The 54781-nt window shown below is 71.4% G+C and carries 59 protein-coding genes (1 of these 59 cut by a window edge); 28 read left to right on the top strand and 31 right to left on the bottom strand.

Features of this window, described 5'->3' with window-relative positions:
• The 9 genes in view from AB0N68_RS15525 to AB0N68_RS15485 are tightly spaced (at most 50 nt apart) and all read right to left on the bottom strand, a layout consistent with a single transcriptional unit that may run on beyond the window.
• Nucleotides 1-87, bottom strand: the start of a protein-coding gene (locus AB0N68_RS15525) for a flagellar biosynthetic protein FliR (RefSeq protein WP_292794979.1). 675 nt of this gene lie to the left of the window's left edge; only the first 87 of its 762 coding nucleotides appear in the window; it begins with the start codon at nucleotides 85-87; its stop codon lies beyond the left edge, outside the window.
• A 4-nt stretch (nucleotides 88-91) separates the two neighbouring features.
• Nucleotides 92-364, bottom strand: coding sequence for a flagellar biosynthesis protein FliQ (gene fliQ, locus AB0N68_RS15520; RefSeq protein ID WP_025104366.1), 273 nt, complete (start codon nucleotides 362-364; stop codon nucleotides 92-94).
• The gene (fliP, locus tag AB0N68_RS15515; protein WP_187663397.1) at nucleotides 361-1170 is read right to left on the bottom strand and encodes a flagellar type III secretion system pore protein FliP; all 810 of its coding nucleotides are present in this window, start codon (nucleotides 1168-1170) and stop codon (nucleotides 361-363) included. The genes fliQ and fliP overlap by 4 nt, the downstream gene beginning before the upstream one ends.
• Nucleotides 1167-1604: a FliO/MopB family protein gene (locus AB0N68_RS15510; protein WP_232089187.1), complete on the bottom strand. Its 438-nt coding sequence runs from the start codon at nucleotides 1602-1604 to the stop codon at nucleotides 1167-1169. The genes fliP and AB0N68_RS15510 overlap by 4 nt, the downstream gene beginning before the upstream one ends.
• Before the next feature lie 50 nt (nucleotides 1605-1654).
• On the bottom strand, nucleotides 1655-2314 hold the full coding sequence (gene fliN / locus AB0N68_RS15505; RefSeq protein WP_187663398.1) for a flagellar motor switch protein FliN: 660 nt from the start codon (nucleotides 2312-2314) through the stop codon (nucleotides 1655-1657).
• Complete coding sequence (locus AB0N68_RS15500; RefSeq protein ID WP_232089266.1) at nucleotides 2311-3231, bottom strand: flagellar motor switch protein FliM; 921 nt, start codon at nucleotides 3229-3231, stop codon at nucleotides 2311-2313. Before AB0N68_RS15500 ends, fliN begins: the two co-directional genes overlap by 4 nt.
• 49 nt (nucleotides 3232-3280) lie before the next feature.
• Entirely contained in the window at nucleotides 3281-4090 is an 810-nt protein-coding gene (locus AB0N68_RS15495; protein WP_187663400.1) for an OmpA/MotB family protein, read from the bottom strand.
• The gene (locus AB0N68_RS15490; RefSeq protein WP_071327503.1) at nucleotides 4087-4899 is read right to left on the bottom strand and encodes a motility protein A; all 813 of its coding nucleotides are present in this window, start codon (nucleotides 4897-4899) and stop codon (nucleotides 4087-4089) included. Before AB0N68_RS15490 ends, AB0N68_RS15495 begins: the two co-directional genes overlap by 4 nt.
• On the bottom strand, nucleotides 4899-5153 hold the full coding sequence (locus AB0N68_RS15485; RefSeq protein WP_187663401.1) for a flagellar FlbD family protein: 255 nt from the start codon (nucleotides 5151-5153) through the stop codon (nucleotides 4899-4901). The genes AB0N68_RS15490 and AB0N68_RS15485 overlap by 1 nt, the downstream gene beginning before the upstream one ends.
• Before the next feature lie 218 nt (nucleotides 5154-5371).
• On the opposite strand from AB0N68_RS15485, the gene AB0N68_RS15480 reads away from it, so the two are divergent.
• On the top strand, nucleotides 5372-6757 hold the full coding sequence (locus AB0N68_RS15480; RefSeq protein ID WP_232089188.1) for a M23 family metallopeptidase: 1386 nt from the start codon (nucleotides 5372-5374) through the stop codon (nucleotides 6755-6757).
• Nucleotides 6758-6848: 91 nt separating this feature from the next.
• Here the strand turns inward: AB0N68_RS15480 and AB0N68_RS15475 are convergent, their stop codons facing one another.
• The 16 genes from AB0N68_RS15475 to AB0N68_RS15400 form a co-directional block, all read right to left on the bottom strand.
• On the bottom strand, nucleotides 6849-8009 hold the full coding sequence (locus AB0N68_RS15475; protein ID WP_292794345.1) for a flagellar hook protein FlgE: 1161 nt from the start codon (nucleotides 8007-8009) through the stop codon (nucleotides 6849-6851).
• Nucleotides 8010-8034: 25 nt separating this feature from the next.
• The gene (locus AB0N68_RS15470) at nucleotides 8035-8493 is read right to left on the bottom strand and encodes a flagellar hook assembly protein FlgD (RefSeq protein ID WP_136050650.1); all 459 of its coding nucleotides are present in this window, start codon (nucleotides 8491-8493) and stop codon (nucleotides 8035-8037) included.
• 14 nt (nucleotides 8494-8507) lie between these two features.
• Nucleotides 8508-9872: a flagellar hook-length control protein FliK gene (locus AB0N68_RS15465; RefSeq protein WP_313366417.1), complete on the bottom strand. Its 1365-nt coding sequence runs from the start codon at nucleotides 9870-9872 to the stop codon at nucleotides 8508-8510.
• The gene (locus AB0N68_RS15460; protein ID WP_259955187.1) at nucleotides 9869-10291 is read right to left on the bottom strand and encodes a hypothetical protein; all 423 of its coding nucleotides are present in this window, start codon (nucleotides 10289-10291) and stop codon (nucleotides 9869-9871) included. The genes AB0N68_RS15465 and AB0N68_RS15460 overlap by 4 nt, the downstream gene beginning before the upstream one ends.
• On the bottom strand, nucleotides 10288-11580 hold the full coding sequence (locus tag AB0N68_RS15455; RefSeq protein ID WP_313366418.1) for a FliI/YscN family ATPase: 1293 nt from the start codon (nucleotides 11578-11580) through the stop codon (nucleotides 10288-10290). Before AB0N68_RS15455 ends, AB0N68_RS15460 begins: the two co-directional genes overlap by 4 nt.
• A complete protein-coding gene (locus AB0N68_RS15450) occupies nucleotides 11577-12185 on the bottom strand; it encodes a FliH/SctL family protein (RefSeq protein ID WP_313366419.1) in 609 nt (202 codons plus the stop codon). The genes AB0N68_RS15455 and AB0N68_RS15450 overlap by 4 nt, the downstream gene beginning before the upstream one ends.
• Nucleotides 12175-13179, bottom strand: a complete 1005-nt coding sequence (gene fliG, locus AB0N68_RS15445) for a flagellar motor switch protein FliG (RefSeq protein WP_363333045.1) — start codon at nucleotides 13177-13179, stop codon at nucleotides 12175-12177. The genes AB0N68_RS15450 and fliG overlap by 11 nt, the downstream gene beginning before the upstream one ends.
• Nucleotides 13176-14798: a flagellar basal-body MS-ring/collar protein FliF gene (gene fliF, locus AB0N68_RS15440; protein WP_259955193.1), complete on the bottom strand. Its 1623-nt coding sequence runs from the start codon at nucleotides 14796-14798 to the stop codon at nucleotides 13176-13178. Before fliF ends, fliG begins: the two co-directional genes overlap by 4 nt.
• A complete protein-coding gene (fliE, locus tag AB0N68_RS15435; RefSeq protein ID WP_259955212.1) occupies nucleotides 14798-15058 on the bottom strand; it encodes a flagellar hook-basal body complex protein FliE in 261 nt (86 codons plus the stop codon). Before fliE ends, fliF begins: the two co-directional genes overlap by 1 nt.
• Before the next feature lie 41 nt (nucleotides 15059-15099).
• Complete coding sequence (locus AB0N68_RS15430; protein WP_071327494.1) at nucleotides 15100-15495, bottom strand: flagellar basal body rod protein FlgC; 396 nt, start codon at nucleotides 15493-15495, stop codon at nucleotides 15100-15102.
• On the bottom strand, nucleotides 15492-15833 hold the full coding sequence (locus tag AB0N68_RS15425; RefSeq protein WP_280566804.1) for a flagellar basal body rod protein FlgB: 342 nt from the start codon (nucleotides 15831-15833) through the stop codon (nucleotides 15492-15494). Before AB0N68_RS15425 ends, AB0N68_RS15430 begins: the two co-directional genes overlap by 4 nt.
• A 112-nt stretch (nucleotides 15834-15945) precedes the next feature.
• On the bottom strand, nucleotides 15946-16242 hold the full coding sequence (locus tag AB0N68_RS15420; protein WP_268777199.1) for a hypothetical protein: 297 nt from the start codon (nucleotides 16240-16242) through the stop codon (nucleotides 15946-15948).
• Complete coding sequence (gene fliS, locus AB0N68_RS15415; protein ID WP_187664103.1) at nucleotides 16239-16625, bottom strand: flagellar export chaperone FliS; 387 nt, start codon at nucleotides 16623-16625, stop codon at nucleotides 16239-16241. The genes AB0N68_RS15420 and fliS overlap by 4 nt, the downstream gene beginning before the upstream one ends.
• Before the next feature lie 2 nt (nucleotides 16626-16627).
• Nucleotides 16628-18016 (bottom strand): flagellar filament capping protein FliD, encoded by a 1389-nt coding sequence (gene fliD, locus AB0N68_RS15410; RefSeq protein WP_292798176.1) that lies wholly within the window; start codon nucleotides 18014-18016, stop codon nucleotides 16628-16630.
• 88 nt (nucleotides 18017-18104) lie between these two features.
• Nucleotides 18105-18935, bottom strand: a complete 831-nt coding sequence (locus tag AB0N68_RS15405; RefSeq protein WP_197971868.1) for a flagellin N-terminal helical domain-containing protein — start codon at nucleotides 18933-18935, stop codon at nucleotides 18105-18107.
• Nucleotides 18936-19016: 81 nt separating this feature from the next.
• A complete protein-coding gene (locus AB0N68_RS15400; RefSeq protein ID WP_268777198.1) occupies nucleotides 19017-19820 on the bottom strand; it encodes a sigma-70 family RNA polymerase sigma factor in 804 nt (267 codons plus the stop codon).
• A 218-nt stretch (nucleotides 19821-20038) separates the two neighbouring features.
• Here AB0N68_RS15400 and flgN point away from each other — a divergent pair, with 218 nt between their 5' ends.
• From flgN to AB0N68_RS15350, 10 genes are read left to right on the top strand one after another with little or no spacing between them, the layout of a single operon-like run.
• Entirely contained in the window at nucleotides 20039-20521 is a 483-nt protein-coding gene (gene flgN / locus AB0N68_RS15395; protein ID WP_025104341.1) for a flagellar export chaperone FlgN, read from the top strand.
• 13 nt (nucleotides 20522-20534) lie between these two features.
• Nucleotides 20535-21944, top strand: a complete 1410-nt coding sequence (gene flgK / locus AB0N68_RS15390) for a flagellar hook-associated protein FlgK (protein WP_280566793.1) — start codon at nucleotides 20535-20537, stop codon at nucleotides 21942-21944.
• Between the two features lie 13 nt (nucleotides 21945-21957).
• Nucleotides 21958-22839, top strand: coding sequence for a flagellar hook-associated protein FlgL (gene flgL / locus AB0N68_RS15385; protein WP_259955203.1), 882 nt, complete (start codon nucleotides 21958-21960; stop codon nucleotides 22837-22839).
• The gene (locus tag AB0N68_RS15380) at nucleotides 22836-23207 is read left to right on the top strand and encodes a flagellar assembly protein FliW (RefSeq protein WP_187663415.1); all 372 of its coding nucleotides are present in this window, start codon (nucleotides 22836-22838) and stop codon (nucleotides 23205-23207) included. Before flgL ends, AB0N68_RS15380 begins: the two co-directional genes overlap by 4 nt.
• A gap of 58 nt (nucleotides 23208-23265) precedes the next feature.
• The gene (tsaB, locus tag AB0N68_RS15375) at nucleotides 23266-23883 is read left to right on the top strand and encodes a tRNA (adenosine(37)-N6)-threonylcarbamoyltransferase complex dimerization subunit type 1 TsaB (RefSeq protein ID WP_259955205.1); all 618 of its coding nucleotides are present in this window, start codon (nucleotides 23266-23268) and stop codon (nucleotides 23881-23883) included.
• Nucleotides 23880-24368: a ribosomal protein S18-alanine N-acetyltransferase gene (rimI, locus tag AB0N68_RS15370; RefSeq protein ID WP_259955207.1), complete on the top strand. Its 489-nt coding sequence runs from the start codon at nucleotides 23880-23882 to the stop codon at nucleotides 24366-24368. Before tsaB ends, rimI begins: the two co-directional genes overlap by 4 nt.
• Nucleotides 24365-25453, top strand: a complete 1089-nt coding sequence (tsaD, locus tag AB0N68_RS15365; RefSeq protein WP_187663418.1) for a tRNA (adenosine(37)-N6)-threonylcarbamoyltransferase complex transferase subunit TsaD — start codon at nucleotides 24365-24367, stop codon at nucleotides 25451-25453. Before rimI ends, tsaD begins: the two co-directional genes overlap by 4 nt.
• Nucleotides 25450-25932, top strand: a complete 483-nt coding sequence (locus tag AB0N68_RS15360) for a hypothetical protein (protein ID WP_259955208.1) — start codon at nucleotides 25450-25452, stop codon at nucleotides 25930-25932. Before tsaD ends, AB0N68_RS15360 begins: the two co-directional genes overlap by 4 nt.
• A gap of 11 nt (nucleotides 25933-25943) precedes the next feature.
• Entirely contained in the window at nucleotides 25944-27008 is a 1065-nt protein-coding gene (locus tag AB0N68_RS15355) for a hypothetical protein (RefSeq protein WP_259955209.1), read from the top strand.
• A complete protein-coding gene (locus AB0N68_RS15350; RefSeq protein ID WP_292798188.1) occupies nucleotides 26992-28179 on the top strand; it encodes a hypothetical protein in 1188 nt (395 codons plus the stop codon). Before AB0N68_RS15355 ends, AB0N68_RS15350 begins: the two co-directional genes overlap by 17 nt.
• A gap of 6 nt (nucleotides 28180-28185) precedes the next feature.
• Here AB0N68_RS15350 and AB0N68_RS15345 read toward each other — a convergent pair whose 3' ends face one another.
• Nucleotides 28186-29391, bottom strand: coding sequence for a THUMP-like domain-containing protein (locus AB0N68_RS15345; protein ID WP_280566782.1), 1206 nt, complete (start codon nucleotides 29389-29391; stop codon nucleotides 28186-28188).
• Between the two features lie 150 nt (nucleotides 29392-29541).
• On the opposite strand from AB0N68_RS15345, the gene groES reads away from it, so the two are divergent.
• From groES to AB0N68_RS15330, 3 genes are all read left to right on the top strand, one after another.
• Nucleotides 29542-29838: a co-chaperone GroES gene (gene groES, locus AB0N68_RS15340; protein ID WP_017203655.1), complete on the top strand. Its 297-nt coding sequence runs from the start codon at nucleotides 29542-29544 to the stop codon at nucleotides 29836-29838.
• A gap of 131 nt (nucleotides 29839-29969) precedes the next feature.
• Nucleotides 29970-30902, top strand: a complete 933-nt coding sequence (gene rarD / locus AB0N68_RS15335) for an EamA family transporter RarD (RefSeq protein WP_259954236.1) — start codon at nucleotides 29970-29972, stop codon at nucleotides 30900-30902.
• A 144-nt stretch (nucleotides 30903-31046) separates the two neighbouring features.
• Nucleotides 31047-32303 carry an ABC transporter substrate-binding protein gene (locus AB0N68_RS15330; protein ID WP_187663424.1) on the top strand — a complete coding sequence of 419 codons (1257 nt, stop codon included), beginning with the start codon at nucleotides 31047-31049 and terminating at the stop codon, nucleotides 32301-32303.
• Between the two features lie 64 nt (nucleotides 32304-32367).
• Here AB0N68_RS15330 and AB0N68_RS15325 read toward each other — a convergent pair whose 3' ends face one another.
• From AB0N68_RS15325 to AB0N68_RS15310, 4 genes are read right to left on the bottom strand one after another with little or no spacing between them, the layout of a single operon-like run.
• Nucleotides 32368-33135 (bottom strand): ABC transporter ATP-binding protein, encoded by a 768-nt coding sequence (locus AB0N68_RS15325; RefSeq protein ID WP_187663425.1) that lies wholly within the window; start codon nucleotides 33133-33135, stop codon nucleotides 32368-32370.
• Entirely contained in the window at nucleotides 33132-34130 is a 999-nt protein-coding gene (locus AB0N68_RS15320) for an ABC transporter ATP-binding protein (RefSeq protein ID WP_187663426.1), read from the bottom strand. Before AB0N68_RS15320 ends, AB0N68_RS15325 begins: the two co-directional genes overlap by 4 nt.
• Entirely contained in the window at nucleotides 34120-35097 is a 978-nt protein-coding gene (locus AB0N68_RS15315; protein WP_025103732.1) for a branched-chain amino acid ABC transporter permease, read from the bottom strand. Before AB0N68_RS15315 ends, AB0N68_RS15320 begins: the two co-directional genes overlap by 11 nt.
• 3 nt (nucleotides 35098-35100) lie before the next feature.
• Nucleotides 35101-36387 carry a branched-chain amino acid ABC transporter permease gene (locus AB0N68_RS15310; RefSeq protein ID WP_187663427.1) on the bottom strand — a complete coding sequence of 429 codons (1287 nt, stop codon included), beginning with the start codon at nucleotides 36385-36387 and terminating at the stop codon, nucleotides 35101-35103.
• A 316-nt stretch (nucleotides 36388-36703) separates the two neighbouring features.
• Here AB0N68_RS15310 and guaB point away from each other — a divergent pair, with 316 nt between their 5' ends.
• Nucleotides 36704-38206 (top strand): IMP dehydrogenase, encoded by a 1503-nt coding sequence (gene guaB, locus AB0N68_RS15305; RefSeq protein WP_025103734.1) that lies wholly within the window; start codon nucleotides 36704-36706, stop codon nucleotides 38204-38206.
• Nucleotides 38207-38280: 74 nt separating this feature from the next.
• Here the strand turns inward: guaB and AB0N68_RS15300 are convergent, their stop codons facing one another.
• Nucleotides 38281-38691: a hypothetical protein gene (locus tag AB0N68_RS15300; RefSeq protein WP_268777189.1), complete on the bottom strand. Its 411-nt coding sequence runs from the start codon at nucleotides 38689-38691 to the stop codon at nucleotides 38281-38283.
• Nucleotides 38692-38791: 100 nt separating this feature from the next.
• On the opposite strand from AB0N68_RS15300, the gene AB0N68_RS15295 reads away from it, so the two are divergent.
• The 13 genes from AB0N68_RS15295 (at nucleotide 38792) to AB0N68_RS15235 (ending at nucleotide 54697) form a co-directional block, all read left to right on the top strand.
• Nucleotides 38792-39103, top strand: coding sequence for a DUF2277 domain-containing protein (locus AB0N68_RS15295; protein WP_259954242.1), 312 nt, complete (start codon nucleotides 38792-38794; stop codon nucleotides 39101-39103).
• A 138-nt stretch (nucleotides 39104-39241) separates the two neighbouring features.
• Nucleotides 39242-40288, top strand: coding sequence for a response regulator (locus AB0N68_RS15290; RefSeq protein ID WP_259954244.1), 1047 nt, complete (start codon nucleotides 39242-39244; stop codon nucleotides 40286-40288).
• Nucleotides 40288-41277, top strand: coding sequence for an ATP-grasp domain-containing protein (locus tag AB0N68_RS15285; protein WP_187663431.1), 990 nt, complete (start codon nucleotides 40288-40290; stop codon nucleotides 41275-41277). Before AB0N68_RS15290 ends, AB0N68_RS15285 begins: the two co-directional genes overlap by 1 nt.
• A complete protein-coding gene (locus tag AB0N68_RS15280; protein WP_268777188.1) occupies nucleotides 41274-41987 on the top strand; it encodes a PHP domain-containing protein in 714 nt (237 codons plus the stop codon). The genes AB0N68_RS15285 and AB0N68_RS15280 overlap by 4 nt, the downstream gene beginning before the upstream one ends.
• On the top strand, nucleotides 41987-43474 hold the full coding sequence (locus AB0N68_RS15275) for a glycosyltransferase family 2 protein (RefSeq protein WP_268777187.1): 1488 nt from the start codon (nucleotides 41987-41989) through the stop codon (nucleotides 43472-43474). Before AB0N68_RS15280 ends, AB0N68_RS15275 begins: the two co-directional genes overlap by 1 nt.
• Nucleotides 43471-43614 carry a hypothetical protein gene (locus tag AB0N68_RS15270; protein ID WP_259954247.1) on the top strand — a complete coding sequence of 48 codons (144 nt, stop codon included), beginning with the start codon at nucleotides 43471-43473 and terminating at the stop codon, nucleotides 43612-43614. The genes AB0N68_RS15275 and AB0N68_RS15270 overlap by 4 nt, the downstream gene beginning before the upstream one ends.
• Nucleotides 43611-43958, top strand: a complete 348-nt coding sequence (locus AB0N68_RS15265; protein WP_025103741.1) for a response regulator — start codon at nucleotides 43611-43613, stop codon at nucleotides 43956-43958. Before AB0N68_RS15270 ends, AB0N68_RS15265 begins: the two co-directional genes overlap by 4 nt.
• Entirely contained in the window at nucleotides 43955-45775 is a 1821-nt protein-coding gene (locus AB0N68_RS15260) for a sensor histidine kinase (RefSeq protein WP_187663435.1), read from the top strand. Before AB0N68_RS15265 ends, AB0N68_RS15260 begins: the two co-directional genes overlap by 4 nt.
• 32 nt (nucleotides 45776-45807) lie before the next feature.
• A complete protein-coding gene (locus tag AB0N68_RS15255; RefSeq protein WP_259954249.1) occupies nucleotides 45808-46056 on the top strand; it encodes an AbrB/MazE/SpoVT family DNA-binding domain-containing protein in 249 nt (82 codons plus the stop codon).
• 93 nt (nucleotides 46057-46149) lie between these two features.
• Entirely contained in the window at nucleotides 46150-47838 is a 1689-nt protein-coding gene (locus AB0N68_RS15250) for an ABC-F family ATP-binding cassette domain-containing protein (protein WP_268777185.1), read from the top strand.
• 45 nt (nucleotides 47839-47883) lie between these two features.
• Nucleotides 47884-48999 carry a GuaB3 family IMP dehydrogenase-related protein gene (locus AB0N68_RS15245; protein WP_025103746.1) on the top strand — a complete coding sequence of 372 codons (1116 nt, stop codon included), beginning with the start codon at nucleotides 47884-47886 and terminating at the stop codon, nucleotides 48997-48999.
• A 57-nt stretch (nucleotides 49000-49056) separates the two neighbouring features.
• Nucleotides 49057-49815: an SURF1 family protein gene (locus AB0N68_RS15240; protein WP_187664106.1), complete on the top strand. Its 759-nt coding sequence runs from the start codon at nucleotides 49057-49059 to the stop codon at nucleotides 49813-49815.
• Between the two features lie 241 nt (nucleotides 49816-50056).
• Entirely contained in the window at nucleotides 50057-54697 is a 4641-nt protein-coding gene (locus tag AB0N68_RS15235) for an ExeM/NucH family extracellular endonuclease (RefSeq protein WP_313362765.1), read from the top strand.
• Nucleotides 54698-54781: the final 84 nt, after the last annotated feature.

Raw genomic sequence — 54781 nt, 5'->3', positions numbered from 1 at the left:
CGGCGGGGCGATCATGATGAACGCCGTGATCCGCACGGCGGCGAGCAGCGTGGCCTCCAGCCACGCGAAGTCGATCGGGATGAACACGGGCTCATCCGCTCAGCAGAGACGGGATGCGGGCGAACATCTCGTTCGTGAAGGCGATGATCTCGGCGATCATCCAGTTCCCGGCGATGAGCAGGGCGATGCCGACGGCGACGATCTTCGGCACGAACGACAGCGTCACCTCCTGCACCTGGGTGATGGACTGCAGCAGCGAGATCGCGAAGCCCACCACGAGCGCCGTGATCAGCATCGGTGCGGCGAGCTTGGCCGCGATCAGCAGCCCTTGGGCGCCGATGTCGAGGACGGCCTCGGGGCTCATCCCACACCTCCGTAGCTCTCCAGGAGGGCTTTGATGATGAGCCCCCAGCCGTCGACGAGGATGAACAGCAGGATCTTGAACGGGAGTGAGATCATGACCGGCGGGAGCATCATCATGCCCATCGACATCAGCGCCGCGGCCACCACGAGGTCGATCACGAGGAACGGCACGAAGATCACGAAGCCGATGATGAACGCGGCCCGGAGCTCCGAGATCATGAACGCGGGGATGAGCGTGTACATCGGCACGCTCGCGGGGTCCTCCGGGTTGTCCTGCGCGGCCATACGGGTCATCAGCGCGAGGTCCTCCTCGCGGGTGTAGTGCAGCATCCACTCCCGCAGCGGGCCCTGCCCGACGTCGACGGCCTGCGTGAACGTGAGCGCGCCGTCGATGTACGGCTGGACGGCCAGCGTGTTGATCTCGGTCAGGACCGGCCACATGATGAACAGCGACAGGAAGAGCGACAGCCCGGCCAGCACCTGGTTCGGCGGGATGGTGGGGAGGGACAGCGCGTTCCTGGTCATGGCGAGCACCACGAAGATCTTCGTGAACGACGTCATCATCAGCAGCAGCGCGGGGGCCACCGACAGCAGCGTGATCCCCAGGAGGGTGAGGATCGATCCGGACGGCCCGCCGTCGATCCCGTTGATGTCGATCGTCACGCCCTCCCCGTCGTCCGGGGTGATCTCGGCGTGCGCGGCGCCGCCGGTGACGACGACGAGGACCAGGGCCAGGAGGATCGCGCCCGCGACGACGACGAGGAGCCGCGAGGCGCGAGCGCGATCGACGGCACGGCTCGCGCTCATCGGGCGCGCCGGAGGGCCTCGGCGGTCTGCCGCCAGGTATCGGGGGAGAGGATGGAACCGCGGAGCGGGTCGTTGCGGTGCCGTACGCGGCGACGGAGCTCCGGTGCGGCGGTGCCCGCTGCCGGGTTACCGGTGAGGGCGGCCGCGGCGAGGATGCGGTCGAACTCGGCGTCGTCGCTCACCGGATCGCGCTCGGACGCGGATGTCGTCTCCGAGGTGTCCCGGAGCTCGGGTCGGACGGGGAGACGGTCGACCACGCTCACGCCGTGCTCGGTGACCCCGAGCACGTAGCGCGCGTCGTCGGTCTGCACGACCACGAGCTGCGCCTTCGGGCCGATGCCCTGGCGTCCGAGCACCGTGATCGCCTCCGCGTCACGGCGCCGCGCCTGGGTCTTCGACACCCGGCGCTGCAGGAACCAGAGCAGCCCGAGCACTGCGGCGAGCGACAGCCCGACCCGCAGCGCGAGCAGGAGGTCGTCCAGGGTCAGGCCTCGACGTTCTCGAGGATGCGGGTGATCCGCACCGCGTAGTCCTGATCCACGACGACGACCTCGCCGTGTGCGATCGTGCGTCCGTTGAGCTTGACGTCCGCCGGGGCTCCCGCGGAGCGGTCGAGCTCCACGATGCGACCCGGCTCGAGGTCGAGCACGTCGCGGACCGCCATGCGGGTGCGGCCGATCTCCACCGTGAGCTCCATCTCGACGCCCGCGATGCGGTGCAGGCGGCCGTCGGCTCCCGTCGGACGCGCCGGGCGATGCGTGATCCGCACCGCGAGTCGGCCGATGGTCCGCTCGGTGTGGTCCACGAGGTCGAAGAGCTGGGTCTGCGGGTCGGCGAAGACGGCCGAGGCGTCGCCGACCGCCGCCTCGCCCAGCAGCCCAGGGCCGAGGGCGGTCGCGGCGGCCTCGAGCGCATCCAGGAGCCGGTCCGTGAGCGGACGGTCCCCGAGGCCGTCGACCAGCACGTCGGCGTCGAGGAGCTGCACGGCGAGCTGCGCGCTCGCCTCTCCGACGAACTGCGCCACGACGGCCTCCCCGGTATCCCCGGACGCCTGGGAGGCGCGGGCGGTGACCGGTGCGGCGGTGGGCAGTCGCGCCGCGAACGCGGCGGCGACGGCGGACTCGTAGGCGGTGGTGCTGATCACGCGGACTCCTGAGCGGGGGCGGTTTCGGGGACGGTGGCGGTCACGACGCAGGCGAGGCGGGCACCGGCACTGCCGACGGCCGCCGTCGCGACGGTCTGATCGCCGACGGTGAGGAGCATCGGACGGTCGGCGGCATGCGGCAGGGGCAGCAGATCCCCGACGGCGAGGTCGAGCACCTCACGGGGCAGCACGGTCCGCGGTGCCAGCCGGAGCGCGATCTCGACCGGAGTCGATTCCACCTGGCGGCGCACGAGACCGGGGGTCTCGGAGCGGTCGGCGTCGGAGGCGCGCACCGCGAAGCCGGCGAGCACCGAGGCGGGGAGCATGATGCTGGCGGGGACGGTCCGGCCGCCGTGGCGCATCGACAGACGCGCCACGATCACCGGCTCCCCGGCGGCGGCGACCTGCGCGAACTGGGAGCTGTACTGGATGCCGGCGACGGCGACCCCGGTGGGCAGCAGCCCGTCGAGGCTGCCGGTGAGGTGATCGATCGCGTCGCCGATCAACGACCGGATCAGCGCCTGCTCGATCGGGGTGAACGTGCGGTCCTCGGCGGTGGCGGTGACCCGGCCGCCGACCATCTGCACGATCCAGGAGGTCGCGGTCGGGATCGGCACCTGCACGATCAGGCGCTCGTCGGAATCCGGCAGCGCGCACACGATCATGGTCGTGGTCGTGGGCAGCGACTGCGCGTATTCGCCGTACGTGAGCATGCCCACGTGCTCGACGGCGATGGTCGCGCGCACGTGGATCTTGCCCGAGAGCTGGGCCGACCATTGCCGGGCGAACGTCTCGAAGGCGAGCTCCAGGGTGCGGGCGTGCTCGCGCGACAGCGTCGCCGCCCGGCCGAAGTCGTAGACCTCGACGTCGGCGGTCGCCGTTTCCGCGCGCACTCGCGAGCGCACGCCGTCATCCATCACCACGAACCCGACTATCGGGCGGTGATCGGCGTGCGTTAGGGGCAGGTCAGGGGGAGGTCTGCGCAGCACCCGCGGCAGGGATCAGCGCTCGCACCTCCTCGCTGGCGTCGGAGAGGATGACGATGTCCACGCGGCGGTTCTCGGCGAGCTGCTCGGGGGTGCTCCCGGCGGCCACCGGACGGGTGTCGCCGAAGCCCACGGATTTGAGATGTGCGGGGGGCAGGCCGGCTGCCTCCACGAGATAGCGCAACACCTGGGTGGAGCGTCCCGCCGAGAGCTCCCAGTTGGTCGGGAAGGGTGCGACCGAGCCGCGGGCGTCGGCGTGCCCCTCCACCGAGATCTCGTTCGGCGCGGAGACGAGGACCGAACCCAGGGCGTCCAGCACCTGCGTCGCGGCCGGACTGAGATCCGTGCTGTTGGTGGTGAAGAAGGTCTCCGCGCTCACCAGTCCGATGGTCAGCCCGCGCTCATCGATCGTGAAGGTGACGTCGGTCTCCAGTCCCCGCTCCGCGAGGACCTGACGCAGCCGCTCGCGCAGGGCGGACAGCTCGTCGAACTCGCGCTCCGCGGCCTCCAGGCCCGTGTCGGCGAAGTCCTGGCCCTCGTCGTCGATGAGCTCCGGAGGCACGACCACGCCGCTGGTCACGTCGACGTCGTCCGAGGGCTCCTGGCCGAAACCCGTCGCGAGCGAGGCGCTGAGGGCCTCGAACTTCTCCTGGTCGACCGTCGACATCGCGAACAGCACGATGAACATGCACATGAGCACCGTCACCATGTCGAGGTAGGACGCCATCCAGCGCTCGTCCGGTCCGCTGTGCTCGGACTCCTGGACACGGCGTCGGGTGCGCACGCTCATGAGAAGAGGTCCTCGTGCGCCTCCGTCTCCGCGGGCTGCTCGCGGCGGCGGGAGCGGCCGGGGGAGCGGTCGGAGACGAGCGCGCTCAGACGTTCGCGGACGTGGGCGGGGGCGGCGCCGGCCTGCACGGCGAGCATGCCCTCCATCAGCACCGTCATGCGTTCGAGCTCCAGCTCGCCGAGGCGCTGCAGCCGGCCGCCGATCGGCAGCCAGATGAAGTTCGCCGACAGCAGGCCCCACAGCGTGGCGACGAAGGCCGCGGCGATCATCGGGCCGAGCGTGTCCGGCTTGTCGAGCTTCTCCAGCACGTGGGTGAGGCTGACCACCGTGCCGATGATGCCCACCGTGGGAGCGAACCCGCCGAGGGTCATGTAGAAGCGCGAGGCGGTGCGGTTCCGGGCGGCGGTGGACGTGAGCTCGTCCTCGAGGAGCACCCGCAGGTCCTCCGCGTCCGTGCCGTCGGCGATGCTCTGCAGGGCCTGCCGCAGGAACGGGTCCTTCTCCTCGTCCAGACCCTGCTCCAGCGCGAGCAGGCCCTCGGAGCGGGCCTTCTCCGCGTAGCCGACCACGGTGTCGATCGTGCTCTGCGCGGTGCGCCGCTCGCCGCGGAAGGCGCGGGGGAGGGACTTCACGGCGTGCAGGGCGTCGCGCAGCGTGCCGCTGGCGAGCCCGACCGCGATCGTGGCGCCGAAGACGAGCACCATGGGAGCCGGGAGCAGGAGCGACCCGACCGTCGCTCCCTCCAGGTTGATCATGGCGATCAGGGCGCCGAACGCGAGGACGAGCCCGAGGATGAGAGACGGATCCATCAGGCGTCCCCTCCCGTCACGTCAGCGCCGGGCAGGGGGTCCTCGGTGCCGGCCGCGACCAGCGCGGCGGCGGTCGCGAGGACACCGGCGCGGAACCGGGTGATGCGGGCGATCACGTCGTCCATCGTCTCCGTGACGACGAAGGTCGCGCCGTCGACCATCGTGATCGTCGTGTCCGGCGTGGCCTGGACACGTTCGATCAGGTCGGGGTTCACCGCGAACCGGGAACGGTTCAGGCGCGTGAGGACGATCATGGGCTCCATCCTGGAAAAGCTCGCCCCGCCCGGAAGCGGGGAACCGACGGCCCGTCCTGGGCTGTCGGAGGGGACTGTCGGCCGGGCGCTGCGCGTCGTTAGCGCCGGTGCCCGAGCGGACGGGGATCTTCCTCACGACGGGCGCGTCGTCGCCGATAGGGATCAGGGGCGGGGGACGATGAGCAGCGGGCGAAGGGAGCCTTGTGCGGGATCGGAACGTGGAGAAGGCCGCGGCGACGGCGGCCGAGGAATGCGGCTGCGCGCCGACGGCGGCCGAGCGGGGCGCGCTGTGGCGCCAGCCGGTCAGCCGCCGCAGCGCCTTCGGGATCGGGGCGCTGGGCGTGGTCGCGCTCGCCGCCTTCGGCGTCGGGTCCGGCGTCACCGCCGCGCACGCCGCGTCCTACCCGAGCTGGGACGACGTCCAGCGGGCGAAGAACAACGAGGCGGCCAAGGCCGGTGAGGTCACCCGGATCCAGGGGCTGATCCAGTCCCTCGAGCGCAAGGTCGCCGAGACCCAGGCGGCGGCACAGGTCGCGTCGGACGAGTTCTACGAGGCCCAGCAGGCGTACTTCGCGGCCATCACGGAGGCGGAGACCCTGCAGGCTCAGGCCGACGAGCAGTCGGCGCTCGCGGAGGAGACGGCGAAGAAAGCCGGTCAGGTCGCCGCCCAGCTGTACCGCAGCGGCGGGGACGACACCGCTCTGGAGCTGTTCTTCGCAGGGTCAGGCGCCAACGCCGACGAACTCCTGTCGCGCCTCGGCACGATGAACAAGTTCCTCGAGTACAACCAGACCACCTACGACAACGCCGTCTCGGCGCGCGACACCGCCCAGGCGCTGACGGCGCAGGCCGACGTCGCCCGGGACGAGCGCGACCGCCTGCAGCAGGTCGCCGAGCAGAAGATGGTCGCGGCGCAGCAGGCCGCGGACGCCGCGCAGGCCGCACTCGACGAGCAGGCGGCGAACCTCGAGACCCTCAAGGCGCAGCTGGCGGCCCTCAAGGACACCACGACCAAGACGGTCGCGGGGTACCAGGCGGGCGTCGAGGCGCGGCGGCGGGAAGAGGAAGCCCGCCGCAAGCGCGAGGCGGCTGCGGCGGCCGCGGCGGCGGCAGCTGCCGCTCGGGGGACCAGCGGCGGTGGTGGCGGTGGCGGTGGCGGCGGTGGTGGCGGCGGCTCCGCGGGCAACGGTGGCTGGGTCCGCCCGCACGGCGGCGCGCGCAGCTCGAGCTACGGCCCGCGCACCCCCATCTGCGGTCCTCAGGGCTGCTCGTCGAGTTTCCACTACGGTGCGGACCTTGCCAACGGCTGCGGCGCCGCGATCTACGCCGCGAACTCCGGCACGGTCGACTATGCCGGACCGAACGGGAACTACGGCAACTACATCCGCATCCAGCACGGCGGCGGCATCAGCACGGGATACGCCCACATCAAGCCGGGCGGCATCAACGTGCGCAGCGGACAGTGGGTGCGCTCCGGCCAGGTCATCGCCTATGCCGGTGACACCGGGCGATCGTTCGGATGCCACCTCCACTTCGAGGTCTACATCAACGGCGGGTACACGAACCCCGTGCGCTTCATGGAGCAGCGCGGCATCTACGTCTGAGGCGCCCGAAACCCCGTGTTGTCGCCGAGGCCCCGCCGTATCCACGTGGATACGGCGGGGCCTCGGCGCGAAAGCGGGGTCTCGGGAGGGGTCAGCGCTTGAGGTTGGTGAGCTCCTGGAGGACCTCGTCGCTGGTGGTGATGATGCGGGCGTTCGCCTGGAAACCGCGCTGCGCGACGATGAGGTTCGTGAACTCCTGGGAGAGGTCGACGTTCGACATCTCCAGAGCACCGCTGATGATGCCGCCCAGGCCGCCGGTGCCGGGCTGTCCGAGCTCGGCCTGACCCGAGTTGCCGCTCGGACGGAACTGCGACGAGCCGACCTTCTCCAGACCCCCGGGGTTGACGAAGCCGGCGAGCGCGATGCGGGCCAGCACCTGGGTGTCGCCGTTGCTGAACGTGCCGACGAGGCTGCCGTCGTTCGTCAGGGCGTAGGAGCTCAGCGTGCCGGCCGGCTTGCCGTTCTGCTCCTTGATGGCGATGTCGCTGACGTCGGCGAAACCGGTCACCCCGGACAGGTCGACGGTGACGCCGCCGGACACGATGCTGCCGGCGCCGTTCTGCACGCCGTTGGTGAAGGTCAGCGCGGTGCTCGCGCCCGCGCCGTCCGTGACATCCCACCCGGTCGCGCTGCGCGTGAAGGTCAGTCGCAGGGTCAAGGCGGAGCCGTCGGCGCCGTACGTCTTGATGTCGCGCACGAGCGTCTCGCCGACCGGGGCGCCGGAGGGCAGGTTGCCCGTGGCGCGCGCGGTGGTGGTGGCCGCGGCCGGGCTGAGGGCGCCGACCGGGAGGGTGATGTCGCCGATGCCCTGGCCGGGGACGATCGCGCCGTTGCGCGCCGTCCACCCCTGGACGAGCGCGCCGCCGGCGCCGACCAGACGGCCGCTCGCGTCGAAGGTGAAGCCGCCGTTGCGGGTGTACAGCGTCTCGCCACCGGAGCGGACGACGAAGAACCCGTCGCCCGAGATCATCAGGTCGGTGGGAACGCCGGTCGGCTGCGGGGCGCCGCCGGCGAAGTTGGTGCTGATGCCGGCGACCTGCACACCGAGCCCGACCTGGGCCGGGTTCTGTCCGCCCGTCGCCTGCTGCGGCAGCATCGAGTTGCGCAGCAGCTGCGAGAGGGAGTCCTGGAACTGCACGGACGAGGCCTTGAAGCCGGTCGTGTTGACGTTGGCGATGTTGTTGCCCGTGACGTCGAGCATGGTCTGGTGCGAGCGGAGTCCGGAGATTCCGGAGAAGAGGGAACGGAGCATGGTGATGCCTTTCTGGGGAGCGGGGTCAGGCAGCGGTGCCGGGGACGAGGGAGACGCCGGAGACGGCGTCGAGGGGGATCGACTTCTCGCCGATGGTCACGGTGGGGATGGCTCCCGCATAGGAGACCGCGGTGACGATGCCCTTCTGGGTGACACCGTCGGCGTCGACGTACTGCGCCTCCTGGCCGAGGAGGGCGGCGGCGGTCTGCCGCATGCTGAGCGCGAAGCTCTCGGTGCTCGTCGAGGCGAGCGCCGTCAGCTGCTCCATGGAGGCGAGCTGCGTGGTCTGCGAGATCATCTCGTTCGTGTTCATGGGGGAGCTCGGGTCCTGGTTGGTGAGCTGGGTCACGAGCAGCTTGAGGAACACCTCGGAGTCGAGCGTCTTCTTGCGCTCGGTCGCCGGGGTCGTGCTGCCGGTCTGCACACCGGACGTCGGCGTGGCACCCGGCGGGAGGGTGCCGGTGATGGAGTCGACCGTGGTCATGGGGTCCTCTCTGGTCAGGCGTAGACGTCGATGCCGCCGAGCGGAGCGACGGGCGGTGCGGGAGGGGGCGGGGGTGGAACTTCTGCCGGCGTCGGCGGGACGGCGGAGGCGCGCGCGGCCGCCTGGTGCCGCTGGGCATCGGCGCCGCCGTTCCCGGTCTGACCGCCCGTCCCTCCGTGCTGCGGCGAGGAGGGCGAGCCGTCCGACGTGGTGAGGCTGAGGGTCGCCTGCGGAGCGGCGATCGCGAGATCACGACGGAGGTCGCCGAGGATGGCGCGCAGCGCGTCCCGCCCGAGCTCGCCGGGGGCGTGCAGCTCGATGCGGATCGTGGACCCGGCGATGAGGGCGCGCACGGTCACGGGGCCGAGGTTCTCCGGCGAGACGGTCAGCGTGATCCGGTGGTCCCCGTCCGGGGCCTGGGCGAGGGACACCACGGGGGCCGCCACCTGCGGGAGGAGAGCCGGGCGGGCCGGCGCGGCGACCGCGCTCGGCGGTGCCGCGGGGGCGAGAGCGGTGGCGGCGACCGGGCTCGGGGCGGCAGCGGCCCCCGCGGCCACGGGATCGACGCTCGGCGGGGCCGCGGCCGGCGGGGCGACCGATGCGGGGATCGAGGGTGCCGCCGGTACCGGGACCGCGTCGTCGGCGGTCGTCGCCTCTGCAGCAGAGGTCGAGGGCACGGTCGACGTGCGAGCCGGCGCGGCCGTGGAGACTCGGGGCAGGGAGGCGTCCGGTCCTGTGGCCGTCCCGCTCCCGACGGCGGTGCCGGGGGGCGCGACTTCTCCGGTCTCTCGACCCGGGGTGGGGGGCCGCAGGCCCGGTCGGACGGTCGCCGGGTCCGGAGACGGTGCGACCGGCGGCGCCGACGTCGGGAGGAGCGGGGCCGCCACGGCGTCCCCGGCGTCGGACGGCGAGGCGGAGGAGGGGGTACCCGCGGTCTCCCCGGAGGCGGGCGTCGCCGCGGCGCCCGCCGTGCCCTCGCCGGGTACGAGGAGGGCGTCCTGCCCGGCGGCGGACGGGAGGCGCGGAGGCGAGACCGCCGTGGGTGTCTCCGTCGTCGCCGGAGGTGCGTCCGATTCGGCGGAGAGGGCTGGCACGAGTGGCGCGCCGGCACCCGCGGGCGTCGGCGGGGCCGGGAGCAGCGGTGAGACGGTCGCGGCGCCCTCGACCGGAACGGTGGCCGCAGGCTCGGCCTCGGTCGTGGTCTCCGCGGCGCTGCCGGGGTCGTCGGTCGCACCGGGACCGGGGGATGCCGTCTCCCGCACCGCATCGCGCACAGCCTCGGCGAACGCGGTCGCACCGGGTGAGCCGGTGCGTGCGGCTGGGGTGGAGGGACGCACGGGGCGGGCATCCAGGGCGGTGAGGAGGTCGAGCGCGGTCATGCCGTCCCCTCCGTCCGCGAGCGTGCGGCGATCTCGTCGAGCTCCGCCTGCTCGGCGTGCAGGTCGGCCGTCCGCACGGCTACCGCGTGGTTGTCCGCGAGTCGTTCGAGGCCGCGGAGCGTGCGCCGGGCGTCCGCGTGCGCGGACCGCGCCTCCGCGACCGTCTCCTGCTGGAGGTCGGCCAGCGCGGTGAGGTCGGCGAGCAGCGCCCGCCCGGAGACCCGGGCCGCGGCGAGCGCAGCGAGGGTGCGCACGTCGACGGCCTCCGTGTCGGTACCGGCCAGGTGTGCGCGCAGGGCCCGGTCCCTGGCCTCGGTGTGCTGCGCGTCGATGACCGCGCGCGAGAGGCGCTGCGCGGCGGCGCGCTCCTGGATCTCCCGCACGCGCAGGAGACCGGCGAGAGAGAACCCTCTGCTCATGACACCCCCTCGAAGGCGGAGACGAGGCCGTCCAGTCGCGTCCAGGACTCCTCGATCGCGCTCGTCTCGTCGAGCGGCTGGGTGAGGAAGGCCGAGATGGCGCGCTCGTGGGCGATCGCCGCATCGATGCGGGCGTCGGCACCGGCGTGGTAGGCGCCGATGTCGATGAGGTCGTTCGCCCGGCGTCGGGCAGCGAGCACGGCGCGGAGGGTGGCCGCCTGTGCACGGCGCTCCGGACTCGTGATCTTGCCGGCCACGCGGGACACGGACCCGAGGACGTCGATCGCGGGGTGGTGGCCGGCGAGGGCGAGGGCGCGATCCAGCACCACGTGGCCGTCGAGGATGGAGCGGACCGTGTCGGCGATGGGCTCGTTGTGATCGTCGCCGTCGACGAGCACGGTGTAGATGCCGGTGATGGACCCGGCGCGGTCGGTGCCGGCGCGCTCCAGCAACCCGGCGAGGAGGGAGAACGTGGACGGCGGGTAGCCGCGGGTGGCCGGCGGCTCACCCGCGGAGAGCCCGATCTCGCGCTGGGCCATCGCGACCCGGGTCAGCGAGTCCATCATGAGGATCGCGTGGGCGCCCTCGTCACGGAAGGCTTCCGCGATCCGAGTGGCGGTGAACGCGGCACGGATGCGGGCCATGGCGGGCTGGTCCGAGGTCGAGACGATGACGACGGAGCGGGCGAGTCCCTCCGGCCCCAGATCGTCCTCGATGAACTCCCGCACCTCGCGACCGCGCTCGCCGACGAGGGCGATCACGTTGACCTCGGCCTCGGTGCCGCGGGCGATCATCGACAGCAGCGACGACTTCCCGACCCCTGACCCCGCGAACAGGCCGACGCGCTGTCCGCGGCCGACGCTGACGAGGGTGTCGAGGGCGCGCACGCCGAGGGGGAGCGCGGTGTCGATGCGGTCGCGCTCCATGATCGAGGGGGTGTCGTGATCCAGGCTCACGTGCGGCGCCGCGAGCGGACCCTTCCCGTCGATGGGGCGTCCGAGCCCGTCCAGGACCCGGCCGAGCAGCGCCGATCCGGTGGGAACCCTCACCGGGCCGCCGCGGCCGCGCACGGGGGCGCCGACGGTGAGCCCGGCGACCGAGGCGAGCGGCATGCAGCGCAGCCCGTCCTCCCCGGTCGCGACGACCTCGGCGTCGATGCCGTCGAGCGTCACCACGTCCCCCACGGCGCCGTCGAGCCCGCGGACCTGCACGCTGAGGCCGCGGACCTGCGAGACCTCGCCGATCCGTTCCGGACGCGCCGCCTCGAGCACCGTCGTCCAGGCGCTCACGGCGCGGCCTCCGCGACCGCGCGGCGCGCCCGGTCGAGGGCGGTCCCCACCCTGGCGTCGATGACACCGTGCTCCAGCACGGCCACGGCGTCGCCGCGGGTGAGGGTCTCGTCGGGCACCAGCGTGAGTCCGGAGATGTCGTCGCCGGCCTCCGCGGAGAGGACGCGGAGGTCGTCCGGGTGCAGACGGAGGCGACGTACGGCGGCCGCATCGGTCGCGCTCAGGGCGCGGCGGGCCGCGGCGGCGGCCGACGCTCCTGCGTCGCTCAGCTCCGCGGCGATGATCAGTTCCGCGAGGTCGATCGCATGGGAGTGCACCTGGCTCGTCGCAGCGGACTCCAGCTCCGCCTCTCGGGCGGCGAGGGACCGCGCGGCGGCGTGCAGGGCGGCGACGGCGGCGGCGACGTCCGCGGCGCGGGCGCGCTCCCGTTCGGCCAGCTCGGCCTCGGCGCCGCGACGGGCGGCGTCGGCGTCGGCCGCGCCCGCCCGGAAGCCCGCGGCGTGTCCCTCCGCGTACCCGCGGCGGCGGGCGCGCTCCTGTTCCGCCCGGTGGTCGGAGCCGCCGAGCCGGGGGAACGCAGCGGGGGCGAAGGCGTCAGTAGACATATTCGTCCTCGTCCGCCCGCTGCACGGTGATGTCTCCCGCGGCCTCCAGGGCACGGATCGTCCGGACGATCTCGGCCCGCGCCTCCTCGACCTGGGAGACGCGCACCGGGCCCAGCGTCCGGGCCTCCTCGTCGAGGTTCTCGCGGTTGCGCTCGGACACGTTGCGGCGGATGAGGTCGACGATCGGCTGCTGCGCCCCCTTGAGGGCGAGAGCCAGGGAGCGGATGTCCATGCCCCGCAGCACGCGCTGGGTGTCCCGGTCGTCGAGCTTGACGATGTCCGCGAACGTGAACATGCGCGAGCGGATGTCCTCGGCGAGGGCGCTGTCGCGGTCCTCGATGCTGGCCAGCAGCGCCTTCTCGATCGTCGCTCCCGAACGCCCGATGATCTCCACCAGCGGCTCGACGCCGCCGAGCACCTCGGGGCTGTCCCGCGAGGCGAGGCTGCCGGTCCGGGCCTTGAGGGCGTCGGCGACGATGACGATGGCCTCCTGCGAGGCGGTGCCCATGGTGGCGATGGCCTGGGCGACGTCGGTCCGCGCCGGATCGGGCAGCGCAGCGAGGACGGCGGCGGCCTGTTCGGCGGGGAGATGGGCGAGCACCAGGGCGACGGTCTGCGGCAGCTCCCCGTCGAGGAGCGTGGCGAGGTGGGCGGCGTCGGCGGAGGCGAGGAAGTCGAACGATGCGCTCATCGACGTCGAGCCGACCCGGCCGAGCACGGCTGCCGCCCGCTCGGAGCCGAACGAGGCCTCCAGCAGGCCCGCGGCGATGTCGCGTCCGCCGCGCGCCGGCGGGAGGTGCCCCGCGGCGATGCGATGGAACTGCCCCAGCGCCTGGACCGTGGTCTCCGCGTCGAGATCCTGCAGCCCGATGATCTCGGCGGCGACGGCCTCGGCCTCCGCCTCGGAGAGGTGCTTCATGACCTGGACGGCCTGCGCGCGGTCGAGGTTCATCAGGACGATCGCGGCCGTCTGCCGATCCGTCAGTCCGCTCATACCCGCGACCTGTCGTCGATGAGGGTGCGCAGCAGCTCCGCGGTGCGCTGCGGATCCTGACGGGTGAGCGCGGCGATCTCGGCGCGGCGGCGCTCGAGGCTGATCTGCGTGGGCTCGGGCTCGGGATCCGGGTCGAGGTCGGGTACCGGCTCGAGGAAGGCGAGCGGCGTGGTCGGCGCCTCCAGCACGGCCGTCGGCGCGTCCGCCGAGAGCGCGGACAGCTCGACAGGACGATCGCCGAAGAGCTGGTCGAACTCCTCCACGCCGCGCGCCTTCCGCCGGGAGCGGACGATGAGGGCGGCGATCGCGGCGATGAGCGGGATGGCGATGGCGGCCGCGATGATGACGGTGTTCAGGAGGGCGGCCTGACGGGCACCCTCTTCGGCCTCCTTCGCCGCCTGCAGCGCGGCCTGCGCGGCCTCGGCATCGGTCTGGCTGAAGGCGACGAGTTCGACGGCGAGCTCGTCGCCGCGGGTGCGGTCGATGCCGGCGGCGGTGGCCACGAGGTCGCTGAGCTGGGCGGAGCTGAGGTCGCCCCCGGCCCCGGCGTCCACGGCGACCGACACGGACTGCCGCAGCAGGGTGCCGGCGGGAGTGGAGGTGCTCTCCGTGGCCTTGTTGACGGCGTTGGTGCGCGTCTCCTCGGTGTTCGTGTAGGTGCCGTCGCCGTTCCCGTTCGGCACGGCGATGTTGTCCGGACCCAGGACACCGGCTTCGGAGGTCGATCCGTTGCTGTTCTGCTCACGGACCTCCTCGGTGAGCGGGGGAGCGCCCTCGGCCGGGGTGTAGGTCTCCTCGACGCGTTCGTTCACCGAGCGGTCGATCTCGGCGACGACGGTCACGGTCGCATTCCCCGGGCCGACCACGGTGTCGAGCATCTGCTGCACGCTCGCGGCCACGCGGGCCTCGTAGTCGCTCGCCTGCTGATCGAGTCCGCCGGTGGCCCCGCCGCCCACGGTCGAGAGCGTGCGCCCGGTCTGATCGACCACGGCGACATTCTCCGGCTTCATGCCGCTGACGGCCGCCGAGGTGAGGTGCACGATGGCCTCGACCTGCTTCTGGTCGAGCGTCGTGCGTCCGGCGGTCTCCACGAACACGGAGGCGGTCGCATCGACGGTCTCCGACACGAAGACGCTCTCCTCCGGGATGGCGAGCTGCACCGAGGCCGCGGAGACGCCGTCGATGGCGGAGATCGTCGCGGCGAGCTCGCCCTCGATCGCGCGCTTGTAGGTGACCGACTGCTGGAACTCGCTCGTGGTGACACCCATGTCGTCCAGCAGCGAGTACCCGGCCGATCCGGCGCTCGGCAGCCCGGCGGAGGCGGCGGCGAGCCGCTGGTCGTACACGTCCTTCTCGGGGACGAGCACCGTGGCGCCGCCGTCGGCGAGCTCGTAGGGCACGGAGGCGGAGCGCAGCTGCTCCACCACGGCGTTCGCGTCCGAGGCGTTCAATCCCGAGAACAGTGGGGTGTAGGTGGGGCGGCTGAGCCAGCTGGACAGCGCGATGATGCCGAGCGCGAGCACCGCGATGCCGATGATGGCGATGGTCCGCTGCGCGAGCGAGAATCCGGCGACCACCCGCCGCATCCGCTGGAACGCCCCGGTCACTGCCGGGGGCATCAGGCCTGCATCCGCATGATCTCGTTGAACGCGTCGACGCCCTTGTTGCGGACGGCGGCGACGAGTTCGAGGGTGACGGCGGCGCGCGAGGACGCGATCATCGCCGCATGGATGTCGTCGAGGTCCCCGGTCACGGCCGCGACCTTGAGGGTGTCGGACTCGGACTGCAGCGAGCGCAGTTCGTCGATCGCTCCGGTGACGCTGTTCGCGAAGGCCGAGTCGTCGCCCGTCTTCGCGCCCGTGACGGGCGAGGTGGTCATGCCGAGGGACGAGGCGACGGCCTCGATGCCGGCCACGGCGCTCACGCGTTCCGTCCGATCTGCAGCGCCGCCTCGTACGAGTTGCGGGCGCGGTCCACGATCGCCGCGCTCGCCTGGTATCCGCGCTGCGCGAGGATCAGCTGGCTCATCTGGTCTCCCAGGTCGATGTCGGGGTAGCGCACGTAGCCGTCGGCGTCGGCGAGCGGGTGGTCGGGCTGGTGCACGAGCCGGCCCTCCGCATCGCCCTGGACGGTCCCGGCGACGTAGACGCCGGGGGACTGGTCGCTGGTCTGGGCCAGGATGTAGCGTGCCCGGAACGCCGCGCCGTCGGTGGGTGTCGCCGTGTTGATGTTGGCGATGTTGTCGCTGATGGCGTCGAGCCACTTCCGGTGCACGGTCAGCCCCGTGCCGGCGATCCCGATGGCGTCGAAGGTCATGACGTCCTCATCGCGGTGCGCATCGAGGAGAACGACCCGTTCACGGCCTGGGTCGCGAACTGGTAGCGCAACATGGTGTCGATGCTGGAGAGGGTCTCGGTGTCGAGGTTCACGTTGTTGCCGTTCAAGCGCGTCGGCTCGAGCGAGGTCCTGACCGTGGCGGACACGTCCCCGTCGCCGGCGGCGATCGAGTCGGCGAGCGCCGCCTCGAACTGCACACGCTTGGCGTGGTAGTCGGGGGTGTTGATGTTGGCGATGTTGTCGGCGATGGCTCGCTGGCGCAGCGAGAGGCCGTTCAGCGCACTCGTCAGTGCGGTGATGGTCACAGAGTCGAACACGAACCGGCTCCCCGTGTGTGGGCGAAGTGGCCGTTCCCTGGCCGAGTCTTGCGAGCCATCCGTGCTCTCGGGAGACTGTCGGCCGTCCGTGCGGTTTCGTTAGGAGGGTCGCTCACCCGTCCACATCGAGGTAGGCGGGAGCATCCGGCGGGCGGGGTGCCGGAACCCGGCGGACGGCGCCGAGGTGCTGCCGCAGCCCGTCGAGCTCCGACCGGGCGCGTTCCATGGCGGCGTGCTGCCGGTCGATCACCGCGCGGGCGCGGTCGGCGAGGTGCGGCGGGAGCGGCGAGGACGGCGGCGCCCAGGGGATGATGTCATGCACCTCGACGGCTCCGGCCGGCGCGGCGAGGATCCGGTCGGCGTCCGCCTCGAGCCGGTCGAGCAGCGCGGCCCAGTCCTCGTCCGTCATGCGCGGCCCTCCGCGACGGCCAGGGCGGCGGTGTGCCAGGCGTCGCGCAGCGGCACGACGAGCTCGCGGCAGGCATGGGTGCGCTCCGGGTCGCGGCCGATGTTGGCGCCGATCAGCGTCTGCGACAGGAACACGTACAGCGAGCGCAGTCCGGCGCTGCCGCTCCATCCGTCGGTGAGGGAGGACGACAGCTCGGCCACGATCGCCTGCGCGTGCTGGAGCTGGGTGTTGGCCTCGGCCCAGTCGGCCGCCCGCTGCGCCGTCTCCGCGCGCTCGATGTCGAGCAGGAGCCGGTCGTAGAGCATCGTGACCAGGCGCTCCGGCGGGGCGGACAGGATGGCGTCCTCGCGGTACCGCTGCTGGGCGCGCAGGGCGGCGTTCATGCTCACGAGTCCGACCCGGAACGGCTGCTCGGCAGCGAGTTGATCTGCGAGGCGAGGTAGGAGGACTGCGACTGCATCTGCGACAGCATCACCTCGAGGCGGGCGTAGGTGCGCTCCAGCGAGGCCTTGCGCTGCGCGAGGCGCACGTCCCAGCGCTCCATCTGCTCGCCGAGGCTCTTGACCTCGCTCTCCTGGCCCGTGATCCGCGAGGTGAGCAGCCCGTCGTACTTGTCCGAGTAGGACGTCGCCGTCTGCTCCACACGCGCCGCGACCGCGGAGAAGAGAGCGCCGACGGCTGCGGGGTCCTTCGCCAGCGCCTCGGAGAACTTCTCCTCGTCGAAGGTGAGCTTGCCGTACATGTCGGTCGAGATGCCGACCGTGGAGGGGGAGACCCCGTCCACCGGGTGCTGGATGGCGTCGGCGAGGGCGGTCCGCAGGCCGCGGATGGTGCTGTCGCCGGTGAAGACGCCGAGCGTCGTCTTCTCGCCCTGTCCCGCGGCGACGGTGGCCTTCGAGCCGTTGTCGATGCGGGTGAAGATGTCGGTGAGGAGGGCGATGAACTCGCCGGAGGCCTTGGCCCTGGCCTCGCTGTCGACGGCGACGGTCACGGTGACGGGGGACGTCGAGACGGTGGAGACCGTGACGTCGACGCCCTCGAAGAGATCGGTGAAGGTGTTGCCGGACGAGGTGATGACCTGTTCGGCCGCGGTGCCGGCCCAGAGGCGCAGCTGCGCGTCCGTGCCCGTGGAGATGACGGCGGCCCCGGGCTCCGTGGACACGTCCGTGGCGGTGCCGGCGGTGACGGCGGCGAGGTCTCCCGCGTAGACGCGGAAGCGTCCCGCCTCGCCGGACTCCTCGGCCCGGAGCTGCAGGCGGTAGACGGGGGTGCCGTCGGCATCCTTGCCGGCGGGGACGGCGGTGGCGAGGACGCCCGTGTCGGCGTCGTTGATGGCCTGGGCGATGTCCTGCATCGAGGTGGAGTCGGCCTGCACCTGCACGCGCTTCCCCGTGGCGTCCTCGAGGGTCAGCACGGGCGGGTCCGCGGGCCAGCGGGAAGCGGCGGCGGAGACGACGGTGTGCGCCTGGGCGACGCGGTCGACGACGATGTCGGTCGACACGGGCGCGGCGCCGGTGCGCAGGGCGACCTTCACCGATTCCGACGACGAGGTGCCGGTGAAGCGGTCGAGACCGCCAGGCGCTGCGGCCTTCTCGGCGGCGGCGGCGAGGTTCTGCACGGCGGTGTTCAGGGTGCGCAGCTGCTTCATGACGACGTTCTTGTCGTCGATCTTGGCCTTGAGCAGCGTGCGGGGGATGGCGTGCACGTCCATCAGCGCCTTGATAACCTCGGTGGTCTTCAGCCCCGACACGAGGCCGTCGAGCGAGAGCGACATGCGGCTTCCCTTCTGTGTGCGGCGGGGCCCGGGCGACGGCCGAAGCCGTCACCCGGACCCCCGGAGTGATTCCGTGCGGCGGCGCGGGTCAGCGCAGCAGCTGGAGCACGCCCTGGTTGGCCTGGTTGGCCTGGGCCAGCATGGCCGTTCCCGCCTGCGACAGGATGTTCGCGGACGTGAACTTGACCATCTCGGACGCCATGTCGGTGTCGCGGATGCGGCTCTCGGCGGCGGCGAGGTTCTCGGCCGACACGTTGAGGCTGTTGATGGTCGACTCGAAGCGGTTCTGCAGCGCACCGTAGCCGGCACGTGCGGTCGAGACCGCCTGGATCTGCGTGTCGATGCCCGCCAGAGCCGCGCCGTACGTCGCCGCGTCCGTCATGCCGGCCGCGAGCGTCTTGATGTCGGCGCCGAGCGTGGCGAAGTTGGTCAGGCCCACCGAGATCTGGTCCTCGGCGGCGACCGCACCCGCACCCACCTGGAACGTCAGCGTCGCGCCGCCCGAGAGCAGCTTGATGCCGTTGAAGTTCGTGCTCGACGCGATCCGGGTGAGCTCGTCGCCCAGGGCGGAGATCTCGGTCTGGATGGCCTCGCGCGACTTCGCGTTGTTCGAGTCGTTCGCGCCCTGGTTGGTCAGGTCGCGCACGCGCTGCAGGATGGAGTGCACCTCGGTCAGGGCGCCTTCTGCGGTCTGGATGACCGAGATGCCGTCCTGGGCGTTGCGAGCCGCGACGTTCAGGCCGTTGACCTGCGAACGCAGGCCCTCGGAGATCGCGAGGCCGGCGGCGTCGTCCGCTGCGCGGTTGATGCGCAGACCGCTCGAGAGCTTCTCGAGCGACTTCGACAGGTCGTTCTGCGTGTTGGACAGGTTGCGGTAGGCGTTGAGCGCGCCCACGTTGGTGTTGATCTGCATACCCATGAGGGTTTCCTCCGTGATGTGTTGTACGGGAGACCATCCGTGGTCTCCTGCCCTGACCTATCGGCGGAGGATGCGGACGCGTTAGGCGGGGGCGGCGGCGCGGAAGACGTCGCCGATCCGGACGCCGGCGGCCTCGGCGATGCGGCCGAAATAGGCGTCGCGTGCGGCAGGCGAGACGCGGGTGGTGGTCGTGGTCTCGGTGCCGCCCTCCGCGAAGTAGCGGTCGAGGGCGTCGCGGAGCAGGCGCACGGCCTCCGACCGCTGCTGCGAGACGGCCGAGTGGGTCACGCCCAGCTCCTCGGCGATCTCCTTCACGGGCCGCTCCTCGATGTAGACGGCCACGATGATGCGCCGCATGCGCTCGGGGAGGGCGCCGATGGCGTGTTCGAGCACCTCACGCCGTTCGCCGACCATCGCCGACTCCTCCGGCAGCGGGATGTCGGCGACGAGATCGCGCGTGGCGGGGTCGTCCAGCGGGGCGACGGTGCGTGCGGCGTCCGCGAGGGCCTCGACGACCACCTCCTTGGGGGAGCCCATGGCGGTGGCGATCTCGGTGGCGGTCGCCGTGCGGCCGAACGCGGCGGTGAGGGTCTCGCGGACGGCGACCGTCTCCTTGATGCGCTTGCGGATGCCGCGGGACGCCCAGTCCATGGCGCGCATCTCGTCGGCGAACGCGCCGAGGATGCGTCGACGGGCGTAGGCGCCGAAGGGGACGCCGAGCGCGGGGTCGTACGCGTCGGCGGCGGTCACGAGGGCGAGCGCGCCGACGGCGGCGAGCTCTTCGCGGGGGATATGGGTAGCCCGAGCATGGGTGTCTGCAGCGAGGTAGCCGACCAGGGGGAGGTTGGCCTCGACGAGGCGGTTGCGCTCAGCGCGCGACGACATGGGGGATGATCCACCTCTCTGGATGCACTCCGGAAGCTCATGGCGAGGGATAGATGGCCATATCACAAGGTCCGAGATATGTCCATGGGGAGCACTAACCGCCGCCAATGCACATAGTAACCTTAGGGGCGCGGCGGCCGATAGAGATTTATGAACCGTTAACAGGCGGGCCGATCGCACCCGCGTGGGGCGGGGGATCGCTGGGGACAAAGGGGATCATGGGAGCCAACGAACTATCGATGCAGCTCTGGCGCGAGCGCGAGCTGCTCGAGATGCTGCTTTTCAAGCTCGACGAGCAGCAGCTGCTGCTCGCCGCCGGCCGGTCGCACTGGATCCAGTTCGCGGCCAGGGAGATCGATCAGGTGCTCGACCGCCTCCGCGCGGCGAGCCTGGCCAGGGCCGTCGAGGTCGCCGGTGTCGCCGAGGAGTGGGGGGCTCCTCAGGACGCGACGATCGGTCAGCTCATCGAGCACGCTCCGGACGGAGCCTGGGGCGATGTCTTCACCGACCACATGCGTGCGCTGGTGAAGCTGACAGCGGAGGTCGAGCAGATGCGCGATGCCGCCGCGGAGCAGCTCAGCGGAGTGCTCCGCGCCACGCAGGAGACCATCGCCGCTCTCGGCCAGGAGAGCGGCGAATACACCACCCGCGGCGACCGCGCCCGCGAGGACGCCGCCCGCATCATCGACACCGAGATGTGACCGAGAGGGATTCATGTCGACCTTCAGTGGACTGACCACCGCCGCCAGCGGCCTCGCCGCCGCACGGCGGGGCATGGACGTGGTCGGGCAGAACATCGCCAACCAGAAGACCGAGGGGTACACGCGGCAGCGCGTCGAGACCTCCTCGATCGCCGCCGTCGCGCAGACGGGCCGCTTCAGCATGGGTGCCCTCCCCGGACACGGCGTCTCGATCGACGCGGTGTCCCGCCTCGGCGACGCGCTGCTCGACGCCCGGGTCCGCGACACCCTCGGCGCTTCCGGCTACTGGGCCACCCGCGCGCTGGCAGCGACGACTGCCGAGTCGGCCCTCGCGGAGCCGACCGACAAGGGCCTCGCCAACCGGCTGACCAGCTTCTGGGCGGGCTGGCAGGACCTCGCCAACACCCCGGATTCGGGTGCGGCGGCCGCGAGCATCCTGGAGTCGGCGAAGGAGCTCGCCGCCCATATCTCCGGCGGCTACCGCACGGTCGCCGCGCAGTGGACGGCCGCCCGCGGGACCGTCGAGCGCACCGTCAGTCAGGTCAACGCCGCCGCCGACCAGATCGCGGTGCTGAACAGCGAGATCCGGGAGGCGCTGGCCTCGGGGCGATCGGCCAACGAGCTCACCGACCGCCGCAACCTGCTCGCGGAGGACGTGGCCCGGCTCGCCGGCGCGACGGCCACCGTGGAGACGGACGGCACGCTCACGGTCCGCCTCGGCGGCAACGCCCTGGTCTCCGGCGGCGACGCCCGTCACATCGCGCTGACCGGCTCGGCGACGATCGACGGCGCTCCGCGCGTCGGGGTCGCCTGGGAGTCGGTGCCGGATCTTCCCCTCGTCGTCGACGGGGGAGAGCTGGGCGGCTCCCTCGCGGTGCTCGCCCCGGCCGCCGACGGCGGGATGCTGGCGCAGCTCGCCGCGACATACGACCGCGTCGCCACGGTGCTCGCGGAGTCGCTCAACGCCCAGCACCGCGCCGGTGTCACGGCGTCCGGACAGCCGGGCGGCGACTTCTTCACCCTCCCGGCCACCGGCTCCGCCGCGCTCGGGATGCGGGTGGCCGTCACCACGGCGGCCGACCTCGCCCTCGCCGCCCCCGGGGCCGGAGCCAAGGACGCGACCAACGCCGACCTCATCTCCCAGATCGGGCAGCGCGCGACCTCTCCGGACGCGCTGTGGACCGATCAGGTGACCCGCTTCGGCGTCGCCACCGCGGCCGACGTGCAGCGCGCGAAGGTGTCGGATGCGGCGGCTGTCGGCGCCGTCGGTGCGCAGCAGTCCGTCGCGGCCGTGGACGGCGACGAGGAGACGATCAGCCTCCTCACGTACCAGACCGCCTACCAGGCGGCGGCCCGCGTGCTCACCGCCGTCGACGAGGCCCTCGACGTCCTCATCAACCGCACGGGCGTCGTCGGACGCTGATCGGAGAAGCTCCATGATCTCTCGCGTGACCCAGACCACGATGACGCAGACGGCGATGCGCCAGCTGCAGTCCAACCTCTCCGAACTCGCCCGTCTGCAGGAGCAGGCCACGTCGCAGAAGGCGTTCGCCGCCCCCTCGGACGACCCGGCAGCGGCGGCGGCCGCCCTCGCCCTGCACGCCGAGCAGCGGCGCACCGAGCAGTACGCGCGCAACATCGACGACGGCCTGGCCTGGGTGACTGCCGCCGACACGGCGATCACCTCCAGCACGTCCCTGCTCTCGCGGGTGCGGGACCTCACCGCGCAAGGGGCCAACGACGGGGCGCTGGACGCCACGGCGAAGGAGGCCCTCGCGGTGGAACTGGAGGGCATCCGCGACGAGCTGCTCGCGCAGGCGAACACCCGGCTGCTCGGCCGGTCCGTGTTCGCCGGCACGTCGGACACCGCGGCCTTCGCGTCCGACTACTCCTACAGCGGTGTCGCCGGCTCCGAGGTCACCCGCCGCGTGTCCGATGCGGCGGCCGTCCGCGTCGACACGGACGGTGCGGCGGTGTTCGGCACCGGAGACGACTCGGTGTTCGCCCTCGTCGACCGCATCGTCGCCGATCTCCGCTCCGGCACCAACGTGGGGCCCCGACTCGGGGAGATCGACGACCGCCGCACGGCGATGCTGGGCGTGCAGGGCGCGGTCGGCACCAGACAGGCTCAGATCGAACGCGCCAAGGAGGCGGCAGTGCAGAATTCCGTGTCCCTCGAGTCCCGCCGCGCCGCGGTCGAGGATGTCGACTCGGTCGAGGTGCTCATCCGCCTGCAGGCGCAGGAGCTCGTCTACCGCTCGGCGCTCGCCGTCAACGCGCGCGTGCTGCAGCCGACGCTGATGGACTTCCTGCGATGACCGCCGTGCTCACCTTCACGGCCCCACCGCCCGGGCTGGCTCCGCACGTGGACTTCGCCCTCGCACCCGTCGACGGTGCGGACGGGCTCTTCGCGATGCGGGCGGTCGAGGACGACGCCCTGCGGCTCTACCTCGTCGACCCGAACACGGTCCTGGCGGAGTACGCGCCGATCCTCACGGACGCCCAGGTGGCCGACCTCGCTCTCGCCTCGGCGGACGACGCCTTCGTGCTCGTGGTGGCCCACCCCGGCGCCGACGGCGTCAGCGTCAACCTGCTGGCGCCGGTCGTCGTGAACCGGGCGACGGGAGCGGCGACCCAGGTCATCCTCGAAGGCCAGGACTACCCGGTGCGGGCGCCGCTGGGCTGACCCGCGCGGGTGCCGGGGCGCCGGGCGTGACGGGCGGGGTGACGACTACCCTGGAGACGTGATCCTCGCCGTCGACACGTCCCTTGGCACCGCCGTCGCCCTCATCGACCCGGACGGGACGTCTCGTGCCGAGGCCGGTACCGCCGATCCGCTGGGCCACGCCGAGGTGATCGGCGACCTCGTCCACGACGTACTCCGGGAGGGGGGAGCCGACGGCATCACTCACGTCGTCGCCGGCATGGGCCCCGGTCCGTTCACCGGACTGCGCATCGGCATCGCGACCGCCAGGGCGTTCGCCCTCGGGCGCGGCGTCCCGGTGGTGCCGGTGCCGAGCCATACGGCGGCCGCGCTGACGATCCAGTCCACGGTGACCGGGCCGTTCGCCGTCGTCACCGACGCCCGCCGCCGCGAGGTCGCCGTCACCGTGTTCGACGGACAGGATGAGGACGGGATCCCGCGCACGATCGCCGACACGGTGCTCGTGCGGGCCGCCGACGCCGACGATCATCTCGCCGGTCTCCGCCGGGTCGACGTGACGACGCTGTCCGCAGCCGACCTCGCCAGGGTGGGAGCGCGCGCATTCGCCGCCGGGCGGGCCCTCGCGGGGGACGAGCCGCTCTACCTGCGGCACCCGGATGTGTCCCTGCCCGGTGCTCCGAAGAAGGTGGGCGCATGACGCTCCGGGACGCGCGGCCGGACGATCTCGACGCGATCATGGCCATCGAGCAGCGCTCGTTCCCGACCGACGCGTGGAGCCGGGACACCATGGCGAGCGAGCTGGCGAGCCCGCACGGCCGCTACCTCGTCGACGAGCGGGGCGGGGCGATCGTCGGATACGGCGGCATCCGGGCGCTGCAGGGCGGTGCGGACGCCGACATCCAGACCATCGCCCTCCTCGCCGAGGTCCGGGGTCAGGGCCGCGGGCGCGCGCTGCTGCGTGCGCTGCTCCAGGCGGCCGCCGACCGCGGGGCGCTCGAGGTGTTCCTCGAGGTGCGCGCCGACAACCCTCCGGCCGAAGGACTGTATCGCGCGGAGGGCTTCGAGGAGATCGGCAGGCGCCCCCGCTACTATCAGCCGGATGACGTGGACGCGATCGTGATGCGTCTGGATCTGCGCCGCCACCCGGCGCCCGCCGACACGCCGGAGGAGGCGACCGCATGAGTGAGCCCCTGGTGCTCGGCATCGAGACGAGCTGCGACGAGACCGGCATCGGCATCGTGCGCGGTCGTACGCTGCTGTCCAACACGATCGCCTCCAGCATGGACGAGCACGCCCGGTACGGCGGCGTCGTGCCGGAGGTCGCCGCCCGCGCGCATCTCGAGGCCCTCCAGCCGACCATCGACGCCGCGCTCGCCGAGGCCGGCGTCCGTCTCGCCGACCTCGATGCGGTGGCCGTGACCAGCGGTCCGGGCCTCGCGGGAGCGCTCATGGTCGGTGTGGGGGCGGCGAAGGGACTCGCGGTCGCCCTGGACAAGCCGCTGTATGCGGTCAATCACCTCGTCGGTCACATCGCGGCCGACATCCTGACGCCGGACTCGGCGCCGTTGGAGTATCCGACGATCGCGCTGCTGGTCTCCGGCGGCCACACCTCCCTGCTCCACGTGCGCGATCTCACGACCGACGTGGAGCTGCTCGGCGAGACCGTGGACGACGCCGCGGGCGAGGCTTTCGACAAGGTCGCCCGACTGCTGTCCCTGCCCTACCCCGGCGGCCCCGAGATCGACAGGGCCGCGGTGGGCGGAAACCCGGACGCGATCCGCTTCCCGCGCGGGCTGTCCCGCGCTTCCGACCTCGCGAAGCATCGCTACGACTTCTCGTTCTCCGGGCTGAAGACCGCGGTCGCCCGCTGGATCGAGCGCTTCGAGGCCGAGAACGCCGAGGCGGGTGCCGACGCCCGGGACCTCCCGATCGCCGACGTCGCTGCCAGTTTCCGGGAGGCCGTCGTCGACGTCCTGGTCACCAAGGCGCTCAACGCGTGCGCCGACCTCGGAGTGCCGCGGCTGCTCCTGGGCGGCGGTGTGATCGCGAACCGTCGGCTCCGCGACGTCGCCCTCGCCAGGGCCGCCGAGGCCGGCGTCACCGTGCGCATCCCTCCGCTGTCGCTCTGCACGGACAACGGCGCCATGATCGCGGCGCTGGCCGCTGAGCTCATCGCGTCCGGGCGCCCCGCATCGACCCTCGGCTTCGGCGCCGACTCGACCCTGCCGGTCACCGAGATCCAGGTCGCGGAGGCGGTGCCGGCGTGACCGGGCTCGCGCAGGAGCCGGAGTCGGACGGGGCCACGCCCCGTGCGCGGGTCGAGCGCGCGAGCGGGCAGGTCGAACGCCCGGCCGGGACGGCGCGCCTTCCCGGAGCCCCGCGCGAGGGCTACACGAAGCTGCCGACCGGTCCGGTCGGCATCGAGCCCGTCGTCGTGACCGGGCCCGACCTCGACCACGGAGAGGACGAGGGCTGGGAGCCGGCGGTCGAGCCCGCCGTCGTCGACGACACCCGCCTGGCCCCGTGGGCGCTGCTGGCGGCGATCGTCGCCCTCGGCGCGTCGTTCTTCGTCGGGTGGGGGATCCCGGTCGCGATCGTCGCGGTGATCGCCGCCATCATGTCCCTCCGGCGCCCCGTGGAGAACCGGGCGATCGCGCGCTGGGCCCTCGTGCTCGGCCTGTGCGCGACCGTGTACAGCCTGGGATGGCTGGTCTGGGCGGGGATGCAGTTCGAGAGACTCGGCTAGGCGGGCTGGCCATGACGGACGACGACGACGTCGAGGAGCGCAGGGCCCTGCAGCGCAAGGCTTTCGGCCCGGGCGGAGGCCTCACGGACGCGGAGGCCGCGCGCCTGCGACAGCTCGACGCCGCCCGGCGAAGCCCGTCGCCGGTACCTCCGCCGTCCCTCGGCTCCTTCGCCGCTGCAGAGGACGACGACGAGCCGTCGGCCGGAGACGACGCGCCCGTGGAGCCGGACGAGGAGTCCGCGGACATCGTCACCGCTCAGAGCGACGTTCCGGCTCAGAGGCGGCGGCGCCGTTCCCTCGGCATGCTCGCGCTCGGCGCGGTCGTCGTGCTCCTCCTCGGGGTCGGCGTCGGATGGCTGGCGTTCGGCCGGAGCGGCGGCACGGCGGTCTCCCTCAGCGCCGAGCAGCAGGGATGGCAGTCCGATCTCGTCGCGTCCGGACGATTCGACCCGGGCTCGGTGCGCGCGCTCGCGACGGAGGACGACGCGGTCATCTGGGTGGCGACGCAGAACGGGGGTGCGAGCATCTGCCTGGTCCTGGGCGCAGGGGAGAGCACGACGCCGAGCTGCAACCAGCGGGAAGCGGTGCAGGAGGACGGCCTCTGGGGCGAGGTGACGACCCAGCGCGACGACGAGTACACGCGCCAGGTCATGGCCCATCTGCTCCTCACGCCCGACGGTGAACCGGCGGTGAGCGTCGACGTCTCGGAGTACGGCTCCGGCGAGGGCGGCCCCACCTACGCGAACGAGGCGGAGACACGGACCGCCGAGCGCCTGGCCGATGACGGCTTCGACCCGAACTCGATCTGGGTCGCCGGGTACGACCGCGACGTCCCGATCTGGACGGCCTCCGAAGGGGAGACGGGTCGGCAGTGCCTCATCTACGACGGGGCGACGGCCGACGCGCCGCGGGCCTGTGAGACGACGGAGACGCTGCAGGAGCACGACGGTCGGCTGCGGTTGCAGGTGACCGACGCGGAGACCGGCGGAATGACGACCTACGAGCTGCCGACCTCCGGTTTCGGGTCGTTCGTGATCATCCGAGAGGGGAGCGACGTCGGTGCGGGAGGAGACTGACCGCCAGGGCTCCGCTGCGGCGGAGGAGCGCCGAGCACTGGAGCGCGCGGCCTATGGTCGGGACGGCGGACTCGACGCCGCCGGTGCCCGGCGCCTGCGCGAGCTCCAGGAGGAGCATCGACGGCAGGAGCTTCCGGCGGAGGAACGGCCGACGACAGCCTCCGAGGCGCTCCCGGTGGCGGAAGACGAGGGTCGGGAGTCCGATCCGCCGCCGGCTTCCGACGCATCGCCGCTCGCCGCGGCCGGAGCACCACCCGCACCCGTCGAGACGGGCGCGCCGATGCGGGCGCGCGGAGTCGTGCCGGTGCTCGTGGCGGCAGCGGCCCTCCTGGCGATCGGCGTCGGGGCGGGGTGGGCGCTGTTCGCCCCGCGGTCGGAGGCGTTCCCCTTGACCGAGACGCAGGAGCAGCGACGGATCGAACTCGCCGGGGAGGACTACGACCCCGGCTCCGTGCGTCCGGTGGCGGAGGCGGAGGGCGCGCTCGCCTGGTTCGCCACGCAGGATGACGGGGCCACCCGGTGCCTGATCCTCGACGTGGGTGAGGACTCCCAATCCACCTGTCTGGCAGCGGAGGAGGAGCTGGGGCCGGGCCTGTACGCCGCGCTCCCCGAGGCGGCCTCCGATGCCGGTGACGACGAGGACTCGTTCTCCACCGACAGCGTGACGGCGGTGATGCTGTTCTCCACCGCGGACGAGCCGATGGTGAGCATCCAGCGGTGGGGCGGAAGCTCCACGCTCTTCGCCCAGTTCGGGGAGGAGCAGCGCCCGAGGGTGAAGGAACTCATCCGCGACGGCTATGACCTCAACCTCACCCTCCTCGGCTCGTTCCGCGAGCAGCCGGTGTGGCTGGGCGACCGCCGTACGACGACCGGCCCCGCCCAGCGCTGCCTGATCGTCGACGCCGACGGTTCGCGGCAGTGCGCCACCCTCGACGAGGCGCTCCAGTCCGGGCTGCGCGTGCAGCTCCTCGACGTGGATCAGGAGACGGGAGAGCTGCTGTCGGCGTCCGTGGTCGAGGTGGCCTTCACCCGCTGGCAGATGCCGTACCTCACGGTGACCTCGGGCCCGGCCGTGGTCGACGAGGCGACGGGCGAGTCGTATCTCGTGACCACCGGGCCGCCGGGGGATCCGATCCGCGTCGACATCCCTGGCCGCGACCCGGACGACTGATCGCTCTCAGTCCGCGGCGGGCACCCGGTCGGCGAGGATCGCGCGTCGCTGATCGCCGAAGCGGGCGAGGATCAGGGTCGCCTCGGCGTCGCCGCGCAGGGTCAGCTTGCGCCGGAAGGCCGCGGGGTCGACGTCGACCCCGCGCTTCTTGATCTCGATGCGGCCGATGCCGTGCGTCTTCAGGGCCGCGTTGATCGTCTTCGGCGTGATCGGCAGCGTCTCCCGGACGCGGAAGGACTGCACGAACGGGCTCGTCAGCGCGGCATCGGAGGTGAGGTAGGCGATGCGCGGGTCGAGCATCCCCGCATCGAGGCTGCGGGCGACGTCGCCGATGAGGCGCGCCCGGATGACGGCGCCGTCCGGCTCGTGGAGGAAGGCCCCGAGCGGTCGGACCGGAGCGTCCTCGGCATCGGCAGGGCCGGTGAGCTCGTGCGAGCGCTCGCCGCGGATCACCAGGGCCGAGCGCCGGACCCCTTCCCTGGCCAGCTCCCTGGACCAGACGACGAGCTCCACGACGCTGCCGTCGGCGCTCACCCACTGCGTCTCCGCGTCCGCGGGCAGGGCGTCGCGGTCGTGGGCGGGGCCGAGCTTGATCCCGGTGGGGCGCTGCGCGGCGACGGCGAACGCCCAGTCGAGGGACGGCGAGTAGTCGTCGGCGGAGACGCGCCGGGTCTCGCTGTGTCCGGAGGTGCGGCGGGCGGGATCCATCCAGATCGCCTGGCCGGGGACCGGCTCTCCGAGCGCGTCCTCCGCCGTGGCGTGCCGGACGGTGGCGTCGTCGCCGAACGGGGCGAGGTTGTAGGCGGCGAGGGCCGCGGTCACCTCGTCGGCGTCCACCGCGTGCACCGCCAGTCCCGCGCCGGCGAACGCGAGGGCGTCGCCGCCGATCCCGCAGCCGAGGTCCGCGACGCTCGTGAGGCCGGCTCGGCGGATCCGCTGGGCGTGGCGGGCGGCCACGCCGAGGCGGGTGGCCTGCTCGAGGCCCGCGCGGGTGAACAGCATGCGGGCGGCGAAGGGGCCGAACTTCGCCGCGGCCCTGGCGCGCAGGTGCGCCTGCCCGACGACGGCGGAGACGAGGTCGGCGGAGTGTCCCGCAGCACGCAGTCGGGAGACGGCTGCGGCCGCCTCGGCGGTGGAGGTGACCGGCCGGAGCGCGTCGAGCAGCTCGAGGCCGGCGGGGGTCAGCAGGGCGCGCAGCTCGGACATCTCCACCCTCCCAGCCTAGGACCCGCGTGACGTGTGACCCGGGTTGGCACTCGCATTGCATGAGTGCCAGCCGACCGCCTACACTGGCATTAGCACTCTCGGGTTGAGAGTGCGAACGAGTCTTTCGTGTCAGCGTCAAGAAAGAAGAGGTAGACCGTGTCGGTTTCCATCAAGCCGCTCGAGGACCGCATCGTCATCAAGCAGGTCGAGGCCGAGCAGACCACCGCGAGTGGCCTGGTCATCCCCGACACCGCCAAGGAGAAGCCCCAGGAGGGCGAGGTCGTGGCGGTCGGCCCCGGCCGCATCGACGACAACGGCAACCGCGTTCCGCTCGACGTCGCCGTCGGCGACCGCGTGCTCTACAGCAAGTACGGCGGCACCGAGGTGAAGTTCGGCGCGGACGAGTTCCTCGTCCTGTCGGCTCGCGACGTCCTGGCGGTCGTCGTCCGCTGATCGCACACTCGGTTCCCTCTGCACGGCGGACGGGAACCCGGTCCGAAGAGGGCCCGGATGCTTCGGCATCCGGGCCCTCTTCCGCGTCCGGAGCGGCGCGGCCCTCGTCCTCGCGGGCATAGGGTTGTGCGGTGACCCCCGAGACGACCCGCGCCACCCGGACGGCGGGCGTCGCCTACGCCGGGAGCGCATACCTCCTGTGGGGCGTGCTGCCGCTCTACTTCCTCCTGCTGCAGCCCACCGGGCCGTGGGAGGTGGTCGCCTGGCGGGTGCTGCTCTCCTTCGTCTTCTGTCTTCTGCTGCTCACCGTCACGAGGGGATGGCCCGCCTTCCTCGCGATCGTCCGGAGTCCGCGACTGCTCGGGTGGACGGCCCTCGCCGGCCTGCTCATCTACGTCAACTGGCAGGTCTTCGTCCTCGGCACGTTGAGCGAGAACGTGGTGGAGACGGCGCTCGGCTACTTCATCAACCCGATCACCACCGTGCTGCTCGGCGTCTTCGTCCTCAAGGAGCGCCTCCGCCGTCTGCAGTGGGCGGCGGTCGGGATCGCGGCCGTCGCGGTCGTCGTCATCATCGTGGCGTACGGCCACGTCCCCTGGATCGCCCTGACCCTCACCGCTTCCTTCGGTCTGTACGGGCTCATCAAGAAGAAGATCGGCCCTGCCGTCGACGCGGTCAGCGGGTTGACGCTCGAGTCGTTCTGGCTGATCCCCATCGCGGTGGTGCAGCTCGTGGTCGTGGCGACGACGCCCGTCGGCCTGACGATGGGGACCGCGGGCTGGCCGCACGCCGTGCTGCTCGCCTTCGCGGGGGTGGCCACGGCTGTCCCCCTGCTGCTGTTCGCGGCCGGCACGCGTCGCGTCGACCTCACGATCATCGGGATGCTGCAGTTCCTCACCCCGGTCCTGCAGTTCGTGATCGGGGTCGTCGTGCTGCACGAGCCGATGCCGCCGGAGCGCTGGATCGGGTTCCTCCTGGTGTGGGTCGCGATCGCGGTCTTCGTCGTCGATCTGCTCCTCGCCGCGCGTCGCGGCCGTCGTGCCACCCGCGCCGCGGCGCTCTGATCGGTCCTGCCCGCGCCCCGAAACGGCGGCCCTGGATCGTTAACGCACCGAGATACTTGCCCCTCCTGCGCGCGGGGCGCACGCCCTAGTGTTAGAGCACCCGACTGTGGTCATCATCCACGTTCGTTTACGCAAGGGAGCATCATGAACGCACTGAAGGGCTCGCGCAGCGCGAGGATCTTCGCCGGGATCGCGCTGGTCAGCGCCTCCGCCCTCATCATCGCGGGCTGCAGCAGCACGCCCGATGCGGAGCCGTCGGACGGGGGCGGCGACAAGCCCGCCGCCGACCTGACGCTCAAGCTCGGTTCGCTGCTGCCCGCCACCGGTACGCTCGCGTTCCTGGGCGCGCCGATGGAGGCCGGCGTCCAGCTCGCCGTCAACCAGATCAACGAGGCCGACGCCGGCATCACGATCGACCTCAGCACGGGCGACGAGGGCGACCTCGACAACAAGGCCTACGAGACCTCCATCACCAACCTGCGCAACGGCGACATCACCGCCATGATCGGCGCGGCGTCCTCCAGCGTCACCAAGCTCATCCTCGACGGCAACGCGGGTGCGGACATCCTCACGGTGTCCCCGTCCAACACCTCGCCGGACTTCACGGGCATCAACCCGCTGTACTTCCGCACCGCACCGAGCGACAACCTCCAGGGCGAGGTCCTCGGCAACGAGATCGCCGAGGACGGCCACAAGACGCTGGGCATCATCTACCAGAACGACCCGTACGGCACGGGCCTGTTCGAGGCGATCAAGGCCACGTTCGAGAGCACCGGCGGCGAGGTCGTCGCCGATGCGTCGTACAACCAGGGTGACGGTCAGTTCAACGCGCAGGTCTCGGAGATCGCCGCGGCGAACCCGGACGCCGTCGCTGTCGTCTCCTACGACCAGTTCGCCACCATCGCGCCGCTGCTGGGCAACGCCGGGGTCGACACGGGCTCGCTGTACCTCGTCGACGGCAACCTCAAGGACTGGGGCGCCGACATCCCGGTGAGCCTCGAGGGCTCGAAGGGCACCCGCGCCGGCGCCGAGCTGCCGCAGGACTTCCTCGACCAGCTGAACGAGGTCTGGACGGCCGAGGGCAACGACCCGATCGACGCCGTGACCTACTCGGCCGAGGCGTACGACGCCGTGGTCCTCATCGCTCTGGCGGCGCTGAAGGCCGGCTCGGTCGAGGGCCCGGACATCGCGGCGGAGATGATCACCGTCTCCGGCGGCGACGGCGACGGCGAGAAGTGCGACAACTTCGCCGACTGCGCCGCGATCATCAACGACGGCGGCACGCCGGACTACGACGGCCTCTCCGGCGAGATCACGTTCGACGAGAACAACGACCCGAAGGGTGCCGCGATCGGCGTCTACGAGTTCGACGCCGAGAACGTCACCTCGCGCATCAAGTAAACACCGCACGAGGAAGGCCCCGGGTGCTTCGGCATCCGGGGCCTTCATCGTGCGGCGCGAGGTCTCAGGCGGCGTCGGTCCCGAGGGTGCCGAGGTAGAGGCCGATGACCTTCGGATCGTTCAGCAGCTCCCGACCGGTGCCCTCGTAGGCGTCCTTCCCCTGGTCGAGCACGTAGCCGCGGTCGCAGATCTGCAGGCACCGACGGGCGTTCTGCTCGACCATGATCGTCGTCACGCCCGCCTTGTTGATGTCGGAGACGCGGATGAAGGCGTCGTCCTGCCGCACGGGGGAGAGGCCGGCGGACGGCTCGTCCAGCAGCAGCACGGACGGGTCCATCATGAGCGCGCGGGACATGGCGACCATCTGGCGCTCGCCGCCGGAGAGCGAGCCCGCACGCTGCTTCAGGCGCTTGCCGATCTCCGCGAAGATGCTGCTGACGAACTCGAGCCGCTCCGCGAAGATCTTCGGGTTCTGGTAGAGCCCCATCTCCAGGTTCTCCTGGATGGTGAGCGACGGGAACACGTTGTTCGTCTGCGGCACGAAGGCGACACCGCGGCGTACGAGCTTGTCGGCCTTGAGGCCGACAATGCTCTCGCCCTTGACGGTGATATCGCCCTCGCGGACGTTCACCATGCCGAAGATCGCCTTGAGGAGCGTCGACTTCCCGGCGCCGTTCGGGCCGATGATGCCGATGAGCTCGCCCTGGCGGGCGACGAGGTTCGCGCCGTTGAGGATGTTCACTCCCGGCAGGTAGCCGGCGTGCACGTCCTTCAGCTCGACGATGACGTCGCCGGTCTCGGGGGTGCCCTCGGCGGGGATCGCGGTGCTCATGCCTTGTCCTCCTCGGCGGCGTCCTCGGCCTCGACCTCGGCCTCGACCTCCGTCTCGATCTGCTCGCGGATGCGCTCCGCGTCGGCGTCCGAGATCACCGGGAGGCGGCCGGTGACGGCGCCGAGGTCCACGTCCTGATGGGCGCCCAGGTAGGCGTCCACGACCGCGGGGTCCTCCATGACGGTCTCCGGAGGCCCCTCGGCCACCACGCGCCCCTCGGCCATCACGACGACCCAGTCGGCGATGTGACGCACCATGTGCATGTCGTGCTCCACGAAGAGCACCGTCATCCCGAGGTCCTTGAGGTCGAGGATGTGGTCGAGGAGCGACTGCGTGAGGGCGGGGTTCACCCCGGCCATCGGCTCGTCGAGCATCACCAGGTTCGGGTCGCTCATGAGCGCCCGTGCCATCTCCAGGAGCTTGCGCTGACCGCCGGAGAGGGAGGCGGCGAAGTCCTGCTCCTTGGCGTCGAGCTTGAAGCGCACGAGGAGCTCGTGGGCCCGCTGCTCGATCTCCTGCTCCTGCGCGCGCCAGAGGAAGGGGAAGAGCCCGGCCCAGAAGCCCTCGCCGCGCTGGTCCTTCGCGCCGAGCTTCATGTTCTCCAGCACGGTCAGCAGCGACAGCGACTTGGTGAGCTGGAAGGTGCGCACCTGGCCCATCCGGGCGACCTTGAAGGACGGGATGCCGGAGAGGCTCTTGCCGTCGTACGACCAGGTACCGCTGTTGGGTTTGTCGAACCCGCAGAGGAGGTTGAACAGTGTGGTCTTCCCGGCGCCGTTGGGGCCGATGAGTGCCGTGATGGCGCCACGCGGGATCTCGAGGTGATCGACGTCGACGGCGGTCAGTCCGCCGAAGCGCCGCTGCACCGCGTCCACGACGAGGATCGGGTCGACCTTCTTGACTCCGGGGGCGGCGGGACCCGCGGCGAGGCCGGTGGTCTTGGCGCGGGGAGCGCTCTTCGCGGGCGTGACGGCCGCGTCGTTCTCACTTGACAAAGGTCATCTCCCTCTTGTTCCCCAAGATGCCCTGCGGGCGGAACACGACGATGAGCATCAGCACGATGCCGATGAGGATGTAGCGCACCACGTCGGCCTGCGCGCTCGTCATGGGCAGGTAGCCGGCCGTGGCCATCGCGGGGAGGAGCGCGCCGAGGAAGGCGAACACCACCCAGAAGAGCACGGCGCCGAGCGTCGGGCCGAAGACCGTCGCCGCACCGCCGAGGAGCAGGATCGTCCACAGGAAGAACGTCAGCGACGTCGAGTAGCTGCCGGGGATGACCGCCGAGGGCAGGACGAAGACGATGCCGCCGAGCGCACCGATCACACCACCCACCACGAGCGCCTGCATCTTGTACGCGAAGACGTTCTTACCGAGCGACCGCACGGCGTCCTCGTCCTCGCGGATGCCCTTGAGCACGCGGCCCCACGGGCTGCGCATGAGCGCCCAGACCACGAGGATCGTCAGAGCGAGGGTGAGCAGACCGAACACACGCACCCAGAGGTCGTTCGCGTTGTACGTCCACGGGCCGAAGCCGTACGTCCCCGGAGGGAACGGGTTGGCATCGCGGAAGCTCTGGTGGTAGCCGGAGAGCCCGCCGGCGGAGTTCGTCCAGTCCTTGAACAGCTCCGTGACGAACATCAGGCGCACGACCTCCGCGGCCGCGATGGTCGCGATGGCGAGGTAGTCGGCGCGCAGACGCAGCGTCGGGATGCCCAGCAGCAGGGCGAAGAGCGCTCCGCCGGTGATGCCGACGAGCACGCCCAGCCACCACGGGAAGCCGAAGGTGAGGATCGAGATCGCGTAGCCGTAGCCGCCGATCGCCATGAAGGCCGCCATGCCGAAGTTGAGCAGACCCGTGTAGCCGAAGTGCACAGCGAGGCCGGTGGCCGCGAGCGCGTAGGCGATCGTCGTCGGGCTGAACAGGTAGGAGGCGGTGTTGCCGAAGATGCTTCCGAAGTCCATGCGTCAGCCCAACCTTTCCTTGCGTCCGAGGATGCCCTGCGGTCGCACGAGCAGGATGATGATCAGCGCGACGAGGGCGCTGGCGTACTTGAGGTCGGTCGGCACCCCGAGGAGCGTGGACACCTCGACCGCGAGGCCGACGATGATCGAGCCGATCAGGGCGCCGATCGCCGAGCCGAGCCCGCCGAGCGTGATGGCGCAGAACATCAGCAGCAGCATCTGCATACCCATGTCCCACTTCACGCCGGGGCGGAAGTACGCCCAGAGGATCCCGGAGATCGCGGCCAGGGTGCCGGCGAGGATCCAGACGATGCGGATGACCTTGTCCACGTCGATGCCGGAGGCGGCGGCGAGCTGCGGGTTGTCCGAGATCGCCCTCGTCGCCTTGCCGGTGCGGGTGCGGGTGAGGAAGAACGCGACGCCGAGGATCACGATGATGCTGGTCGCCATGCCGATCAGGTCGATGTACGACAGGGAGATCGGCCCGAGACGGATGGGCTCCGGGCTGGAACCGGGCAGCTGATAGGTGTTGCCGCCGATGATGTACTGCAGACCGTAGCGGAGGGCCAGCGAGAGGCCGATGCTGACGATCATGAGCTGGACGACGCCCAGACCCCGGCGCCGCAGCGGCTTCCAGATGCCGGCGTCCAGAGCCCAGCCGAGCGCCGCACCGCCGATGACCGCGGCGATGATGCCGGCCCACAGCGGGAGTTGCCAGAACGAGGTGACGACGAGCGTGACCACCGCGCCCCAGCTCACCATCTCGCCGTGCGCGAAGTTCGACAGCCGGGTCGTGCCGTAGATCAGCGCGGCGCCCATCGAGGCGAGCCCCAGCAGCAGACCGAAGTTCAGACCGCCCACCATGCGCGACAGGAGCTGGTCGAGGAAGGAGACGGTCACCCGCTCGCCCTCGCCCAGGAAGAAGTTCACGATCTTCGTGCCGGTGAGCCCGAACTCCAGCTCGAACGAGGCGGTCGTGCCCGAGACGGGCTGGATCCCCTCGGGGAGCTGCGTCGCGTCGACGATCACGCCGTCCGGAAGCGTGGACTCGTCGACCGTCAGGGTGTACGTCTCCTTCTCCGGCACGTACAGCCGCCACTTGCCCTCGGCGTCGGTCTCGGTCTCGGCGTCGAAGCCGTTCCCCTCGATCGTCATCACGACGCCCTCGACGGGCTCGTCGCCGTCGGTGACGACGCCGGCGAAGTAGAAGTCGGTGACCTCCTGGCCGTCGTCCGTCGTCTCCGCGGATGCGGCTGAGGGAGGGAGGAGGAGCGATGCCGCGAGCGCCATCAGGATTCCGAAGAAGGCGAAGGCCCAAGGGCGCTTTCGCGGTCCGGCGAGTGCTGTGGGTCCCACGCAACCTCCACTGTGAGTGCTGTCTCCGCGGACTCGGGTCGAACCGCGGGGATGGACGACGCACTTGAGCGTAATGGGCGATCGGCGATTCACCTATCGTCCGGGCCAACGGTCCGGTAACGACAGGGCTCTGGGAATGTTCTCGGGCGTGTCTCGCTTAGAATCTCCATACGGGTCACGCCCGCGCACCGGCCGACGTCGACCCCCCATTCGCACCCGGATCCGCGCCACTCGCGCAGGAGGAGATTCCATGGACCAGCACGATCCCTTCGGCTTCGTCGGACTGACCTACGATGACGTGCTGCTGCTCCCCGGGCACACCGACGTCATCCCCAGCGAGGCCGACACGTCGTCCCGGATCACGCGGCGGATCTCCGTCGCGACGCCGCTCCTCTCCAGCGCGATGGACACCGTGACCGAGTCCCGCATGGCGATCGCCATGGCGCGGGAGGGTGGCATCGGCATCCTGCACCGCAACCTCTCGATCGCCGACCAGGCCGCGCACGTCGACCGCGTGAAGCGGAGCGAGTCCGGCATGATCACCGACCCCATCACCACGACGCAGGACGCGACCGTGGAGGAGGTCGACGCGCTGTGCGCCAAGTACCGGATCTCCGGTCTCCCGGTCGTGGACGACGAGGGTCGTCTGGTCGGCATCATCACGAACCGGGACATGCGCTTCGTCTCCGGCTTCGAGCGCCAGAGCACGTTCGTGAAGGACGTCATGACGAGGGAGAACCTCGTCACCGCCCCGGTGGGCGTCGCGGCAGGCGAGGTCATCGCGCTGTTCGCGAAGCACCGCGTCGAGAAGCTGCCCCTCATCGACGAGGACGGCAAGCTCGCCGGCCTCATCACCATCAAGGACTTCGACAAGAGCGAGAAGTACCCGCTCGCCACCAAGGACGACCAGGGCCGCCTGCGGGTGGGCGCGGCGATCGGTTTCTTCGGCGACGCCTGGGAGCGCGCCGAGGCCCTCCGCGACGCCGGTGTCGACGTGCTCGTCGTCGACACCGCCAACGGCCAGTCCCAGGGCGTGATCGACCTCGTCAAGCGCCTCAAGGCCGACGAGTCGTTCGCGCACATCGACGTCATCGGCGGCAACGTCGCCACCCGCGAGGGCGCGCAGGCGCTGGTCGACGCGGGGGTCGACGCGGTCAAGGTGGGCGTGGGTCCCGGCTCGATCTGCACGACGCGCGTGGTCGCCGGTGTCGGCGTGCCGCAGGTGACGGCCGTCTACGAGGCGTCGCTCGCGGCGCGTCCGGCCGGCGTCCCGGTGATCGCCGACGGCGGCCTGCAGTACTCGGGCGACATCGCGAAGGCCCTGGTCGCCGGCGCCGACGCCGTGATGCTCGGCTCGCTGCTCGCCGGCACGGACGAGTCGCCGGGCGAGATCGTCTTCCAGTCGGGCAAGCAGTTCAAGCAGTACCGCGGGATGGGATCGCTCGGCGCCATGCAGACGCGCGGCAAGCAGACCTCGTACTCGAAGGACCGCTACTTCCAGGCCGACGTGCCCAGTGACGACAAGCTGATCCCGGAGGGCATCGAGGGCCAGGTCCCGTACCGCGGCCCGCTCTCCGCCGTCGCCTACCAGCTCGTCGGCGGGCTGCGGCAGTCGATGTTCTACGTCGGTGCGCGCACCATCGAGGAGCTCAAGCAGCGCGGCAAGTTCGTGCGCATCACCTCGGCGGGACTCAAGGAGTCGCACCCGCACGATGTGCAGATCGTCGTCGAGGCGCCGAACTACAAGAAGTGACAGCGGCCCCCGGGAAGGGGGACGCAGGAGGGGCCGGATGCGCTGCATCCGGCCCCTCGTCGTCCGCGGTGCGGTCAGCCGCAGCGGTAGGTGACGCCGCCGACGTCCCACACCCCGGGTCCGAGCTCGGCGCACGTCCCGATCACGCCGGCCAGCACGGTCACCAGCAGGACGATCCCGATGATCGCGAAGATCGTCAGGATGGCTCCGACGATGATGCCGGCGATCGCGATGCCCTTGGGGGCCTTCGCCTTGCCGAGCTGCACGGCGGCGATGATGCTGAGGATGAGGCCGACCGGCGGCAGCAGGAACGCCAGCACGAGGCCGATGATCGACAGCACCCGCCCGGGCGGCGAGGTCGGCACGTCCTGCGCGTAGGGGGCGCCGGGCGGGGGAGCGGAGGCCGCGGGATACGGCGAGGGCGCGCCGCCGGGCGGCGGCGGGTTGTAGGGCGGCGGGGCGTCGGGCGACGGTGCGTCGGTCATGATCTCTCCTCGGTTCCGGTCGTAGCCCAGAGCGTAGCGACGGAGGGACGGGCATGCCATCCCCCTTCCGGGCCCCGCGCGCCGCGCGTACGGTGCCGGTATGTGCCGAAACATCGTGCCTCTGAACAACCTCGAGCCCGCAGCCACGGATGAGGAGTGCCAGGAGGCCGCGCTCCAGTTCGTCCGCAAGATCTCCGGGACGACGGCGCCTTCGCGCGCGAACCGCGAGGTGTTCGATCGCGCGGTGGCCGAGATCGCCGTGGCCACGCGGCGGCTGCTCGACGATCTCGTGACCTCGGCACCGCCCAAGAACCGCGAGGAGCAGGCGGCGAAGAGGCGGGCGCGATCGGCGGAGCGCTACGAGGCGATCCGGGTCTATCAGGAGGAGAAGCGGGCGGCGCGCGCGGGCTGACGCGCTGCGGGCCGGGGGTGGAGCCCTGTGCCAGAATCGACGTACCCCGCTCGACTTTCCCTGCGGCCCGGTGATGAAGGCACCGAGCTCGCACCGCCGAATCCCCCCGGCAGGGAATCTCCCCAAGGAGAGCTGTACATGGCTGAGGTCCCCCCTCGCATCCTCGTCGTCGACGACGACCACGACGTCGCCCTGCTCGTCAAGACCGTCCTGGAACGGCGTGCAGGCTGCGTCGTCGATCTCGCGGACGACGGCCGATCGGCGCTCGAGAAGGCCGCGGCGGTGAAACCCGACGTCGTCGTGACCGACATCGAGATGCCGGGGCTCAGCGGCCTGGAGCTGCTCGCGGAACTGCGGCGCCTCATGCCGACCGTGCCGGTCGTCGTGATGACCGCGCACGTCTCGGTCGAGTACGCCGTGTCGGCGCTCCGGGCGCAGGCCGACGAGTTCCTCACCAAGCCGCTCGACAACGCCCGACTCGTGGAGTCGGTCGCCCGGCTCGTCGAGGAGTCCCGGCGCCGGAAGGCGGAGGCGAAGACCGGCGAGGTCGTCCTCGCGATCGGGGCGCACCCGGACGACGTCGAGATCGGCGTCGGCGGCATCCTCGCGGCGCACGCGGCCGCCGGCGATCAGATCACGATCCTCACGCTCTCCCGCGGAGCGCGCGGCGGTGACGCGGACAGTCGCCAGCATGAGTCGCTCGCCGCGGCCGAGCAGGTGGGGGCGCGCCTGTTCGTCAAAGACCTCATCGACACCGAGATCTCGGGCGGAGGATCGACCGTCCGCCTCATCGAGGAGGTCGTGCAGGAGATCCAGCCGACCATCGTCTACACGCACTCGCACCACGACCGCCACCAGGATCACCGCGCGGTGAACGAGGCGACGATCGTCGCGACCCGCCGCGTCGGCACGGTCGCCTGCTACCAGAGCCCTTCCGCGACCATCGACTACCGGCCCACGCGCTTCGTCCGCATCGACCGCTTCCTGGATGACAAGCTGCGGCTGCTGGAGTGCTTCCAGTCCCAGACCGCGGCGAACCGGGAGTATCTCGCGCCGGAGTTCGTCACCGCCACCGCACGCTACTGGTCGCGGTTCGGCGGCGGCGAGGCGGTCGAGCCGCTGGAGGTCGTGCGCGAGACCGCCGAGTTCATCGGCGCCCATGAACTGAGTCGACGGGAGAGCTGATGACGAAGCGCGTACTGGTCACCGGAGCCGGAGGCCCCGCCGGCGTCGCCGTGATCCGCTCCCTGCTGCGACGGCCCGATCTGACGGTCTTCGCGGCCGACATGGACGGATGGGCGAGCGGCATCTACCTCGTGCCACCGGCGCAACGCCGTCTGGTTCCCCCGGGGCGTGACGAGGACTTCGTGCCGGCGATCGCGCGGATGGTCGCGGAGGACGGTCTCGACCTCGTGATCTCGACCGTCGACGTGGAGCTGATCGCCCTCGCGGACCGCCGCGACGAGCTGGCCCCCGCGGTCCTCGCCGCGCCGCCCGCCGACACGCTGCACACGGCCCTCGACAAGCTCGCCCTCGCGGAGCGCTGCGCGCCGACCGGTCGCGTGCCGCGCACCGTGCTCGCCGGGCCGGATGCCGCGGAAGTCGCGTGGGAGTTCCCGGTGTTCGCCAAGCCCCGCCAGGGTGCGGGCAGTCGCGGTGTGCGCCTCGTCCCGGACGCCGAGGCGCTCGCCGCCCTCCCCACCGATGAGGGGCTGATCGTGCAGGACTTCCTCCCGGGCGAGGAGTACTCGGTCGATGTGATCGCCGACGCGTCCGGCGGTGTGGTCGCGGCGGTCCCGCGCACCCGCGCCCGTGTGGACTCGGGGGTCGCCATCGCCGGTCGCACCCTCCGCGATCCCGAGCTCGAGGAGACCGCCGCCGCCATCGCGCGGGCGATCGGCCTCGTGGGCGTCGCCAACGTGCAGCTCCGTCGCGACCGGGACGGGCGGGCCGTGCTGCTCGAGGTCAACCCGCGCTTCCCCGGGGCGCTCCCGCTGACGATCGCCGCCGGAGTCGACATCCCGTCGCTCGTCGCCGACCTCTTCCTCGGCCGGGAGATCCCGGTGCAGGTGCCCTTCCGCGAGGTCGCATCGGTGCGCTTCCTGGAGGACGTGATCGTCGAGGTCGACGACGTGCTCGTGTCGGCGCACGCCGGTCACCAGGAGGAACTGTGAGCCATCCCGCCCTGCGCGGAGACCACCACGTCCACTCCACGTTCTCCGATGACGCGGTCTCCACGCTGGAGGAGAACGTCGCCGCCGCTGCGGCCGTCGGTCTCGAGACGGTCCGCCTCGTCGACCACGTACGGCAGAGCACGACCTGGGTGCCGGAGTACCTCGCCGCGGTCCGTCGGCTGCGCGTTCCGGACGGACTCACGGTGCTCACGGGCGTCGAGGCGAAGATCCTCGACGCCTCGGGGGAACTCGACATCCCGGTGCTGCCTGAGGGCATCGACCGGATCCTCATCGCCGACCATCAGTTCCCCGGCGTGGACGGGCCGCTCGGTCCCACCGCCGTCCGCGAGCGCATCGCCGCGGGGTGGGCGCCGGTCGACGTCCTCGACCAGTTCACGGACGCGGTCATCGCGACCATGCGACGCCATCCGGGCAACCAGCTCGCGCACTGCTTCTCGATCCTGCCGAAGATCGGTCTCGCGGAGGAGGAGCTCGGAGCCGAGCGCCTCGAGGCCTGGGCTCGCGCCGCCGCGGAGACGGATACCCTCGTCGAGGTCAACGAGAAGTGGGTGTGCCCCGGCGCGGAGGCGCTGACCGCGCTGGAGCGCGCGGGTGCCGGGATCGTCGCGTCCACCGACAGCCACGTGGCCGCAGACGTCGGCCGGTACTCCCGCATCCTCCCGCTGCTCGACGGGACGGAAGGACGCTGATGCCCGAGCTGACCTGGATCGAGACGGTCGTCGTCGTCATCCTCCTCCTCTGCGTGCTGATCGGCACGCTCCCGGTCGTCAACACCGGGCTGCAGTTCCTCATGCTGCCGCTGCACGCCTTCCGCAATCACTACGGCAAGGCCGCGCCGTACCACCCGAACGTGGCCGTGGTCATCCCGGCGTGGAACGAGGGCCTGGTCATCGGCCCCGCGATCGAGCGGCTGCTCCAGCTCGAGTACCCCGCCGAGCGCCTCCGCGTCTTCGTCGTCGACGACGCATCCACGGACGACACCCCGGCGATCGTGCAGCAGAAGGCGGCGACCTACCCGGGACGGGTCGTGCACCTGCGGCGCGAGAAGGGTGGCGAGGGCAAGGCGCACACGCTGAACCACGGCCTCGACGTCGTGCTCGCCGACCCGTGGACCGAAGCGGTGCTCATCATGGACGCCGACGTGATCTTCGCGCGGGACTCCCTGCGCAAGCTCACCCGGCACCTCGCGGACGAAGAGGTCGGGGCCGTCACGGCCTACATCGCGGAGGGCAGTAGGGACCGCAACTACCTCACCCGGTTCATCGCGATCGAGTACGTCATCGGCCAGCTCTCGGCACGGCGCACGCAGAACGTCGGGGGAGCGATCGCCTGCCTCGCCGGGGGCGCCCAGCTGCATTCCCGCGCGAACCTCGAGGCGATCGGCGGTCGCATCCCGACGGGCACGCTCGCCGAGGACACCATGACGACCTTCGAGAGTCAGCTCCACGGCCGCCGGATGGTGTTCGAGCCGCACGCCGTGGTGCTCGCCGAGGAGCCGCGGACGATCGACAGTCTCTGGAAGCAGCGGCTGCGCTGGGCGCGCGGCAACGTGCAGCTCACCTCGATCTACAAGAAGCTCTGGTTCCGTCCGAGTCGCGACCACAACCTGGGCAGCATCCCCTTCGGGCTGGCCTGGTTCACGATCCTGCTGATGCCGGCGCTCCTGCTCCTCGCCGCCACCGCGATGATCGTCCTCCTGCTCCTGCACAGCGACGTCGCGGAGTTCGTGTTCCGGTTCATGTGGATCGCCGCGGCGGCCATCTACATCTTCTCGATGCTCTACTCCGTCCAGCTCGATCCGCGCATCGGGCGGCAGTCCTGGCGCGAGGCGATCATGTTCCCGGGGCTCGGGGCGCTGATCCTCATGGCCCTGGCGCTGTTCCCCTGGGCCCTGGACGGCCTGATCGGCGCGGCCGGGCAGGAGTCGACGGAGCAGACGCGTGTGCTGTGGCTGCTGGCGTTCGCCCTCTGGGGGCCGGTGTCGATGCTCGGCATCTGGCTCGCGCGGGCGGTCGAGCCGCTTCCGGCCGGACGCTTCTTCGCGGGCCTGCTGCTCTACGTCTGCGGCTACGGATCACTGCTGTGCGCGATCACCGCCGACTCGTACCTCAAGGAGTGGCGTCGCGCGGATGCCTCCTGGATCAAGACCGAGAAGATCGGACGGGTCGACTCATGACCGACGCACCATCGCACGACGCCGAGGTGGAGGAGATCGCGGCCGACGCCCGGAAGGAGCGCCGCCTCATCCCGCAGGCGCTCATCTCCCTCGCCGTCGTGGTCGTGATCGTCGTCGTCCGAGAGATGCTCCTGCGATGACCGGACGGCCGCTCGCCCTGGTCGTCGAGGACGCTCCGGATCAGGCGACCCTCCTGGGGCGGTACCTCGATCGGGAGGGCTTCGACGTGTTCGTCGCGCCCGATGCGGAGTCTGCCATCGCCGCCTTCCCGGACATCGACCCCCAGGTCGCCGTCCTGGACCTGCTGCTCCCCGGCATCTCCGGTCAGGCGTGCTGCCGGCTGATCCACGAACGCTACCCGGAGTGCTTCCTCATCGTCAGCTCGGTGCTGGACGTCGCGGAGTATCCACCGGCTGACGCCGCGCTGCCGAAGCCCATCACGGGGGCGGACCTGCATCGGGCCGTGGAGCGGGTGCCGCGATGAGGGCCACGCCGCTGGAGCGTGCCGAGAACCGCTGGTACCGGGTCGTCGACAACCCGAGCCCGATCGTCAAGCAGGTCCCGACTCTCGTCGCCGCCGCGATCGCGGGCGTGATGACCTGGGCCATCCCCAGCCTGCCGTTCACCGATGTGGCCCTCGCGCTGACCGGCCTCGCGGTCGTGCTCGTCGCGACGCTCCACGCCGGGGTGCTCAGCGCGCTGCACATCCGCGAGGGCTGGATCGTGCTGCTGGTGCCGATGGTCGACATCCTGGGACTGGGCCTCTTCCGTGCAGGGACGGGAGGCGCGGCCTCGCTCTTCGGATCGCTCGTGCTGCTCCCGGTGATCTGGATCGCGGCGGCGCCGGGGATCCGCTGGGTCTTCGTCGTCGGCGCGTTCACGTCGTTCGCGCTGCTGATCCCCTACGTCGTCGAACCGCCGACGAACGCGGTGGTGTGGCTCCGCGGCGTCGTCGGTCCGCTCGTCTTCGCGGCCGTCGCGGCCGTGGTGAACGAGCTCTCCCGGCAGCAGCGGCTGCGGGTGCAGCAGGCGGAGGAACTGGTCACGGAGCGGACCAAGGCGCTGTCCGAGAACGTCTCGATGATCGTGCAGCTTCGTCAGAAGGAGCACGAGTACCGCGTGCTGCTCGACTCGTTCGAGGGCCTGTGGGCGTCGATCACCGCGCAGGCCGTGATCGGCACCGATCGCGAGGGGCGCGTCACGGCGTGGAACCCCGGGGCCGTCCGCCTGCTCGGGCTCTCCCACGATGAGGCTCTCGACGACGTGCGCGTCGACCGCTTCTTCTCGCCGTCGGCGCTGAAGATGCTCGCCGAGGACACCGCGTCGCGCGAAGACGTCTCGGGGGTGCCGGCGGGGCAGGGCGGGGCGCCCGACCGCGCAGGAGTGCCGGACGGGCTCCGCGAGCTCTTCGCCCACGCGGACGCCGGCCATACCGTCGACGGCGACATCGAGGTGAGGACCGCGGGTGGCACGACGGTGCCGGCGCGGGTGACCGTCACCCCGCACAAGGATCCGTCCGGCGCGCAGCAGGGCTACCTGTTCGTGCTCACGGACGAGACCAGAGCCGTCGAGGTCGCGCGCATGAAGGACGAGTTCGTGGGGATGATCTCCCATGAGCTCCGGACGCCGCTGAGTGCGATCATCGGCTTCCTCGACCTGTTGCAGAACGACCCCGGTCAGCCCCTGACCGAGGACCAGCAGGAGTTCGTCGGCATCATCGAGCGCAACGCGAAGCGCCTGCTGAACCTCGTCGGCGATCTGCTCTTCACGGCGCAGGTGGAATCGGGGCGCTTTCCCCTGGAGCGGGACGAGGCCGACATCGCGGACCTCGTGCGCTCGGCGGTCGCCTCGGCGGGGCCGCATGCGCAGCGCGAGGGGATCGAACTGGAGCTGCAGGTCGGTGACGAGCCGATCCCGCTGCTGGTCGATCCCGGACGCCTCGGGCAGGCGGTGGACAACCTCCTCTCGAACGCCATCAAGTTCACCCCGCGCGGGGGGCGAGTGACGGCCGCCGTGCGTCGCCTCGACGGCGGGGTGCAGGTCGCCATCGCCGACACCGGGGTCGGGATCCCGCAGGACGAGCAGCGCATGCTCTTCACCCGGTTCTTCCGCGCCTCGACGGCCACGCGCAACGCCGTCCCGGGGGTGGGGCTGGGTCTCACGATCACGCGCGCGATCGTGCTGGCCCACGGCGGATCGATGGACGTGACCAGCGAGGAGGGCGTGGGCACCGAGTTCCGGTTCGTGCTCCCGGCGGCTCCCAAGACCGAGGTGCTGCAGACCCTCAGTCGCGCGGACTGACACATCGGTGGGGGAGCGGTACGGTGGGCGTCATGACCGCCACCTTCACTGCTTCGCTGGATGACCACGGGCACCTGGTCATTCCCGGCGAGTTGCGCGCGCGGCAGCGTTGGAACGAGGGCGTCACTCTGCTGATGATCGAGGAGGACCGCGGCGGCGTCGTCCTCCTCGCACGGGAGCAGGCGCGGACACTTGTCCGTGCGCAGCTCACCGGTGCCAGTCTGGCGAACGCGCTCCACGATGAGCGTCGAGCGGCCGCAGCGCAGGAAGACGCGGCTTGACGGGCCCGGAAGGCTCGTCCCGGTGGTCGCGAAGCCGCGCGGACTGATAGCCTGGTCGGCTCGCTGTCCGCGGGCGGAAGGACGGCCACGCCCGTGGGGTACATCGACGCATCCGGGATCTCACTGACGCTTCCCGACGGCAGACCGCTTCTCGACGAGGTGTCGTTCCGGGTCGGGGCGGGCTCGACCAGCGCTCTGATCGGGCCGAACGGGGCGGGGAAGACGACGCTGCTGCGGATCATCCGCGGCGAGCAGCCGGCCGACGACGGGGTGGTGACCATCGACGGCGGACTCGGCGTCATGGACCAGTTCGTCGGGCACGGCGAGCCGGGCCAGACCGTGCACGAGCTGCTCGTGCGGGTGGCCCCCACGCGTCTCCGTGCGGCGGCGGAGGCGCTGGAGGCCGCGGAGAACGCGCTCATCGACCGCGACGAGCACGACACCCAGATGGCCTACGCCTCCGCCATCGCCGAGTACGCGGACGCCGGCGGATACGAGCACGAGACCGTGTGGGATCAGTGCACCGTGGCAGCGCTCGGCGTGCCGTTCGAGCGGGCACGGTACCGCGAGCTCACCTCCCTCTCCGGCGGAGAGCAGAAACGGCTCGCCCTGGAGGCGCTGCTCCGTGGCCCCGATGAGGTGCTCCTGCTCGACGAGCCGGACAACTACCTCGACGTGCCGACCAAGCGGTGGCTCGAGGAGCGGCTGCGCGCCACGGACAAGACCGTGCTGCTGGTGTCGCACGACCGCGAGCTCCTCGCCAGAGCCGCCGATCGGCTGATCACGCTGGAACCCGGTGCGGCGGGGTCGACCGCCTGGGTGCACGGCGGGAGCTTCGCGACCTACCATCAGGCGCGCGCCGATCGGATGGACCGGCTCGACGAGCTGCGCCGGCGGTGGGACGAGCAGCATGAGAAGCTCCGCATCCTGGTGGCGAACCTCAAGGTCAAGGCGTCCGCGAACGACGGCTTCGCGTCCCGGTATCAGGCGGCGCAGACGCGACTGCGGAAGTTCGAGGAGGCGGGCCCGCCCGAGGAGCGGCCCCCGGCGCAGGAGTTCGACATGCGCCTCCGCGGGGCCAGGACCGGGAAGCGGGCGGTCGTGGCTGACCGACTCGAGCTGACCGGTCTCATGCGGCCCTTCGACACCGAGATCTGGTACGGCGACCGGGTGGGCGTGCTCGGGTCGAACGGCTCAGGCAAATCGCACTTCCTGCGACTGCTGGCCCGCGGTGGCACCGACCCGGATCCGTCCCTGGGACATGTGACCGCGGTCGCGGAGGACCTCCGCCCCGTCGAGCACTCCGGACGCGCGGTGCTGGGCGCCCGCGTGGTGCCGGGGCTCTTCGCGCAGACCCACGCGCACCCGGAGTTCGTCGGCCGCACGCTGCTGGAGATCCTGCATCGGGGGGACGACCTCCGCGACGGCATGCCCCGGGACGCGGCGAGCTCGGCCCTGGACAGGTACGGCCTCGTCCGCCAGGCCCAGCAGGCGTTCGAGTCGCTCTCCGGCGGACAGCAGGCGCGGTTCCAGGTGCTCCTGCTCGAGTTGTCCGGCGCGACCCTCCTCCTCCTCGACGAGCCCACCGACAACCTCGACCTGGAGTCGGCCGAGGCGCTGGAGGAGGCGCTCGGACGCTTCGAGGGCACCGTGGTCGCGGTCACCCACGACCGATGGTTCGCTCGCTCCTTCGACCGGTTCCTCGTGTTCGGCACGGACGGCGAGGTCTACGAATCCGACGAGCCGGTCTGGGACGAGCGGCGGGTGGCGCGTGCGCGCTGACCGCCGCAGAGGCCGCCGGGCGGCGGGTAGGCTGGACGGGTGACCATGGAGATCGAGCTCGGCCGAGGAAAGCGCGCGCGTCGCGCGTACACGTTCGACGACATCGCGGTGGTGCCCTCGCGGCGCACGCGGAACCCCGAGGACGTGTCCACCGCATGGACGATCGACGCCTTCGGCTTCGAGATCCCGGTGCTCGGGGCGCCGATGGACTCGGTCGTCAGCCCGCGCACCGCGATCATGCTCGGGCAGCTCGGCGGCCTGGGGGTGCTCGACCTCGAGGGGCTCTGGACCCGGTACGAGGACCCGGAGCCGCTCCTCGCCGAGATCGCCGGCCTCGCGGAGGACCGCGCGACCGTGCGCATGCAGGAGCTCTACTCGGAGCCCATCAAGCCCGAGCTCATCACCCGCCGACTCGCCGAGATCCGCGAAGCCGGCGTCACCGTCGCCGGCTCCCTCACCCCGCAGCGCACGCAGGAGTTCTACGACACCGTCGCCGCGGCCGGCGTCGACCTGTTCGTCATCCGGGGCACGACCGTCTCCGCCGAGCACGTGTCGAGCGTGGCCGAGCCGCTGAACCTCAAGAAGTTCATCTACGACCTCGACGTGCCGGTGATCGTGGGCGGAGCCGCGACCTACACGGCGGCCCTGCACCTCATGCGCACCGGTGCCGCCGGCGTGCTCGTGGGCTTCGGCGGCGGCGCGGCGTCCACCACCCGGGCCACCCTCGGCATCCACGCGCCCATGGCCACCGCGGTGTCCGATGTGGCCGCGGCTCGCCGTGACTACCTCGACGAGTCCGGCGGGCGCTATGTCCACGTGATCGCCGACGGCGGCGTCGGCACCTCCGGCGACATCGTGAAGGCGCTCGCCATGGGCGCAGACGCCGTCATGCTCGGGGTCGCCCTGGCTCGCGCGACGGACGCTCCCGGCCAGGGATTCCACTGGGGCCCCGAGGCGCACCACCCGAAGCTGCCCCGCGGACGACGCGTCGAGGTCGGCGGGATCGGCACGCTGGAGGAGATCCTCTACGGTCCGGCGCCGGTCGCCGACGGCACCGCGAACCTCATCGGCGCGCTGCGCAAGTCGATGGCCACCACCGGGTACTCCGATCTCAAGGAGTTCCAGCGGGTGGAGGTCGTGCTGGCCCCGTACGAGGCCTGAGGTCTCCGCATCACCGTGACCGCACCTGCCCCCTTCCCGCCGACCCTTCGTGAGGTCATGCTGCGGGGACGCTGGATCGCGATGCTGCTGCTGTGCCTCGTCGTCGCCGGGGTGTTCGCCTGGCTCGGCCAATGGCAGCTGGAGCGGGCGATCGAGACAGATCCACCGGCGCCGGGGGCGACCGAGCAGGTCCGGCCGCTGGACGAGGTCGTGCAGCCGGGGGAGTACCTCCCCGAGCCCCTCGTCGGGCAGCGCGTGGAGACGGAGGGCGTCTGGGTCCCCGGGGACTTCCTCGTCGTGGGCAGCCGCTTCAACGACGGCGCCGAGGGGTACTGGGTCACCGGACAGCTCCGGGTCGACGAGCGCGTCTCGCTGGCGGTCGCCATCGGCTGGGCGCCGGATCGCGAGGCCGCCGACGCCGCCGTGGAGCGTCTGGAAGCCGAGGCGGACGGCGGCGTGGTCGAGGTCGCCGGTCGCGTCATCTCGGATGAGGGTCCGTCGGTGCCTCCGCGCTCCGATCCGGAGCAGATGGACCGGATGTCCCCGGCCGCTCTGTTGAGCCGCTGGCACGACATCGAGCAGCTCGACGTCTACCGTCCGTATCTCGCCTCCACGACCGCCACGGCAGGGCTCGACGACATCGCCTCGCCCGCGCCGGAGGAGCAGTCCCCGGTCAACTGGCTCAACGTCTTCTATGCCGCCGAGTGGGTCATCTTCGCGGGCTTCGCGTTCTACCTCTGGTACCGCCTGGCGAAGGACGCCTGGGAGCGCGAGGTGGAGGAGTTCGAGGACGCCGAGGGGTCAGCGGCCGTCTGACGACCACTGCGCATCCGCGCGACGGGCGCTGCGCTTCTGCGCGTCCAGACGGCTCCGTGTGAACCTTCGTCAGGGGGCGTCGCGGCCATTCGGTGAGCGCTGGATGACCAATGGGAAAACTCCGTTGAGGATGTCCGAACCGCTCCGTATGCTCGCTCCATGTGCGCACGCTGGGAGTTCCCGATGTGTGCGATGACAGCGTCCTGAGCAGCGCCGGAACACGATCGAGGAGACAGCACCGATGATGTCCGCTCCTGAGCACGGGGAGACCCTGACCCCCGTCTCGCACCGCAGAATCCGAGGGCGCGTGGGCGCTCTCGCCGCGACGTGCGTCGCCGCCCTGAGCCTCGGCTCGCTGGTGGCCGCGCCCGCATCGGCGAACACCGAGGGCACCGGGGTGGTGATCAACGAGGCCTATCTGTCCGGCGGCAGCGCCGGGGCGGCGTTCACGAACAAGTTCGTGGAGCTCTACAACCCGACGACGGCGCCCGTCACGCTCGACGGCATGTCCCTGCAGTACCGCTCCGCGGCCGGGACCGGCGCCTTCAACGGCGTCGCACCGCTGAAGGGGACGATCCCGGCGGGCGGCTACTTCCTCGTGCAGGCGAACAGCAACGGCACCAACGGCGCCGCGCTGCCCACTCCCGACGCCACCACGACGCTGAGCCCGAGCGGCACCAACGGCACCCTGGCGCTCGTCGAGGGCACCGCGGCGGTGACCCTCACCCCCGGCTCGACCGTCGGCGTGGACGGGGTGATCGACCTCCTCGGCTACGGCACCTCGAACACCTTCGAGACGGCGGCGGCCACCGCCCCCACCAGCAACACCGACGTCCGGTCGCTGAATCGCACGGACGGTGCGGACGCGGACGACAACAAGGCCGACTTCGCACTGTCGGCGACCATCACCCCGCAGAACTCCGGCGGCACGGATCCCGGCACCGACCCGGGCGAGGAGCCGGGGACGGAGCCGAAGGCCGCCACCATCGCGGAGGTCCAGGGCACCGGCGACGTCTCGCCGCTCGCCGGACAGCGCGTCCGCGTCGAGGGCGTCGTCACGGCGGACCACCGGACCGGCGGCTACAAGGGCATCGTGATCCAGACGCAGGGCTCGGGCGGCGAGACCGACGCGACCCCGGGCGCCTCGGACGGCGTGTTCGTGTTCCTGAACGCGCTCGCGCCCACGCTCGAGATCGGCGACCTCGTCTCGGTGGCCGGCACGGTGAGCGAGTACTACGGTCAGACCCAGATCGCCCCTGCCGCGGTCGCGGACGTCTCGGTGGTCACGGCCGGCGTGGGCGTGCCCGCGCTCACGCCGCTCCCCGACACCGTGCGCGGTGCCGACCGCGAGCAGTACGAGAACATGTACGTCGCCCCGACCGGCACGTACCGGCTCGCGTCGAGCCACCAGCTCTACAACTACGGGGCGCTGTGGCTGAACGCCGGCGACGACCTCAACGTCAAGAGCACCGAGACCACGCGTCCCGGGGCCGACGCCGCCGCCATCGCGGCCGAGAACCGCGCCAACCGCATCCTGCTCGACGACGCCTGGTCCATCCAGGTGACCAACAACGGCCACCCGGGCCAGCAGCCGTACTTCACGGAGGACACGGTGGTCCGCAACGGCGACACCGTCGACTTCGGGTCCAACGGCTACGTGCTCCAGTGGGGCTTCGACGACTGGCGTCTGCAGCCGGTGGTCCCGATCGACGACGCCTCCCCCGCGGAGCGCAAGGTCACCTTCGAGGCGACGAACCCGCGCCCCGCGGAGGCCCCGGAGGTGGGCGGTGATGCGCAGGTGGCGTCGTTCAACGTCTACAACTACTTCACGACGCTGAAGAGCGAGGACGCCGACGCCCGCGGCGCGGCGAACGCGGCCCAGTTCGCGATCCAGAAGTCCAAGATCGTCTCGGCCATCAACGGCCTCGACGCGGAGATCGTGGCGCTGATGGAGATCGAGAACTCGGTCAAGCTGGGCAAGCCCGTCGACACCGCCCTCAAGGACCTCGTCGCCGGCCTCAACGCCGACGCGGGCTCCGACGTGTGGGACTACGTGCGCACCCCCGAGGCTCTGCAGGACCCGGCGACCACGGACTACATCACCAACGCGATCATCTTCAAGAAGGACGCCGTGAGCACGGTGGGCGACAGCGCCACCGTCACCGACGAGTCCGTGTGGGGCAACGCCCGCGAGCCGATCGCCCAGGCGTTCGACATCGACGGCCGCGTCGTCACCGTCGTCGCCAACCACCTGAAGTCGAAGTCCCCGCCGCAGGGCGCCGGGGCCGAGCCCGCCGACGGTCAGGGATTCTTCAACGCCGACCGGGTGAAGCAGGCGCAGGCCGTCCTCGACTTCACCGACGAGCTGGCCGAGAGCAGCGGCAGCAGCGACATGCTGCTGATCGGCGACTTCAACGCCTACGGGCAGGAAGACCCGATCGACGTCTTCACCTCGCAGGGGTGGAGCGACGTCGCCGCCGACAAGGCCGCAGGTCAGTACACCTACACGTTCGACGGCGAGCTCGGCTCGCTCGACCACGTGATCGCCTCGCCCTCGCTCGTCCCGTCGATCACGGGCGCCGGTGTGTGGGGAATCAACTCCCCCGAGTGGAGCGACCGCGGCTATGCGTTCGGCGCCGCCGAGGAGGGCACCCCCTACCGGTCCAGCGATCACGACCCGATCCTCGTCGGCGTCTCCTCGGAGATCCCGCCGGTGAGCATCGACGTGGTGACGGTGAACGACTTCCACGGCCGTATCGAGGCTGACGGGGCGGCGGCGGGAGCTGCCGTGCTCGCCGGCGCGGTGCAGCAGTTCCGTGCGGCGAACCCGAACACGATCTTCGCCGGAGCCGGCGACCTGATCGGGGCGTCGACGTTCACCTCGTTCATCAACGACGACAACCCCACGATCGACGCGCTCAACGCCGCCGGTCTGGACGTGAGCGCGGCGGGCAACCACGAGTTCGACCAGGGCTGGGAAGACCTGCGCGACCGGGTGCAGGAGCGCGCGGACTGGGAGTACATCTCCTCGAACGTCTTCCTCACCGAGACCGGTGAGCCCGCGTTGGCCCCGGCCTGGGTCAAGGAGCTCGACGGCGTGCGCGTCGGATTCGTGGGCGCCGTCACGGAAGACCTCGACTCGCTCGTCTCGCCCGAGGGCATCGCTGATCTCGAGGTGCGCAGCATCGTCGACTCCGTGAACGCCGTGGCCGACGACCTGCGCGACGGGGACCCCGCCAACGGCGAGGCGGACGTGGTGATCCTGCTCGTGCACGAAGGCGCGGAGAGCACCGCGCTGTCCGCGATCACCGAGGACTCGCCGCTGGGCGAGATCGTCTACGGGGTCGACGACGACGTGGACGCGATCGTCTCGGCGCACACGCACCTCGCCTACAACCACGTCATCGATGGCCGGCCGGTCGTCTCGGCGGGGCAGTACGGCGAGAACCTCGGCCTCATGAACATCCAGGTCGACCCGAAGACGAAGGAGCTGCTCTCGATCACCAACGAGATCAAGCCCCTCACGGCTGCGGGCAAGCCGCTGTACCCGGCGGTGCCGGAGGTGCAGGCGATCGTCGACAAGGCGAAGGCGGAGGCCGACGTGCTGGGCGCCGTGAAGGTCGGCGACATCACCGCCGACTTCAACCGTGCGCGGCAGACCAACGGCTCGGAGAACCGCGGTGGCGAGTCCACCATCGGCAACTTCGTCGCCGACGTGCAGAAGTGGTCCACGGGTGCGGACATCGCTCTTATGAACCCGGGCGGCATCCGTGCCAACCTGACCTACGCGTCGAGCAACGCCGACGATCCGAACGGCAACGTCACCTACCGGGAGGCGGCGACCGTCCAGCCGTTCGCCAACACGCTGGTCACGCTGACCCTCACCGGCACGCAGCTGAAGGGCGTGCTGGAGGAGCAGTGGCAGCCGGCCGGATCGGCGCGACCGTTCCTCAAGCTCGGCGTCTCCGAGGGGCTGGTCTACACCTACGACCCGACGGCGGCCGCGGGTTCGCGGATCACCTCGATCACGCTGAACGGCACTGCGATCGACCCGAACGGGGAGTACACGGTGGCGGCGAACTCCTTCCTCGCTGCGGGCGGCGACAACTTCGCCACCTTCAAGGAGGGCGCGGGCAAGCGGGACACCGGCAAGATCGACCTGCAGTCCATGGTCGACTGGTTCGACGCGAACAAGACGGCCTCGCCCGACCTCGCCCAGCGTGCGGTCGGCGTGACGGTCAGCCCGGCAGACGCCGACGGCTACCGCGCGGGCGACCAGGTGACCGTCTCCCTCTCCTCGCTGGCCTTCAGCGGGGGCGAGGCGGCTCCGGGAGCCGTCACCCTGTCGCTCGGTGACACGCAGCTCGCGGCTGGCACGATCGACCCGACCATCGTGGACACCACGGACGAGGGCGGGCGCGCCACCCTCACCTTCACGGTGCCGTCCGGGGTGTTCGGCGAGCAGCAGCTCACGGTCGAGGTCCCGGCGACGGGCACCACGGTGCAGGTGCCGTTCACGATCGCCGGCGAGGAGGAGTTCGCGGGGACCATCGCGCTCGGCTCCTCGAAGGTGGCCGCGGGCAAGAAGCTCGCGATCACCGGCGAGGGCTACCAACCCGGCGAGACCGTGACGGTGGAGCTCCGCCCGAAGAAGGGCCAGGGCGTCGAGGTCGGCACGGTGCAGGTCCGTCAGGACGGCACGTTCAGCACCTCGGTGACGGTGCCGAAGAACGCCCAGCCCGGGAAGTACACCGTCGCGGTGGCGCAGGCGGACGGGGACGAGGCTACGGCCACCGTGACCGTCAACCGGGCCGGCGGTATCGGCGGGATCATCAAGGACATCGTCGACTGGCTGTGGGACCTCCTGACCGGATGGTTCTGACGCCGATCGGCGGATGACGTGGCGGAGGCCGTCGGGGCGACCCGGCGGCCTCCGTCGTTTCCGCGGGGTCGGGGTGGCGCGCCC

It is taken from the genome of Microbacterium meiriae (genome assembly GCF_040685015.1).
Classification (GTDB): Bacteria; Actinomycetota; Actinomycetes; order Actinomycetales; family Microbacteriaceae; genus Microbacterium; species Microbacterium meiriae.
Note: the sequence above shows the minus strand (reverse complement) of the source record. Positions and strands in the feature narration are given on the sequence as shown.

What these genes read in the sequence shown, in the direction of transcription:
- fliQ (WP_025104366.1), bottom strand. Translation starts at nt 364, where the DNA reads ATGAGCCCCGAGGCCGTCCTCGACATCGGCGCCCAAGGGCTGCTGATC.
- fliP (WP_187663397.1), bottom strand. Translation starts at nt 1,170, where the DNA reads ATGAGCGCGAGCCGTGCCGTCGATCGCGCTCGCGCCTCGCGGCTCCTC.
- AB0N68_RS15500 (WP_232089266.1), bottom strand. Translation starts at nt 3,231, where the DNA reads ATGGATGACGGCGTGCGCTCGCGAGTGCGCGCGGAAACGGCGACCGCC.
- AB0N68_RS15495 (WP_187663400.1), bottom strand. Translation starts at nt 4,090, where the DNA reads ATGAGCGTGCGCACCCGACGCCGTGTCCAGGAGTCCGAGCACAGCGGA.
- AB0N68_RS15490 (WP_071327503.1), bottom strand. Translation starts at nt 4,899, where the DNA reads ATGGATCCGTCTCTCATCCTCGGGCTCGTCCTCGCGTTCGGCGCCCTG.
- AB0N68_RS15485 (WP_187663401.1), bottom strand. Translation starts at nt 5,153, where the DNA reads ATGATCGTCCTCACGCGCCTGAACCGTTCCCGGTTCGCGGTGAACCCC.
- AB0N68_RS15475 (WP_292794345.1), bottom strand. Translation starts at nt 8,009, where the DNA reads ATGCTCCGTTCCCTCTTCTCCGGAATCTCCGGACTCCGCTCGCACCAG.
- AB0N68_RS15470 (WP_136050650.1), bottom strand. Translation starts at nt 8,493, where the DNA reads ATGACCACGGTCGACTCCATCACCGGCACCCTCCCGCCGGGTGCCACG.
- AB0N68_RS15465 (WP_313366417.1), bottom strand. Translation starts at nt 9,872, where the DNA reads ATGACCGCGCTCGACCTCCTCACCGCCCTGGATGCCCGCCCCGTGCGT.
- AB0N68_RS15460 (WP_259955187.1), bottom strand. Translation starts at nt 10,291, where the DNA reads ATGAGCAGAGGGTTCTCTCTCGCCGGTCTCCTGCGCGTGCGGGAGATC.
- AB0N68_RS15450 (WP_313366419.1), bottom strand. Translation starts at nt 12,185, where the DNA reads ATGTCTACTGACGCCTTCGCCCCCGCTGCGTTCCCCCGGCTCGGCGGC.
- fliG (WP_363333045.1), bottom strand. Translation starts at nt 13,179, where the DNA reads ATGAGCGGACTGACGGATCGGCAGACGGCCGCGATCGTCCTGATGAAC.
- fliF (WP_259955193.1), bottom strand. Translation starts at nt 14,798, where the DNA reads ATGCCCCCGGCAGTGACCGGGGCGTTCCAGCGGATGCGGCGGGTGGTC.
- fliE (WP_259955212.1), bottom strand. Translation starts at nt 15,058, where the DNA reads ATGACCACCTCGCCCGTCACGGGCGCGAAGACGGGCGACGACTCGGCC.
- AB0N68_RS15430 (WP_071327494.1), bottom strand. Translation starts at nt 15,495, where the DNA reads ATGACCTTCGACGCCATCGGGATCGCCGGCACGGGGCTGACCGTGCAC.
- AB0N68_RS15420 (WP_268777199.1), bottom strand. Translation starts at nt 16,242, where the DNA reads ATGACGGACGAGGACTGGGCCGCGCTGCTCGACCGGCTCGAGGCGGAC.
- fliS (WP_187664103.1), bottom strand. Translation starts at nt 16,625, where the DNA reads ATGAACGCCGCCCTGCGCGCCCAGCAGCGGTACCGCGAGGACGCCATC.
- fliD (WP_292798176.1), bottom strand. Translation starts at nt 18,016, where the DNA reads ATGTCGCTCTCGCTCGACGGCCTCGTGTCGGGGCTGAAGACCACCGAG.
- AB0N68_RS15405 (WP_197971868.1), bottom strand. Translation starts at nt 18,935, where the DNA reads ATGGGTATGCAGATCAACACCAACGTGGGCGCGCTCAACGCCTACCGC.
- AB0N68_RS15400 (WP_268777198.1), bottom strand. Translation starts at nt 19,820, where the DNA reads ATGTCGTCGCGCGCTGAGCGCAACCGCCTCGTCGAGGCCAACCTCCCC.
- flgN (WP_025104341.1), top strand. Translation starts at nt 20,039, where the DNA reads ATGGGAGCCAACGAACTATCGATGCAGCTCTGGCGCGAGCGCGAGCTG.
- flgK (WP_280566793.1), top strand. Translation starts at nt 20,535, where the DNA reads ATGTCGACCTTCAGTGGACTGACCACCGCCGCCAGCGGCCTCGCCGCC.
- flgL (WP_259955203.1), top strand. Translation starts at nt 21,958, where the DNA reads ATGATCTCTCGCGTGACCCAGACCACGATGACGCAGACGGCGATGCGC.
- AB0N68_RS15380 (WP_187663415.1), top strand. Translation starts at nt 22,836, where the DNA reads ATGACCGCCGTGCTCACCTTCACGGCCCCACCGCCCGGGCTGGCTCCG.
- rimI (WP_259955207.1), top strand. Translation starts at nt 23,880, where the DNA reads ATGACGCTCCGGGACGCGCGGCCGGACGATCTCGACGCGATCATGGCC.
- tsaD (WP_187663418.1), top strand. Translation starts at nt 24,365, where the DNA reads ATGAGTGAGCCCCTGGTGCTCGGCATCGAGACGAGCTGCGACGAGACC.
- AB0N68_RS15355 (WP_259955209.1), top strand. Translation starts at nt 25,944, where the DNA reads ATGACGGACGACGACGACGTCGAGGAGCGCAGGGCCCTGCAGCGCAAG.
- AB0N68_RS15330 (WP_187663424.1), top strand. Translation starts at nt 31,047, where the DNA reads ATGAACGCACTGAAGGGCTCGCGCAGCGCGAGGATCTTCGCCGGGATC.
- AB0N68_RS15325 (WP_187663425.1), bottom strand. Translation starts at nt 33,135, where the DNA reads ATGAGCACCGCGATCCCCGCCGAGGGCACCCCCGAGACCGGCGACGTC.
- AB0N68_RS15315 (WP_025103732.1), bottom strand. Translation starts at nt 35,097, where the DNA reads ATGGACTTCGGAAGCATCTTCGGCAACACCGCCTCCTACCTGTTCAGC.
- AB0N68_RS15310 (WP_187663427.1), bottom strand. Translation starts at nt 36,387, where the DNA reads ATGGCGCTCGCGGCATCGCTCCTCCTCCCTCCCTCAGCCGCATCCGCG.
- guaB (WP_025103734.1), top strand. Translation starts at nt 36,704, where the DNA reads ATGGACCAGCACGATCCCTTCGGCTTCGTCGGACTGACCTACGATGAC.
- AB0N68_RS15300 (WP_268777189.1), bottom strand. Translation starts at nt 38,691, where the DNA reads ATGACCGACGCACCGTCGCCCGACGCCCCGCCGCCCTACAACCCGCCG.
- AB0N68_RS15295 (WP_259954242.1), top strand. Translation starts at nt 38,792, where the DNA reads ATGTGCCGAAACATCGTGCCTCTGAACAACCTCGAGCCCGCAGCCACG.
- AB0N68_RS15290 (WP_259954244.1), top strand. Translation starts at nt 39,242, where the DNA reads ATGGCTGAGGTCCCCCCTCGCATCCTCGTCGTCGACGACGACCACGAC.
- AB0N68_RS15285 (WP_187663431.1), top strand. Translation starts at nt 40,288, where the DNA reads ATGACGAAGCGCGTACTGGTCACCGGAGCCGGAGGCCCCGCCGGCGTC.
- AB0N68_RS15275 (WP_268777187.1), top strand. Translation starts at nt 41,987, where the DNA reads ATGCCCGAGCTGACCTGGATCGAGACGGTCGTCGTCGTCATCCTCCTC.
- AB0N68_RS15270 (WP_259954247.1), top strand. Translation starts at nt 43,471, where the DNA reads ATGACCGACGCACCATCGCACGACGCCGAGGTGGAGGAGATCGCGGCC.
- AB0N68_RS15265 (WP_025103741.1), top strand. Translation starts at nt 43,611, where the DNA reads ATGACCGGACGGCCGCTCGCCCTGGTCGTCGAGGACGCTCCGGATCAG.
- AB0N68_RS15260 (WP_187663435.1), top strand. Translation starts at nt 43,955, where the DNA reads ATGAGGGCCACGCCGCTGGAGCGTGCCGAGAACCGCTGGTACCGGGTC.
- AB0N68_RS15255 (WP_259954249.1), top strand. Translation starts at nt 45,808, where the DNA reads ATGACCGCCACCTTCACTGCTTCGCTGGATGACCACGGGCACCTGGTC.
- AB0N68_RS15245 (WP_025103746.1), top strand. Translation starts at nt 47,884, where the DNA reads ATGGAGATCGAGCTCGGCCGAGGAAAGCGCGCGCGTCGCGCGTACACG.
- AB0N68_RS15240 (WP_187664106.1), top strand. Translation starts at nt 49,057, where the DNA reads ATGCTGCGGGGACGCTGGATCGCGATGCTGCTGCTGTGCCTCGTCGTC.
- AB0N68_RS15235 (WP_313362765.1), top strand. Translation starts at nt 50,057, where the DNA reads ATGATGTCCGCTCCTGAGCACGGGGAGACCCTGACCCCCGTCTCGCAC.